Origin of the sequence: Actinomadura rifamycini DSM 43936, from assembly GCF_000425065.1 — a bacterium.
In the GTDB taxonomy this organism is placed as follows: domain Bacteria; phylum Actinomycetota; class Actinomycetes; order Streptosporangiales; family Streptosporangiaceae; genus Spirillospora; species Spirillospora rifamycini.
Genome location: NZ_AULB01000040.1, coordinates 1 through 57,671, shown reverse-complemented (window position 1 = coordinate 57,671; position 57,671 = coordinate 1). Strand labels below are relative to the sequence as shown.

Here is a 57,671-nt window from a genome sequence, read left to right as displayed (position 1 = left end):
GGCGCCACCGACACCTCCACCCACCGCGACGCCGATGTACGTGCCGGACGTGTTGAGCGCCAGAGCCTGCGTGGCGACGGGACCGGCCAGCAGGTGAAGCCTCGCCTGGACGGCCGGGGAGTTCCAGAACGCTGCGCCGCCCCACACCGTCACGATGCCGAGGAGCAGGACGACCGGTACGGGGCGCAGCGGCCACAGAGCGCCCAGCGCCGCCATGGTCGCGACGAACGCCCCTACACCGGCGGCGAGGGTGCGGTCGGGACCCCAGGCGTCGGTCGCGCGTCCACCCGCCCAGATGCCGACCATGCCCGCCAGGCCGGAGACGGCGAACAGGACGCCGCGGTCGGTGACGTCGGCGTCCGCGAGGGCGGCGGTGAACGGTGCCAGGTACGTCAGCAGCATCATCGAGCCGAACATCAGCACGACGTTCGCCGCCAGCCCCATGGAGATGGCGGGACGGGCGAGGACGGCGATCTGGTCGCGCACCGGCAGGGCGTTCTGCTCGCCGGCGGCGCGGGGCAGCGCGGTCGCGAACGCGAGAGCGACGAGCGCGCCCGCGGTGGCCATCAGCGCGAAGGTCGCGCGCCAGCCGAACGCTCCTCCGATCCAGGCACCGGCGGGTACACCGAACGCGATCGCTCCGGTGACGCCGAACGCGACGGCGGCGACGGCGCGTCCCGTGCGTCCGGGGGCGGCGAGGCGCGCGGCGGTCGCGAAGAGCGCGGGCGTCGCGGCCGCGGCGGACAGCGCCGCCGCGACCCGCAGCGCCATCAGCGCCGGGAAGGACGGGCTGAACGCGGCGCCGAGATTCGCGGCGGTGAAGACGAGCGCCGCCGCGACCAGGACGGTCCGGCGGGGAAGCCGGGCGGTGGCGACGGCGGCGAGCGGCGCGGCGACCGCAACGGTCATGGAGAAGACGGTGACGAGCTGCCCGGCCGTTCCCTCGCTGACATCGAGGGAACGGGCGATCTCGGGCAGGACTCCCGCGATGACGTAGTCATCGGTGTAGAAGACGAGCGCTCCTGTCGCGAGCGCGAGCAACCAGCGGGGCACGGCGGTCCTAGGTGGGAGAAGAAAGGATTTCGACCCCTCAACCTAGGAAACGGTCCAGCCTCGCCGCCAAACCTTTTCGGACGCCCGAGACCGGCGCTCCCATCCAGCCGTGACTCAGTCCGTGATTTGCAGCGTTCGCACGTACTGCCGCCGCTTCGCGTCCCGGACCACGACGCCGAGGCGGGCCAGCTCCCTGCGGAGCTCCTGGACGTCGTCGGCGTCCGGTCCCTTCTCCTTCAGCGGCTCCGCGCGGGCCATGAGGACGGCGTTCGCGCCCTCCGGCAGGCCGGGGAGACCGGGGACCCAGCGGCGGAACTCGTCCCGGTGCGGGTCGCTGCCGGCCCAGACGTAACCGTGCGCGGTGAAGGCCCCGGCGACGCCATCGAAGTCGAGGTCGCACTCCTCGCGGAAGAGTTCCGCGCCGCTGTGACCGAGGATGACGAGGTGCTTGCCGTCCCGGAAGGCCGACGCGACGTCCGCGCGGGCGAACTCGTGGTCGCGGCCCTTGCGGTTGAGCATGACGCGGTCGTCCACGAGGCGGAGCGTCAGCTGCTCGAAGTGGGCGATGAAGCCGATGGCCAGGCCCGCGACGGCACCGGCGGTGATGAGCCACGGGGACGGAATGGAGGCGACCAGTTCGGCCGGCCCCTGCATCGGCGCCCAGGGGAGGTCCACCAGCCAGTCGGCCAGGGGACCGACGAGGAAGCCGAGCCCCGCTCCGACGAGCGCGCAGACGACGTAGACGCACGCGGTGCGCCACGCCGGCTCGCTCAGGACGGTCTCCCGGCCCTTGCCCGGGCCCTGCTCGGTACTCTTCCGCACGCCTGTTCCTCCTCTGCTTGTTTCCGACCCTGGAAGGTTCGCGTTCCGAGGCATCGGCCCGCGACGGACTTAGGGCGAGTTCGGTACCGACCAAGGTCGACCGCAGGTTGACCTCAAGTTCGGTCGAGGTCCTAGCGTGGGGCTCGTTCGAGAGACAGGGAGGATCACCATGAAGGTCGTTGCCGCCGCCGAGCCGGGCGGGCCGGAGGTGCTGCGGATCACGGAGGCGCCGACGCCGCACGCCGGGCCGGGGGACGTGCGGGTGCGGGTGCGGGCGGCGGGCGTCCAGCCGATCGACCTGGCGGTCCGCGCGGGGTACACGCCGCCGGGCGCCGCGCCCGATCCGGTGCCGGGGAACGAGTTCGCGGGCGTGGTGGACGAGGTCGGCGAAGGGGCCGCCGGTGTCGCGGTGGGCGACGAGGTGCTGGGCTTCTCGATGCTCGGCTGCTACGCGGAGTTCGTCGTCGTCCCCGCGGCGCAGGTCACCCGCAAGCCGGCCGCGATGCCGTGGGAGGTCGCGGGCGGGTTCTCCGCGGCGGTGATGACGCCGCACATCGCGCTCGAGGACATGGGCGTCGGTGCGGGGGACACGCTGCTGGTGCACGCCGCCGCCGGGGGCGTCGGCGCCGTCGCCGTCCAGCTCGCCCGGATCGCGGGGGCCGCGGTCGTCGGGACGGCGAGCGAGGGCAACCACGACTACCTGCGGGCGCTCGGCGCGACCCCCGTCCGGTACGGGGACGGGCTCGCGGACCGGGTGCGCGCGGCGGCGCCCGGCGGGGTGGACGCGGCGCTCGACGGTGCGGGCGGCGACGCGCTCGCGGTGTCGCTCGAGCTGGTGAAGGATCCCGGGCGCATCGTCACCCTCGTGGAGCACGGCCGCGCCGCGGAACTCGGGGTGCGGCTCGTGTCGAGGGAGAAGCGGACGATCGCGCGCGTCGCCGAGGCCGTCCGGTACTACGAGGAGGGCCGGCTCGACCTGCACGTGCGGGGAGCCCACTCGTGGACGCGGGCCGCCGACGCGCACCGGCAGGTCGCGACCGGGCACGGGCGCGGCAAGACGGTCCTGGTCATGGACTGAGCGGACGGACGTCCGCCGCGTCGAGCGCGGCGAGGAACCACCGACCGGCCGGGAGGGGATCGGACTTCGCGGGCTCGCCGTTGATCTCGGTGATGAGCGTCCAGTACCGGGGGAAGCGGTCGTCGGCGCCGACGCGGAGGCGTTCGGCGGGCCGGCGGCGGAACCAGGCCCGTCGCGGCGGCCATGGGCGGCGGCGAACGCGGCGGAGATGTGTGCGGCGGTGGCCCGTGCGGCGTCCGGGGCGCGCCGTGCCCCCGCAGGACGGCGGTGACGACGCGCGGGTCGGCGGAGGCGAGGGGCGGCACGACGAGCCGCCGGTCGTCCATCGTGCGGCCGCCGCCGGGCAGAAGGACGATCGCGGGGCCGGAGCCGCCGTGGTCGCAGACGGCGAGCCCGGCCCCGCCGGACGGCGCGACGCCGACGGCCCTCGAGTCTCGAGCCGCTTGAGGGGCAAGCCCGGCGGACCCGCCGGTCCGGGGCGCGTGCCGGGGGGCCGGGAACGGTGCGCCGGTCCGGGGGTCAGCGGCGGTAGGAGTCCAGGAACGTGCCGATGCGGTTGATCGACTCCTCCAGGTCGTCGGCGTACTGGAGCGTGACGACGCGGAAGTGGTCGGTGGTCGGCCAGTTGAAGCCCGTCCCCTGGACGACGAGGAGCTTCTGCTGCTCGAGCAGGTCGAGCGCGAAGCGCATGTCGTCCTCGATCGGGTACATCTCGGGGTCGAGGCGCGGAAAGACGTATAGGGCGCCCTTCGGCTGGACGCACGACACGCCGGGCAGGTCGTTGAGCAGCTTCCAGGCGCGGTCGCGCTGCTCGCCGAGGCGGCCGGTGGGCAGCACCAGGTCGTCGATGCTCTGGTAGCCGCCGAGCGCGGCCTGGATGGCGTGCTGGCCGGGGACGTTCGGGCACAGCCGCATGTTCGCGAGGATGTCGAGGCCCTCGATGTAGGACTCGGCGTGCTCCTTCGGGCCGGACAGCACCACCCAGCCGGAGCGGAAACCGGCGACCCGGTAGTTCTTGGACAGGCCGCCGAAGGTGAGGCACAGCAGGTCGGGGGCCAGCGACGCGATCGGGACGTGCTCGGTGTCGTCGTACAGGATCCGGTCGTAGATCTCGTCGGCGAAGACGATCAGGTTGTGCCGCCGGGCGATCTCGGCGATGCGGGTCAGCACCTCGCGCGGGTAGACGGCGCCGGTCGGGTTGTTCGGGTTGATCAGAACGATCGCCCGGGTCCGCTCGGTGACCTTCGCCTCGATGTCGTCGGTGTCGGGCGCCCAGTCGGCGTCCTCGTCGCACAGGTAGTGGACGGGCGTGCCCCCGCACAGCGACGCGGACGCCGTCCACAGCGGGTAGTCGGGGGCGGGGATGAGGACCTCGTCGCCGTTGTTGAGCAGCGCCTGCAGGGTCATCACGATCAGTTCGGACACGCCGTTGCCGAGGTAGACGTCCTCGACGTCGACGCCGCCGACACCGTTCTCCTCGAACCGCTGCACGACGGCGCGGCGGGCGGGGAGGATGCCCTTGGAGTCGCTGTAGCCGTGCGCCTCCGGCAGGTTGCGGATCATGTCCTGGAGCAGTTCCGGCGGCGCCTCGAAACCGAACGGGGCGGGGTTGCCGATGTTCAGCTTGAGGATGCGGTGCCCCTGGGCCTCGAGCTGCTTGGCGCGCTTGAGGACCGGCCCCCGGATGTCGTAACAGACGTTGCTCAGTTTGCCCGACTGGTTGACCTGCATGGACACACCATATCCGCGCGGGGGCCGGGTATTCGCACGGCGGGGTGACGCACCCGGCGCGCGCCGTCACGCCGCGCGACCGTCCGGTGGCGGGTCAGGGCGCGGCGACGGCGGTCAGGACGGCGGCGCGTGCGGCGCGGCGCGCCGGGCGGACCGCGGCGAGCGTCCCGGCGGCGACGCCGCCGAGCGCGATCACCGCCAGCGGCACCGGCTGCGGCGCGAACGGGTTGCCGAGGGCGCCGCCGACGCCCCAGCCGAGGAACACCCCGACCAGGAGCCCGCCGGCCGTGCCGAACAGCGCGACGATCACCGATTCCCAGCGGACGATCGACCTGACCTGGGCGCGGGTCGCGCCGACCGCGCGCAGCAGGCCGAGCTCCCGGGTCCGCTCGTGCACCGCCAGCGACAGCGTGTTCGCGATGCCGAGCAGCGCCACCACGATCGCGAGGCCCAGCATCCCGTAGATCACCGGGAGGAAGGCGCGCTGCCGCTCGGTCCGGGACGCGACGAACTCGTCGCGCGTCCGCACGTCCGGCGCCCCGTACCGGGCCGCGAGCGCGGTGAGGGCGCGGCGGGCGTCCGCCGGGGGGACGCCGGGCGCGACGGCGACGAACGCCGTGCGGGCGAGCGGCCGCCCGCCGTGCGCCTCCCACACGGCGCGGGGGACGAGGTGGTCGCCCGCGAGGTCGGTGGCGGCGTAGACGGCCCCGACGGTGAGGGTCCGCGAGGCGCCGTCGGCGAACGTCACCGGGACCCGGGAGCCGGTCCGCCAGCCCCGCTCCCGCGCGGCGGCCTCCGACACGGCGAACGTCCGCGGGTCCGCGAGGGCGCCCTGGACGACGTCCAGGTCCAGGACGCGGCGGAGCGCGGAGGGGTCGGCGACGCTCACGGTCGCGACCTCCCCGGCCATCCGGACGGTGCCGGTGCCGAGCCCCGCGACGGCGCCGGTCTGGGGGAGCGCGTCCGCCTCCTCGACGAACCGGGTGTCGAACCCGCCGGTCTCGTTGCCGCCCGCGTCGACGACGAACCGGCCCGTGAACGACCCGGCGACGCCGCGTTCGAGGGACGCGCCCAGCGAGCCGACGAACACGGTGCAGAAGCTCACGACCCCGACGCCGATCATCAGCGCGGTCGCGGCGCCGGCCGTCCGCCGGAGGCTGCGGCACGCGTTGGCGCGGGCGAGCGCGCCCGTGACGCCGCGCAGCCGCGCCGCCGGGCCGCCGACGGCCGCCGCGGCCGGGCGGACCCCCACCGGCCCCAGCACCACCAGCGCGAGGACGAACAGCAGCGCGCCGGCGCCCGCGAGGGGCGTCCGCCCGGCGACCGCGCCGGTCACGACCGCGCCCGCGGCGACCGTCGCGAACACGCCGCCGATGATCACGCGCGCCTCCGCGGGGCCGCCGGGCTCGGCCGCCGCGTCCCGCAGCGCGGTCAGGGGCGCCGTCCGGGACGCGCGCAGCGCGGGCCCGAGCGCGGCGGCGAGCGTCACCAGGACCCCCACCGGCACCGCGATGAGCGGTGTGGTCGCCGAGACGGCCAGGCTCTCCATCGCGATCCCGATGCGGAACTCGGCGAACACCCGCCGCAGCAGCGCCGCGAACCCGACGCCGCCCGCCAGCCCGGCGGCCGTGGCGACGGTCCCGACCGCGAGGGCCTCGGCGCCGACGAGGGCGAGCACCTGCCGCCGGTCCGCGCCGAGCACGCGCAGCAGCGCCGACTCGCGGGTCCGCTGCGCCACGGTGATCGCGAACGTGTTGTGGATGGTGAACGCCGCGACGAGCAGCGCGACGCCGCCGAACGCGGCGATCACGACGCGGAACGTGCCGAGCATGCCGCTCTCGACGTCGCCGAGGCTCTCCGCGGCGGCCGCGTCGGCGGTGACCGCCTCCGCCCCGGCGGGCAGGACCGCGCCCACGCGCGCGGCCAGCTCCGCGGGGCCGGTGCCGTCGGCCGCGCGGATCCGGACGGCGGCGATCCGGCCGGGGGACGCGGCGACGTGCCGGCGCGCGCCCTCCAGCGTGAACGCGGTGAACGCCGACTCCCCGAACGCCTTCTCGTCGCCGAACGTGCTGATCCCGACGATCGTCACCGGGACCCGGCGCGGCGTGAGGACGGCCGTCCGGTCCCCGACGCGCAGCCCGCCCAGCTCGGCGGTCAGCCGGTTCACGACGACCTCGTCCGGCGCGCGGGGCGCGCGGCCCTCGGCCACCCGGTACGGGTTGAGCGCGGGGTCGGTGATCCAGTTCCCGGCGTCGCGCGGGCCGCGGGTCTCGACCACCCGGCCGTCCGCGCCGAGGACCTGCCCGGACCCCTGGACGAGCGGCGCCGCGTGCGCGACGCCGTCCACGGCCCGCACCCGGTCGAGGGTCGCCGCGCCGATCTCGCCGCGCGAGCCCCACGGGGAGTCGCTCACGTCCGTCGCGTTCCGCACCACGACGTCCGTCCGGCCGTAGGAGCCGGAGTAGGAGGAGTCGAGGGTGCTCGCGAGGGTGTCGCCGAGGACGAGCGTCCCGGTGAGGAACGCGACGCCGAGGAACACCGCGGTCAGCGCGCCCGCCAGGCGGCGCCGGCGGGCCCGGATCTCCTTGAGCGCGAGCCCGATCACGGCCGTCCTCCCAGTTCCCGCATCCGGTCGAGGACGCGGCCCTCGGTCGGGGCGTCCATGACGTCGGCGATCCTGCCGTCGGCCAGGAACACGACCGCGTCGGCGTGCGCCGCGGCGGCCGGGTCGTGGGTGACCATCGCGACGGTCTGCCCGAGGTCGTCGACGGCGCCGCGCAGCAGCGCCGGCACCTCGGCGCCGCTGCGGGAGTCGAGGTTGCCGGTCGGCTCGTCCGCGAACACGATGTCCGGGCGGGTGACGAGCGCGCGGGCCAGCGCGACCCGCTGCCGCTGCCCGCCCGACAGCTCCGCCGGCCGGTGCGCGAGCCGGTCGCCGAGCCGCAGGACGCGGACGACCGTGTCGAACCACGCGGTGTCGGGCGCCCGTCCGGCCAGCGTCACCGGCAGGACGATGTTGTCGTGCGCGGTGAGCGCCGGGAGCAGGTTGAACGCCTGGAACACGAACCCGATGCGTTCGCGCCGGAGCCGGGTGAGGCGCCGGTCGGACAGCGTCCCGAGCTCCTCGTCGCCCACGAACACCCGGCCGGACGTCGCGTCCTCCAGCCCGGCGGCGCAGTGCAGCAGCGTGGACTTCCCCGCACCGGACGGCCCCATGATCGCGGTGAACCGCCCGGCCGGGAACACCGCGCTGACGTCGTCGAGGGCCCGGACCGCCAGCGGCCCGGACCCGTGCACCTTGGTGAGGCGCTCGGTGTGCGCGCCGCCGGAGCGGCCGCGCGGGGACGCCCCGGACGCCGTCCGCGCCGCTGCTGATCCGCTCATGCCGTGATGCTCCCGGCCGGAGGGCCGGTACGTCGTCGGGCCCGGAGATGCATCGCCGCTGCGCCCCGCGGAGCACGCGCCGCCGTCCGGCTACGCCTTCCGGTGTACGGGCGGTCGGCGCCGCGGCGGGCGGGGCCCGGCGACCTGCGCGAAGATCAATAAGACGCGACGTCCAATTGTGATGCGGGCAACATACATGCAGGCTTGATTGCTTGTTAGTGCGCTCGTACGGTCGAGGCGTGTCAGTAAGCGCGCGGCGACGGATCCCCCCGGAACGCCGCCACGGCCGCGGCCGCCGCACCCAGGAGGAGCGCCGGTCGCGGACCCGGGCGCGGCTCCTGGAGGCGACCATGGAGTGCCTCGTCGATCTGGGCTGGTCCCGGACGTCCACTACCGAGGTCGCGCGCCGCGCGGGCGTCTCGCGCGGCGCCCAGCAGCACCACTACCCGACGAAGATGGTCCTCGTCGCGGCGGCGCTGGAGCACCTGCTGGAGGCGCAGCGGCTGGCGTATGAGACGGCCTTCGCGGTGCTGCCCGCCGAGCGCCGCAACGTCGAGGGCGCCCTCGACCTGCTCTGGCAGGTGTTCCGCGGCCGTCCGGCCAAGGCCCTCACCGAGCTGGCCGTCGCGGCCCGCACCGACGACGAGCTGCGCCCCCTCTGCCAGGACCTCAACGAGCGGGTCCTGCAGGTCATCCTCGAGACCTTCGAGCGCCTCTTCCCCGCGAACACGCTGCCCGCCGACTTCGTCCCGACGATGCTGCGCGGCCTGTTCGCGATGTTCATCGGCCTGTCCATCCAGAACGCGCTGGACGACGACGCGGACGGCCACCAGGCCGCCGTGCTGCGCCAGATCAAGGACGTCGCCCGGCTCATCGTGCCGGAACCCGGAGCCCCCGAGGCCGGCGCGTCCCCCACAACCGCATAGCCCCACCCCCCGAAGTGCCGCCGGCCCGGCCGGCGCGTCACCCCCCAGGGAGCGCACCATGCCTGAAGCCCCCACCCACCTCGCCGACGAAGTGCGCGAGCAGGTCAAGGACAGGAAGTCCTACCTCGGCGTCATCGACCGCCTGAACAAGGCGTCCGTGGACAAGCACTGGGAGGCGTACGCCGACATCCCGTGGGACGACCCCGACTTCGCGATCGACAAGAACGACCCGCGCTGGACCCTGCCGGAGTTCGACCGGCTCGGCGCGACCGAGTGGTACCGCTCGCAGCCGCCCGAGATCCGGGCGCAGATCGGGCTGTGGCGGGTCGCGACCGCGATGAAGATCGGCCTGCAGTTCGAGAACCTGCTCAAGCGCGGGCTGCTCAACTACGCGTACTGGCTGCCGAACGGGCGGCCCGAATTCCGGTACGTCTACCACGAGACGACCGAGGAATGCCACCACGGCATGATGTTCCAGGAGTTCGTGAACCGGACGAAGTTGCCGATCCGCGGCATGCCGAAGTCGCTGACGTTCGTCGCGCAGGCCGCGCCGTGGATCCCGCTGATCAGCACGGAGATGTTCTTCGTGTTCGTGCTCGGCGGCGAGGACCCCATCGACTACGTGCAGCGCCGGTCGCTCAAGAACGGGCACATCAAGCACCCGCTCGAAGAGACGATCATGAAGATCCACATCGCGGAGGAGGCCCGGCACATCTCCTTCGCCCGGCACTACCTCAAGCACCGGGTCCCGCGCATGCACCCGGTGCGCCGCCGGGTCCTCGGGCTGTTCACCCCGGTCGTCCTCGGCGTGATGGCGCGGATCATGCTGTCCCCGCCCGGCCCGATGGTCCGCCACTTCAACATCCCGCCGGACGTCGTGCGCGCGGCCTACCGCGGCGAGGCGGCCCAGGCGGAGATCGCCAACTCGGTCGGCAAGATCCGCGACCTGATGGCCGAGCTGGGCGTCATCGACCCGGTCGGCAAGCGGATCTGGAAGGCGTTCGGGATCTGGGACGAGCCGAAGGAGCGCCGCCCCGTCCCGTCCGCCGAGGCCGCCTGAGTCCGGGCGCCGACATGGCGGACGAGACGCGCCCCGCCGCGGTCACGCCCGCGGCGGGGCCCGGCGGACCGTACCGGGTCGCGATCATCGGGACCGGCTTCTCCGGCCTCGGGATGGCGATCGGACTGAAGAAGGCCGGCGTCCACGACTTCGTCGTCCTGGAGAAGGCCGGCGAGGTGGGCGGGACGTGGCGGGAGAACACCTACCCCGGCTGCGCCTGCGACATCATGTCGCTGCTGTACTCGTTCTCCTTCGAGCCCAAGAGCGACTGGTCCCGGATGTTCCCGAAGCAGGGCGAACTGCTGCAGTACATCAAGGACGTCGTCGACAAGTACGACCTCGCGCAGCACATCCGGTTCCGCGCCGAGGTGACGGGCGCCGAGTACGACGACGCCACCGGCACCTGGCGGGTCACCGTCGCGCCCGGCGGCCCGGACGGCGGGGACGGCGAGGGCCGCGGGGACGAGATCGTCCGGGCGCGGGCCGTCGTGGCGGGCATGGGGCCGCTGCACCGGCCGAACATCCCGGACCTGCCGGGGCTGGAGTCGTTCCAGGGGGCCGCCTTCCACTCCGCCGAGTGGGACCACTCCTACGACCTCGCCGGCAAGCGCGTCGCCGTCATCGGGACGGGCGCGTCGGCGGTCCAGTTCGTCCCGCAGATCGCGAAGAAGGCCGCGTCCCTCACGGTGTTCCAGCGGACGCCGCCGTGGATCCTGCCCAAACCCGACCGCCGCGTCACCGGCCTGGAGAAGGCGCTCTTCCGGCACGTCCCGGGCGTGCAGCGCGGGTACCGCAACGGCATTTACCTGGTGCAGGAGAGCTTCGTCGTCGGGTTCAAGAACCCACGGCTGCTCAAGCTGGCCAGCGGCCTGGCCCGGTGGCACCTGGCGCGCCAGGTGCCGGACCGGGAGCTGCGCCGCAAGCTCGTCCCCGACTACACGATGGGCTGCAAGCGGACGCTCGTGTCCAGCGACTACTACCCGGCGCTCATGCGGCCCGGCGTCGAGCTGACCACCGAGGGCATCGCCGAGGTGCGCCCGCGGTCGATCGTGACGCGGGACGGCCGCGAGCACGAGGTCGACGCGATCATCTTCGGCACCGGCTTCCACGTCACCGACGCGTTCGACGACGCCCGCATCACCGGCCGGGACGGACTGCGGATCCAGGACGCGTGGAAGGACGGCATCGAGGCGCACCTCGGCGTCACCGTGGCCGGCTTCCCGAACCTGTTCCTGCTGCTCGGGCCGAACTCCGGCCTCGGCCACAATTCGATGATCTTCATCATCGAGGCCCAGGTCCGGTACGTCCTGCAGTGCCTCGCGATGCTCGACGCGTCCGGCGGGGGCCGCATCTCCGTCCGTCCGTCCGCCCAGGACCGGTTCAACGCGTGGGTGCGGCGGAAGTCCGAGGGCGCCGTCTGGGTGTCCGGGGGCTGCACGAGCTGGTACCTCGACCGCGACGGCGCCAACCGCGCCGCGTGGCCCGCGTCCACCGTCGCCTACTGGCTGCGGACCCGCCGCATCGACCCCGCCGACTTCGAGATCGAGCCGGACGCGCCGGCGCGCGGAGCGGCGGTTCCGTGACGGGGCCCATATCGGCGGGCTCCCCGCGCCGATACAATCACCTGCAATTCGACACATCATCCAATTACCGAGCGGAGCGCGCAATGAGCATCGCGATCGTGACCGGAGGCGCATCCGGCATCGGCCGTGCGATCGCCACGTCCCTGGTGGCGCGCGGCGACACCGTCGTGGTCACCGACGTCAACGAGGCCGGCGCCGAGGCCGTCGCCGAGCGGCTGAACACCCTCGGCCGCGGCAAGGCCGCCTCCGCCCGCCTCGACGTCACCGACGCCGACGCCGTCACCGAGCTGTACCGGGGCGTCAAGGACGAGCACGGGCGCCTCGACCGCGTCTTCAACAACGCCGGCATCGCCGTCGGCGGCCTGGCCGAGGAACTCACCCTCGACCACTGGAACCGCGCGATCGACATCAACCTCAGGGGCGTCGTCCACGGCGTCAACGCCGCCTACCCGATCATGCTGGAGCAGGGGAGCGGCCACATCGTCAACACCGCGTCCCTCGCCGGGCTCGTCCCCATGCCCGTCGGCATCCCCTACACCGCCACCAAGCACGCCGTCGTCGGCCTCTCCCTCGGCCTGCGCGCCGAGGCCGCCGGGCGCGGCGTCAAGGTCAGCGTCGTCTGCCCCAGCTTCGTCAACACCCCGCTGCTCACCAACGTCAACCCCGACCTGCCCGAGACCGCCCTCAGCGGCGACGCCACCGGCGACATCAAGAAGGCGTCGCCGTTCCTCTACACCGCCGAGAAGCTCGCCCGCGACATCATGCGCGGCGTCGACCGCAACCAGGCGCTGATCGTCGCCCCCCGGCACGGCCGCGCCGCCTGGCGGGGCGCCCGCTTCAGCCCGTCCGGGGCCGTGCGCGTCGCGCAGTTCGCCGTCGGCCGCATCCGCGGGGGCAAGTAGCGCGCCCCGCGTAGGCTGGGGCGCGTGGAACGGATCCTGGTCAGCTCCTGCCTCGCGGGGCGGCCCGTCCGCTACGACGGCGCGGCCAAACCGGTCGACGACGGCCTCTTCGCGCGCTGGCGCGCCGAAGGCCGGCTCGTCCCCTGCTGCCCGGAGGTGTCGGGCGGGCTCGCCGTGCCGCGCCCGCCCGCCGAGATCGTCGGCGGCGACGGCCGGGCCGTCCTCGACGGCACCGCCGCCGTCCGCACCGCCGCCGGCGAGGACGTGACGGACGCCTTCCTGCGCGGCGCCCGCCACGCCCTCGACACCGCCCGCCGCGCCGGCGCCCGCGTCGCCGTCCTCAAGGAGGGCAGCCCCTCCTGCGGCAGCGACCGGATCTACGACGGCACCTTCACCGGCGCCGCGACGCCCGGCGAGGGCGTCACCACCGCCCTCCTCGAACGCGCGGGCGTCCGCGTCTTCGGCGAGGACGACCTCGCGGCCGTCCAAGCGCTCCTGACCGACCTCGAATCCCGCTAGTACACCTCGGCGTTGCCGTACACGCCCGTCCCGGGCTCGTCGCACTGCGCGATGAACTCGGCCGGGAACCCCGGCTCGAAGCCCGTCGCCGCCTCCAGCCGCGCCACCGCCTCCGCCGGCAGGACGACGTCCGCGGCGCCGAGGTTCTCGGCGAGCTGCGCCGCGTCCCTCGCCCCCACGATCGGATGCACCCGGGGCCACCGCGCCCGCGTCCACGCCAGCGCGACCTGCGACGCCGGCACGCCCAGCTCCCCGGCGACCTCCACCACCGCACGCGCCACCGCGTGGTCGCGCTCGCCCAGCGCGGACGCGTCCACGCGCGTGGCGCCGTCCGGCGGCCGCGGCCCGGAGAACTTCCCGGACAGGACGCCCCGGGCCAGCGGCGCCCACGCGGCGACGCTCAACCCCAGCTCGTCCGCCATCGGCAGCAGCTCCCGCTCCGCGTCCCGGTTCAGCAGGTTGTACGGCACCTGGACGCCCGCGAACGGCGTCCAGCCCCGCCACTCCGCGAGCGTGTTCGCGCGCGACACCACCCACGCGGGCGCGTCCGAGATCCCGACGTACAGGACCTTCCCCGAGCGGACGACGTCGTCCAGCGCCCGCATCGTCTCCTCGATCGGCGTGCGGCGGTCCCACACGTGCACCCACAGCAGATCGACGTAGTCGGTCCGCAGCCTCCGCAGGCTCCGCTCCAGCGACAGCACCAGGTTCTTGCGGTGGTTGCCGCCGCCGTTCGGGTCGTCCGGGTCGCGGGAGACCGTGTACTTGGTCGCCAGCACGAACCGGTCGCGGCGCCCCGCGAGCAGCCCGCCCAGCACGGCCTCGCTCTCCCCGTACGCCGACGCCGTGTCGATGACGTTGCCGCCCGCGTCGGCGTAGACGTCCAGCATGGCCTCGTGGCCGGGACCGTCCTCGAAGAAGCTCATCGCGCCGAAGAAGATCTCCGATACGCGCAGACCGGTCCGTCCCAGCACTCGGTAACGCACAAAACCCCTCTCGGTAGGCGGTGAGGCCCCGCCTCGAACCGCCTCCCCAGCCTCCCACGTACCGGGATGAAGCGGACTACTTCCCGGCGGCGGCGTCCAGCCGGCGGAGCGCGCCCCGCACGACCTCCGGGTCGGTCGTCGCCCAGAACGGCGGCAGCGAGTTCTTCAGGAACGCGCCGTACCGCGCGGTCGCCAGCCGCGGATCCAGGACCGCGACGACGCCGCGGTCGTCCATCGACCGCAGCAGCCGGCCCGCGCCCTGCGCGAGCAGCAGCGCCGCGTGCGTCGCCGCCACCGACATGAACCCGTTGCCGCCCGCGGCCGCCACCGCCCGCGACCGCGCCGACGACACCGGGTCGTCCGGGCGCGGGAACGGGATCCGATCCATGATCACGAGCTGCAGGGACGGGCCCGGCACGTCCACCCCCTGCCACAGCGACAGCGTGCCGAACAGGCAGGTCCGCTCGTCCTCGGCGAACCGCGCGACCAGCTGGCTCGTCGAATCCTCGCCCTGGCACAGCAGCGGATGCGACAGGTGGTCCTTCAGCTCGTCCGCCGCCTGCCGCGCGGCCCGCATCGACGAGAACAGGCCCAGCGTCCGGCCGCCCGCCGCCTCGATCAGCTCGGTGATCTCGGTGAGGTAGGCGTCGGCGAGGCCGTCCCGCCCCGGCTGCGGCAGATGCCGCGCGACGTACAGGATGCCCGACTTCGGATGGTCGAACGGGGACCCCACGTCCAGGCCCGACCAGGCGACCTTGCTCTCCTTCGCGTCCTTGTCCGCGGTGACCGCGAGCCCCTCCGCGGCCGTCCGCGCGTCCCGCGGGGCGCCGTCGCCCAGCGGCGGCAGGCCCCACTGGCGGGCCAGCGGCTCGAACGACCCGCCCAGCGTCAGCGTCGCCGACGTCAGCACCGTCGTGCGCTGCTCGAACAGCGTCGTCCGGAGCAGCCCGCCCACCCCGATCGGCGCGACGTGCAGCGCCGGCGGCCGCTTCGGGCGCCCCTCCTGCACGAACGGCTTCTCCAGCCACACCACGTCGAACCGCTGCGCGATCTCCGGCTGGAACGCCTCCAGCAGCCGCACGGCCGTGTCGTGCACGTCCTCCAGCGACGACCGCGCCGCCTTCCGCGCGGCCATGTCGCCGGGGTCGTTGTCCTTCCGCTCCGGGCCCAGCGCGGTGATCGCGGCGTGCGCCGCGTCCCGCACGACGGCCAGGGTGTTGCCGAGCGCCGGCGACAGGACGTCCATCCGCCCGCCCGGCATGTCCTCCAGCAGGACGCCGAGCCCCTCGCCCGCCTCCTTCAGCCGGTCGGCGAGGCCCTCCTCGATCAGCCGCCCGCAGCGCCGCGCCGCCGTCTCGACGGCCGGCGCGCTCAGCTCGCCCGTCGCCACCGACGTCACCCGGTCGACCAGCTCGTGCGCCTCGTCCACGATCACCACGTCGTGCTCCGGCAGGACCTGGAACTCCTCCAGCGCGTCGATCGCCAGCAGCGCGTGGTTCGTCACCACGATGTGCGCGTCCCCGGCCTGCGCGCGCGCCAGCTCGGCGAAGCAGTCCGTCCCGTGCGGGCAGCGCTGCGCCCCCAGGCACTCCTTCGCGCTGACCGCGACCTGCCGCCACGCCTGCTCGCTCACCCCGGGCACCAGCTCGTCCCGGTCGCCCGTCGTGGTCTCCTCGACCCACTCGTTCAGCCGCTTGACCTGCCGGCCCAGCGACGACAGCTGCTGCGGGTCGAACAGCCCGGGGCCGCCGTCCTCCTCGTCCGGCACGCCCGTCTGCACCCGGTGCAGGCACAGGTAGTTGCGCCGGCCCTTGAGGATCGCGAACCGCAGCTCCGTCCCCAGCAGCGGCCCGAGCGCCTCCGCGAGCCGCGGCAGGTCGCGGTCGACGAGCTGGCGCTGCAGCGCGATCGTCGCCGTCGACACCACCACCGTGGTCTGCTTCTCCACCGCGTGCCGGATCGCCGGGACCAGGTACGCGAGCGACTTGCCGGTGCCGGTGCCGGCCTGGGCCGCGACGTGCTCGCCCGACTCGATCGCCTTGCGGACGGCCTCCGCCATCGCCGTCTGGCCGGGGCGCTCGGCGCCCCCGATGGCCTCGACGGCGGCGGCGAGCAGGGTCGCCATGTCCGGAATCTGGGTGTCGCTGCCGGTGAGCAGTTCTGGGGCGGGCACGACGCCCGACCCTACCGTCCGCCGCCGACAGCCGCGTCCCGTCCCGGAACCGGGACGCCCCCTTTGCGGGGGCTCGCGTTCGATGCACGGCCGGGGTCGGCCAAGATGGTGGCGTGTCTGCTGAAAGAGAAGTCCTGACCTGGGAGTTGTTCGGCGCCGCGAGCCGCGAGCTGGCGCAGGCGGTCGCCGACAGCGGCTACCGCCCCGACCTGATCCTGTCCATCGCCCGCGGCGGCCTGTTCGTCGCCGGATCCCTCGGCTACGCGCTGGACGTGAAGAACCTGCACGTGATGAACGTCGAGTTCTACACCGGCGTCGACGAGCGCCTCGACCTGCCGGTCATGCTGCCCCCCGTCCCCAACGCCGTGGACCTGTCCGGCGCGAAGGTCCTCGTCGCCGACGACGTCGCCGACACCGGCGCGACCCTCAAGCTCGTCCGCGACTTCTGCGCCGACCACGTCGCGGACGTCCGCTGCGCGGTCGTGTACGAGAAGCCCGCGTCCTCGGTCAAGTGCGAGTACGTCTGGCGGCACACCGACCGCTGGATCAACTTCCCCTGGTCCACCGAGCCCCCGGTCGTCAGCAAGCCCCACCAGGTCCTCGACGCCTGAGTTATCCACAGGGCCCGGTTCGTCGACGGCCCCGCACGTCCGCCTGCGAACGTCGATGGCATGAGTCCACTGGTCATCCGCTCCGCCCAGGACGCCATCGCCGCAGTCCCGTACATGCTCGGCTTCCACCCGTCCCGCAGCCTCGTCGTGATCGGCTTCGACGGGCCGCCGAACACCTGCGCCGTCCGCCTGGATTTACCGGTGGACGGCGCCGCCGGGCAGGCGGCCGGGATGCTCGCCGGCAACGGCTTCCGCCGGGCCCTCCTGCTCGGGTACGGCGGACCCGAAGAGGTCGCCGCCGCCGCCGTCGCCATGCGCGCGGCCCTCGCCGCCGCGGGCGTCGACACCGTCGAGGCCATCCGCGTCGACGCCCACCGATGGTGGTCGCTGACCTGCGACGACGACTGCTGCCCGGCCGAGGGCACGCCCTACGACAGCACCGGCAGCGTCGTCGCCGCCCAGGCGACCTTCGCCGGGCACGTCGTCCTCGCCGACCGGGACGAACTGGTCCGCTCGGTCCAGCCCGTCCCGGACACCCCCGCCCTCCGCGCCGCCACCGAACGCGCCGAGAAACGGTTCCTCGCCCGAGCCCGCGAGCCCTCCGCCCGCTACCGCTCCAAGGCCGCCGAAGAGGGGGTCGCGTTCATCGCCTCCCTCTCCGGCGACCTCACCGACGACGAGGTCGCCTGGCTCGGCGTGCTGCTCACCGACCGCCGCGTCCGCGACGAGGCGTGGATCCGCATCGACGAGGACGCGCCCGCGGAGGACATCCGGTTCTGGCGCGACGTCACCCGCCGCGTCCGCGCCCCCTACGCCGCCGGCCCCGCCGCCCTCCTCGCCTACGCCGCCTACGCCGCGGGCGACGGCGGCCTCGCCAACATCGCCCTCGACCGGGCCCTCGACGCCGACCCCCGCTACTCGATGGCCGTCCTCCTGCGCCAGGTCATCACCTCGGGCATCCCGCCCTCCAAGGCCAAGATGCGCATGACCCCCAGCCAACTGGCCGCCGCCTACGAGGAGAAGGAAGCCGGATGACCACCCCACACCCACCCCGCCCCCCGCCAAGCCCCAATCCACCCCGCAATAACCCCACCCAGCCGCAACAGAGCACCGAAGCCACTACCGACACAGGCACCCCGACTGCACCTGCACCGGCGTCTCCGGCTGCTTCGGACGGCAGCGGCGGCGTCGTGGGCATCGGCGGCTCCGGGCGGTTTCGGCCGCTCCGTCGGCTCCGGGCGGCTCCGGCGGCTCCCGGCGGGCGGTCGGACGGTGGCATGGAGTAGCGCGGGGGTGTCGGCGGGTCGTTCCGTCAGGTGATCGAGAGCGGGCCGCCGGGCGGGCGGTCGCCGCGATCGTTCCCACACCGTCGTGGGGACGCCGGACACCACCGGCACGATCGCAGCGGCCCGCGCCCTCCCCGTCACAGACGGCCGGACATATGTGAGGGCTCCGCCTATAAGCCCGCCTTGGGGCCGCCCCGTGGCAAACCCGCAGTCCCCGACGCCCAGGGCGGGCCGTTGGGGCGGCCCCATGCCATCGACGCGGCCGCCGACCCTTGGCCCCCGCTGATCCCGAAGGTGGTGAGCAGCCATCCGTACCCGGCTCCCGACAATCCCGGCCGCTCCCACGCGTCCAGCACGAACACCGAGAGGTGCCGGGCAGCCTCCCGTGATGTGCGTGACGGGTGCGAGGTGCGATGAAACGTTCCCCACCTGCCTGCTCTACGCCTCGCGGCGTGGGGCGGCGGCCCGCCCGCTGAGCCTCCGCGCGGCCGACGCGGGTCGGCCCGTCCCGGCGGCTTCTGCGGACCGCCGTCGGGGCATCAGGCCCTCGTGTGGGGGCGTGGAGGTCTCGGGCGACTGGGGAGCACTTCGCATGGGCGTGTTTGTTCGTGTTGAGGGGCGGCTGGTCGGCCGCGTGCGCCTGTCGGCTCCGTGGGCTTGTGCCGGTTGGCGTGCCTGTGACGGGGGCGCCTGGGTCAGGAGACGGCTTCGCCGGGTTTGCCGGGGTCGATGCGGCGGTCGGGGTTGCGGGCGTTCCAGGCCCGCATCCGCGGGGGGTAGCCGACGATCTGGACGTCGTAGACGGGGGCGCCGAGGTCGCGGGCGACCTTGCCGATGACTTCGGGGGCGCCGACGCGGCGGCGGGTCCACTCGCCGTCGTGGGCGACGGCGACCGCGGTGGTGTCGGTGGCGAAGGTCTCCGGCTCGACGAAGAACTCCACGCCGCGGCGGGAGCGCGCGAAGGCGATCAGCGCCTCGATGTCGGCGTCGGTGGCCTCGCGGTCGAGCCTTGTCACCGAGGACCCGCGGTGCTTGCGGATCCCGAACCGGTCCCGGAACCTCATGATCTGCCCTGTCGGCTGGGTGGCGCCCCCCGTTCCCGGGGGCTGGTCTGACGATAAACGATCGCTTGCTCGCGGCGGTTCCCGACACGGCGGTCGCGTCCCGGACGGGCGGGGTTCCGCGATCTAGACTGGCGGGGCTCGAAGATCGGGGGGAGCGGATGGACGGGCCTGGCCTGGTCCGGCGGGGGGCCGCGGCCGTGCTCGCGGCCGCGCTGTGCGGGTGGCTCAGCACGCTGGCGCCGTCGGCCGGTTCGGTGGCGGTCGTGGCCGTGCAGGCGGTGCGGGAGGAGCCGCCGCCGGCGGCGCCTCCGGCTCCGCCGGCGCCGCCGCCGGAGCCGGAGGTCGACTGCGCGCGGGCGAAGTGCGTGGCGCTGACGTTCGACGACGGGCCGGTGCCCGGGACGGCGGAGCTGCTGGACGTGCTCGAGGCGCGGGACGTCCGGGCGACGTTCTTCGTCGTGGGGGAGAAGGCCGCGGAGTACCCGGAGCTGGTGCGGCGCGAGCACCTGGCGGGCCACGAACTGGGGAACCACAGCTACACGCACGCGGACCTGGGGGCCGCTTCGGGGGAGCGGGTGCGGTCGGAGCTGCGAAGGACGCAGGACGTCATCCGGCGCGCCAGCGGGTTCACGCCCGTGCTGCTGCGCCCGCCGTACGGTTCGATGTCGAAGACGCTGACGCGGGAGGCCCGGGAGTCGGGGCTGTCGCAGGTGCTGTGGTCGGTGGACCCGCAGGACTGGAGCGAGCGCGACACCGGGTCGGTCGAGGAGCGGGTCGTCGAGGGGACGCGGCCGGGGGCGGTCGTGCTGATGCACGACATCCACGGTTCGACGGTCGACGCGGTGCCGGAGATCATCGACCGGTTGCGGCGCGACGGGTACGTGTTCGTCACCGTGTCGGAGTTGTTCGACGGGCGGCTCACCCCCGGGGAGGAGTACGTCGAGCGGGAATCAGGGCAGCCTCAGGGACTTCCCTGATGGCCCGGCGGGCGGGGCGCGCGGACTATGGGGACATGAGTACTCAAGGCCACCTGCGGGTGTCGGACGCCGAGCGTGAACCCGCCCTCGGACGGCTGAAGGACGCGTTCGCCGAGGGGCGGATCGACCACGACGAGTTCGACATGCGCACGCATCTGGTGCTGACGGCGAAGACACGGGACGATCTGGCCTCGGCGACGGGCGACCTGGCGCCCGCGCCGGCGGCGGGGGGCGCCGTCGCGGTGCAGGGCGACGACCGGGTGGTGGCGGCGGTGGCGCACGGGCTGGGGGCCTTGACGCTGTTCGTCGGGCCGCTGGTGGTGATGCTGACGCGGGGCCGCCGGTCGGAGTACGTGCGCAGGCAGGCCGCGGAGGCCGTGAACCTGCAGCTGACGCTCCTGGTGATCACGATCGTGACGTTCGGGGTCGGCGGCGTGCTCTACTCCGTGGCGTGGATCGCGTCGGTCGTCGCGGCGATCTACGCGCTGGCCGGGGAGCCGTTCCGGTACCCGTGGATCTTCCGCCCGGTCAAGTAGCACTCGGGTTTGTGGGCGCGCCCCCACGGGGAAAGGTTGACCGACCGCCTCGTAGGGAGATGGATCAGCGTGCCCATGCCTTTATTCCCCTCCCTGCCTGTGATGACAACAACGTCCGGGTTATGTGGACCGTACATGGGATGATCGATTAACTATGTTCGGGAGGGGTACATGACGGAGCTTGCGATCAAGGGCGATCACCAGCGGGCGGTGGAGGCGCTCAGGCGGTCCTACGCGGCGATCCCGGCGGGCACGCCGGTGCGGCTGGCGAAGAAGACCTCGAACCTCTTCCGGTGGCGCGACCCCTCGGCGGCCCCCGGCCTGGACGTGTCCGGGTTCGACAGGGTGCTGAGCGTCGACCCGGACGAGCGGACCGCGCAGGTCCAGGGCATGACGACCTACGAGGACCTGGTCGACGCGACGCTGCCGCACGGGCTGATGCCGACGGTCGTCCCGCAGCTGAAGACGATCACGCTGGGCGGCGCGGTCACCGGGCTGGGCATCGAGTCGACGTCGTTCCGCGACGGTCTCCCGCACGAGTCGGTGCTGGAGATGGAGGTCCTGACCGGCGACGGGCAGATCGTCACGGCGACGCGCGACAACGAGCACGCGGACCTGTTCTACGGGTTCCCGAACTCCTACGGGACGCTCGGCTACTCGCTGCGGTTGAAGATCGAGCTGCGGCCGGTGCGGCCGTACGTCCGGTTGCGGCACCTGCGGTTCGGCGACGCGGCGTCGCTCGCGAAGGCGATGGCGGACATCACCGAGTCGCGGACGTACGAGGGCGAGGCCGTCGACTTCATGGACGGCACGGTGTTCAGCGGGTCGGAGCAGTACATCACGCTGGGGTTCTTCACGGACGAGGCGCCGTACACGTCCGACTACACCGGTCAGGAGATCTACTACCGGTCGATCCAGCGGCGGTCGGTCGACTTCCTGACGATCCGTGACTACATCTGGCGCTGGGACACCGACTGGTTCTGGTGCTCGGGCGCGTTCGGGGTGCAGAACCCGCTCGTGCGGCGGGTGTGGCCCGACAAGGCCAAGCGGTCGGACGTGTACCGGAAGCTGGTCGCGTACGACCGGCGGTACCACGTCGTCGCCCGGGTGGAGCGGTGGCGCGGGCTGCGGCCGCGCGAGGACGTCATCCAGGACATCGAGGTCCCGGTGGAGCGGCTGCCGGAGTTCCTGGAGTTCTTCCACGAGAAGATCGGGATGAGCCCGATCTGGCTGTGCCCGCTGCGGGTGAAGGAGCAGTGGCCGCTGTACCCGCTCGAGCAGGGCCGGACGTACGTGAACGCGGGGTTCTGGGGGACGGTGCGGATCCCGCCGGGGCAGATCCCCGAGTACCACAACCGGCTGATCGAGCGCAGGGTCGCGGCCCTGGACGGGCACAAGTCGCTCTACTCGACGGCGTTCTACGGCCGTGACGAGTTCTGGCGCTACTACGACGGGGAGACCTACCGGCGGCTCAAGGGCGCCTACGACCCGGACGGGCGGCTGCTGGACCTCTACGACAAGTGCGTGCGCGGGCGCTGACCTGGCGCCCGCCGTTTTCGGGGGGCCCGGCGGCGAGCGGCGGCCGACCGCGTCGGCGGCCGGCGGACGCGCCCGTCCGGGTGGAGAGACAGGAGGGAACAAGATGACGCTGGCCAAGGTCTTCGAGCAGCTCGCCGGGCCGCAGGCGCCAGTGGAGTTCACGGCGTACGACGGTTCGCGGGCGGGGGCGCCCGGCGCCGACATCCGGGTCCACGTGCGTTCGCCGTACGCGGTGTCCTACCTGGTGCATTCGCCGGGGGCGCTCGGTCTCGCGCGCGCCTACGTGACCGGGATGGTCGACGTCCACGGCGACATGATCACGGCGCTGTCCACGATGCAGGCGCTGTTCGGTGAGGTGACGGGGCGGCAGAAGGCGGGGATCCTCACCGAGGTGATGCGCGACCCGCTGCTGCGCGGCGCGGTGTCGCGGCGGCTGGACCCGCCGCCGCAGGAGGCGCCGTTCAGCCGGATCCCGTCGTGGCTGCGGCACTCCAAGCGGCGCGACGCGCGGGCGATCTCGCACCACTACGACGTGTCGAACACGTTCTACGCGTGGGTGCTGGGCCCGTCGATGGCGTACACGTGCGCGTGCTACCCGGCGGAGGGCGCGACGCTGGAGGAGGCGCAGTTCCACAAGCACGACCTGGTGGCCAAGAAGATCGGGCTGCGGCCCGGGATGCGGCTGCTGGACGTGGGCTGCGGCTGGGGCGGCATGGTGATGCACGCCGCGCAGGAGTACGGCGTGAAGGCGCTGGGCGTGACGCTGTCGAAGCAGCAGGCGGAGTGGGCGCAGAAGGCGATCGCCGACCGCGGCCTGTCCGACCTGGCGGAGGTCCGGCACCTGGACTACCGGGACGTGGCCGAGTCGGGGTTCGACGCGGTCAGCTCCATCGGGCTCACCGAGCACATCGGCAAGGCGAACCTGCCGTCGTACTTTTCGTTCCTGTACGGGAAGCTGAAGCCCGGCGGGCGGATGCTGAACCACACCATCACGCGGCCCGACAACCTGGCTCCGCCGCGCAAGGAGAACGGGTTCATCAACCGGTACGTGTTCCCGGACGGCGAGCTCGAGGGCCCGGGGTACGTCCAGATGCAGATGAACGACGCCGGGTTCGAGATCCGGCACCAGGAGAACCTGCGGGAGCACTACGCCCGCACGCTCACCGGCTGGTGCCGCAACCTGGACGAGCACTGGGACGAGGCCGTCGCCGAGGTCGGCGAGGGCACGGCCCGCGTGTGGCGCGTCTACATGGCGGGGTGCGTGCTCGGCTTCGACCAGAACTGGATCCAGCTGCACCAGACGCTCGGGGTGAAGCTGGACGAGAAGGGCAACTCCCACATGCCGCTGCGTCCCGACTGGGGCGTGTGACGGCGGCGGCGCTCCCGCGGAAACGACGAGCCGACCGGCTGACCGGTCGGCTCGTCGCGTTTCCGGGTCCGCTCAAGGCGTCCGGCGCGCGTGTACACGGCACCTGGCGGGGGACGGGCGAGGCGTGGAGCGTCGCAGAGGGGTCGCGGAGGTCGCCGAGGAGCTGCTGGGCGTCCGGGAGCTGCGTCCCGGGCAGCGTGAGGCGATGGAGGCGCTCGCCGGGGGACGGGACGCGCTGGCGGTGCTGCCGACGGGGTCGGGGAAGTCGGCGGTGTACGAGGTGGCGGGGGTGCTGCTGGGCGGCCCGGTCGTGGTGGTGTCGCCGCTCGTGTCGCTGCAGCGCGACCAGGCGCTGGGGCTGCGGGAGGCGGGCCTGGAGACGCACGTCCTGAACGCGGCGGCCGGACGGGCGCGGCGCGAACGGGCGGACGCGGCCCTCGCCGCGGACCGTCCGGCGTTCGTGTTCATGGCGCCCGAGCAGCTGCTCCGCGAGGACGTGCGGGCGCGGCTGGGGGAGTCGCCGCCGCGGCTGCTGGTCGTGGACGAGGCGCACTGCGTCTCGGCGTGGGGCCACGATTTCCGCCCGGACTACCTGCGGCTCGGCGCGGTGGTCGCGGCGCTGCGGGACCGTCCGGTGGTGGCGGCGCTGACGGCGACGGCCGCGCCGCCGGTCCGCGCGGAGATCGTCGAGCGGCTCGGCATGCGGGACCCGGCGGTGGTGGTCCGTGGGTTCGACCGGCCGGGGATCCGGCTGTCGGTGCGCCGGTTCGGGGACCCGGACGAGCAGGCCGACGCCGTCGTGCGGACCGCGGAGGGACTGGACGGCTCGGGCATCGTCTACGCGGCGACGCGCAAGGACACGACCAGGTACGCGGAGCGCCTGCACAGCGCGCGCGCCTACCACGCGGGCCTGCGCAAGAAGGAGCGGGACGCGGTCCAGGCGGAGTTCATGGACGGACGTACGCGCATCGTCGTCGCGACGAGCGCGTTCGGGATGGGGATCGACAAGCCGGACATCAGGTTCGTGCTGCACGCGCACGTCACCGGTTCGCCGGACGAGTACTACCAGGAGGTCGGCCGCGCGGGGCGGGACGGCGAACCGGCCGAGGCGGTCTGCTTCTACCGTGCGGAGGACCTCGGCCTGCCGCGCTTCTTCACCGGCGGCCTGCCGGACGAGGAGACGCTCGGCGCCGTCTACGCGGCGGTGCGCGCGGGGACCGGGACGCGCCGCGAGCTGGCGGCGCGCACCGGCCTGTCGGCCCGCAGGCTGGCGGTGCTGCTGGACCTGCTCGCCGAGGCGGGGGCGGTGCGCCTGCGGCGGCGCGTGCGTCCGGTCCCCGATCCGCCGTCCCCGGACGCGGCGGTCGCGGAGGCGGTGCGCCTCGCGGAGAACCGGCGGGACGTGGAGCGGACCCGCATCGAGATGATGCGGCGGTACTGCGAGCTGGCCGACTGCCGGCGCCGCTTCCTGCTGCGCTACTTCGGCGAGACCTACGACCGGCCGTGCGGGCACTGCGACAACTGCGAGGCGGGCCGCGCCGAGACGCGCGCGGACAACCGCACGTTCCCGACGGGCACGCGGGTGGAGCACCGCGAGTGGGGGCGGGGACGGGTCGTCGAGGGCGCGGGCGACCGCGTCACCGTCCTGTTCGACGACGTCGGCTACCGCGAGCTGCTCGTCGAATCGGTCCTGGACAACGATCTGCTCAAGCGCGTCTAAACCCGGTCAAGATTCCTCTCGCGCCGAGGTCCCCGCAGGTCGAACGGGGTAGGCGGGGGGCAGGACGTCGAGCTGGGGGGACGCGTGGCCATGCACATCCGGTCCCCGGTGAAGCCGATGCTGGCGGCGGCCGTGGACCGCGTGCCGGAGCCGCAGGCGTGCCCCGGCGGGTGCCGCTACGAGCCGAAGTTCGACGGGTTCCGCGCCATCGCGATCGTGGACGAGGCGGGTGCGGTGCTGCTGGCGTCCCGCCGCCGCACGCGGTTCAACGAGGCGTTCCCCGAGGTGGCGGCGGCGGTGGCGGAGCTGGTGCCGCCCGCGACGGTGCTGGACGGCGAGATCGTCCGGTGGGGTCCGGACGGGCGGCTGGACTTCGGCGCGCTGCAGCGCCGGCACGTCGCCGGGCGCCGCCGCCCGGACCTGGCGCGGGCCGAACCGTGCCACTACGTGGTGTTCGACGTCCTGGAGGCCGGCGGCGCGGATCTGCGGCGGCGCCCGCTGCGGGAGCGCCGCGCGGTCCTGGAACGGCTGCTCGGGGACGTCTCGGCCGCCGCGCGGGTGGTGGCGTCGCCGCAGACGGCGGACGTCGCGGAGGCGCGCCTGTGGTTCGAGGCGCTCGCCGAGCAGGGCATCGAGGGGCTGGTCGTCAAGGACGCCGACGGCGCGTACCTGGAGGGGCGGCGCCGCTGGCAGAAGGTGAAGCGCCGGACGACGGCGGAGGGGATCGTCGGCGGCGTCACCGGCACGCGGCAGGCGCCGGAGTCGCTGATCCTGGGCCGGTTCGACGCGGACGGCCGGCTGCGGGTGGTCGCGCGGACGACGCCGCTGCCGCCCGCCGCGCGCACCGGGCTGGCGGCGGTGCTGCATCCGGGGTCGCCCGACCATCCGTGGCCGGCGGAGCTGCCGTCGGGGTTCGCGGGCGGCCCGTACGGCTCGCACCCGCCGATCCGGTACGTCCGCACCGAGCCGGAGACGGTGGTGGAGTTCAGCGCGGACGCGGCCGTGGAGAACGGCCGCTGGCGGCACGCCGTCCGGTACGTCCGGATGCGGGCGGAACTGGACCCGTCGGACGTGCCGCCGTTCGGCGACCCGTACTGACCGCCCGCGTCAGCCGGCGAGCCAGTCGAGGACCAGCCGGCCGACCTCGGCGGGCCGGTCGCGCTGCAGGAAGTGCCCGGCGCCGGGGACGAGCCGGGCCCGGGAGCCCGGCGGCAGCGCGGCGACGATCGGGGCGAGGTCGCCGCCCGGCGCGACGACGTCCGCGCCCATGCAGCCGTCCTCGTCGCCGTGCAGGTAGAGGACGGGACGGGTGCCGCGCGCGTCCGCCGCTTCCTGCGCGGCGGCGTAGCGCTCGATGTGGCGTTCCGGATCGAGCATCGCGCGGTAGTAGCCGAGCGCGGCGGTGATGTTGCCGGGCGCGGCGAGGCATTCCATGACGCGGTCGACCTCCGCCGTCGGGGCGGGCGCGCCGGGCGGCGACCAGTCGCGCCACAGCCCCTCCACGAACTCGCGGTTCAGGATCGTCTCGGCGAGCGCGGTCTGGAACACGAACACGTAGAACGAGCGCTTGAGCTGCCCGTACGCGAAGAACGAGCTGACCAGCACCTCGATCGGCGGGACCGCCATCGCGACGGCCCGGCGCCACCGGTCCGGTGCCATGCTCGCGGCCCCGTAGGCGGCGGCCGCGCCCCAGTCGTGGCCGATGAGGACGGCGTCCGGGCCGCCGCCGAGGGCCTCGTGGAGCGCGACGGCGTCGGCGGCCAGCGCGCCCGTCTGGTAGGCGCCGTCCGCCGGGACGGACGTGGGCGCGTAGCCGCGCATGAACGGGGCCACGGCGCGGTACCCGGCGGCGGCCAGGTCGGTGAGGAGGGGACGCCACGTGTGCGGGGAGTCGGGGAAGCCGTGCAGGCACAGCGCCAGCGGCCCGTCCGGCGGCCCGGCCTCCAGGTAGCCGAACGTCAGCCCGTTCGCGTCGATCGTCCCGTCGGAGATGTCGGTGAAGTCGCCCATGCGCTCGCCTCCTCGTGGCGCCGCCACCCTCTCATCACGACGGCGGCGGCGATGTGACCCGGGTCACCTATTGCCGTGCGGACTCGCCGCGCCGCACTTTACTCTGAGAGGGTGCATGTAAACCGAATCGGATTCGGAATGATGAGGTGACACCGTGCTCAAGGCCGAGGACATCAACCTGACGGACTGGGATTTCTGGCGCCGTCCCCACGACTACCGCCATGAGGCGTTCAAGGCGCTGCGGGGGCACGGGGAGCTGATCCGCTACGACGAGCCCGAGGTCGTCATCGTCGAGCAGGGCCCCGGCTACTACGCGCTGACCCGGCACGCCGACGTCGTCGAGGCGTCCCGCCGCCCCCAGGACTTCTGCTCGGGGCGCGGCACGATCAGCATTCCGGACATGCCCGGCGACCTGCACGAGTACTTCGGCTCCATGATCAACATGGACGACCCGCGGCACGCCAAGATCCGCCGGATCGTCTCCCGCGCGTTCTCCCCGCGCATGATCCAGCGGTTCGAGGACAAGGTCGAGGCGGTCGCCGCCGAGCTGGTGGACGGCATCGCCGCCGGCCACGGGACGGGCGACTTCGTGCAGGACGTCGCCGCCCGCCTCCCCCTGAAGATCATCTGCGACATGATGGGGATCGGCGAGGAGCACTACGGCACCGTCCTGGACGCCACCAACGTCATCCTCGCCGGCAACGACGCGGAGTTCCTCCCCACCGGCAGCGCCGAGGAGATGGCGATGGCGCTGCTCGGCGCCGGCGAGACCCTCAAGGGCCTGGTGGAGGACCTCGGGCGCCGCCGCCGCGCCGAGCCCACCGACGACCTGACGTCCGCGCTGGTCAACGCGAACATCGACGGGGAGTCGCTGACCGACCAGGAGCTCGGCTCCTTCTTCATCCTGCTCGTCGTCGCGGGCAACGAGACGACCCGCAACGCGATCGCGCACGGCCTCGACCTGTTCACCCGGCACCCCGAGCAGCGGGCCCTGCTGGTCGAGGACTTCGACGGCCGCATCGCGGGCGCCGTCGAGGAGATCGTCCGCTACGTGTCCCCGGTCATCTGGATGCGCCGCACCGCGACCCGCGACACGACGCTGAACGAGCACGAGATCAAGGAGGGCGACAAGCTCGTCCTGTACTACTGGTCCGCGAACCGGGACGAGTCGGTCTTCACCGACCCGGAGAAGTTCGACATCCTCCGCGACCCCAACCCGCACGTCGGGTTCGGCGGCCCCGGCCCGCACTTCTGCCTGGGCGCCCACCTCGCCCGCCGCGAGATCACCGTGATGTTCCGCGAGCTGCTGCGCCGCGTCCCCGACATCCGGGCCGGGGAGGCCGAGCGGCTGGAGTCGAACTTCATCAACGGCATCAAGCGCCTGCCGTACACGTTCTGAACGCGCGGAGCGGGCCCCGGCCGGCGGCCGGGGCCCGCTCGCGGACGGGTCAGCGCAGCTCGCGCTTGAGGATCTTGCCCGTCGCGGTCATCGGCAGCTCGTCGCGGAACTCGACGATCCGCGGGTACTTGTAGTTCGCGAACTGCTCCTTGCCCCACGCGACCAGCTCGTCCTCGGTGACCGTGGCGTCCGGCGTGCGGATCACGTACGCCTTGATCTCCTCGCCGTGGCTGTCGTGCGGGACGCCCACCACGGCGGCCAGCGACACCTGCGGGTGGGTCATCAGGACCTCTTCGAGCTCCCGCGGGTACACGTTGTAGCCGCCCCGGATGATCATGTCCTTGGAGCGGTCGATGATGAAGTAGTAGCCCTCCTCGTCGCGGCGGGCCACGTCCCCGGTGCGGAACCAGCCGTCGCGGATCGCGGCCTCGGTCGCCTCGGGCCGCTTGTAGTAGCCCTTCATGATGTTGTGGCCGCGGATCGCGATCTCGCCGGGGCCCTCGCCCTCGACGTCCTTCCAGTCGTCGTCGATCAGCTTCATCTCGACGCCCCACACCGGCAGCCCGATCGAGCCGGGCTTGGTCGGGCGGTCCGGGCGGTTGAACGACGCGACCGGCGACGTCTCCGACAGCCCGTAGCCCTCCAGCACGTCCGCGCCGAACTTCTCCTTGATCCCCTTGAGGACCTCCATCGGCAGCGCCGCGCCGCCCGACACCGCGACCCGCAGGTTCTCCCGGATCGTCGCGACGTCCTCCGCGGACGTGTCGTGGGTCAGCAGCCCCCAGTACATCGTGGGGACGCCCGCGAAGATGTTCACCTTCTCGCGGACCATCAGCGCGACGGCCTCCCCGGCGTCGAACCGCGGCTGCATCACCAGCGTCGCGCGCCGGTAGAACCCGACGTTCATCACGCACGTCTGGCCGAAGATGTGGAACAGCGGCAGCGTCACCAGCGACACGTCGTGGAGCGTCTTGGTGAACAGCGTGTCGTCCACCATCGCGTTCATCAGCAGGTTGCCGTGCGACAGCTCGGCGCCCTTCGGCTGCCCGGTCGTCCCGCTCGTGTAGATGATCACCGCGGTGTCGGTGGCCTCGCTCAGGTGCGGCTCGAACGTGCGGGGCTGCCCGCCCAGCGCCGCCCAGAACAGCTCCGCCCCCTCGATCGGCGACTCGGTCGCCGCCGGGTTCGCCGGCAGCAGGAAGAAGTGCTCGCACTCCGCGGCCTGGTCGAACCCGGCCTTGCCCATCTCGCCGAGCGGCAGCTCCGGCGTCCCCTCGAAGCAGAAGAACGCCTTCGCGTCGGAGTCGGCCAGGTGGTAGGCGATCTCGCGCGGCTTCAGCAGGACGTTCAGCGGGACGACGACCGCGCCGGCCTTGAGCGCCCCGAAGTAGACCATCGGGAAGTACGGCAGGTTGGGGCTGGACAGCGCCACCTTGTCGCCCGGTCCGATGCCGCGCGACCGCAGGAGGTTCGCGACCTGGTTCGCGACCGAGTCGATGAAGGAGTACGGCAGCCGCAGGTCGCCGAACACGACGGCGTCGCGGTCCGGCGTCTCGCGGGCGGCGTCCTCCAGCAGCACGGACAGGTTGAGCATGGCACTCCTCGCGCGGAACGGATGACCGGCCGGTTGTTACCGACGAGTCTACGAATCGTTCCGCTCATCCTGCTGTATCCGGACGTGTCCGCGCCATGGTGCGACGCCCTTTTTGACGTGCCGTTTTGTCCCGACCGCCCGGTCCCTGGGACGGGCGTGACGGGAGGGGCACGGAGCGTCCCGGGCCTGCCGGTCGTGTCCGGATCCGGGCCGGATCGTTCCCGGGCGGTGCGCCGCCGCGCGCGCCCGTCCCCCGTCCCCGTTACGATGACCGTTCCGGGAAAAGGGGGCATTGTCGTGATCATTTTCGGCTGGCGCGTGGTGTTCTTCACCTTGGGCAAGGGCGTCTTCCACTGCCCGCAGTGCGGCGGCGACCGCGAGTACCGCCGGCGCCAGGGCCGCAACTTCTTCACCCTGTTCTTCATCCCGGTGCTGCCCCTGAACAAGACCGGCGGCGAGATCGTCGAGTGCGGCACCTGCCGCGGCCGCTGGACGCCCGGCGTCCTGGAGGTCCCGACGACCGCGCAGCTCGCCCACATGCCCGCGATGCTCCTGCGGATGGCGATCGCCCAGGTCCTGCGCTCCGGCGACTACACCCACGCGCCCGCCCGCTCCCGCGCCGTCGCCGTCGTCCGCCAGGCCGGCGAGAGCGGCTACGACGAGAGCGCGCTGAACGCCGACCTCGGCCGCCCGTTCGACGACGTGCGCCGCGAGATGGGGCGCGCCTCGTCCGCGCTGGCCCCCGAGGCGCGGGAGAGCATCCTGCGCGCCGCCGCCGAGATCGCCCTCATGGACGGGCCGCTCAGCGTCTCCGAGGAGGAGACCCTCGGCGCCGTCGGCGCCGACCTCGAACTGACCCGCGTCCAGATCACCGGCGTCGTGTCCCTCGCCCGCCAGGCGTCCGGCCACTGACCCCCGCCGGACCGGGCGGCGCCCGCGATATCCCCGGGCGACCGGGGTTGCGGTTGCGCTACGCTTGTTGTATGCATGCCAGGCTGCTCCTCGAACGGCCACGCTGACGCGAGAAGTCAGCGTGGCGGCCCCTCCTGAGCGAGGGGCCGTTTCATTTCGGCGGACGGCCCGGCCCCTTTGCCAGGGACTCGCTAGGGACGGAAGAGAGAGTAAGCGTGAGCAGCGACGAGCAGTACGACCCGCGGGCGGTTCAGGACAGGTGGCAGGCCCGGTGGGCGGAGCTCGACCCGTTCAAGGCCGCCGAAGGCGACGACGGCCGCGAGCGGCGCTACGCGCTGGACATGTTCCCCTACCCGAGCGGCGACCTGCACATGGGTCACGCGGAGGCGTTCGCGATCGGCGACGTCCCCGCCCGCTACTGGATCCAGCGCGGCCACAACGTGCTGCACCCCATCGGCTGGGACTCCTTCGGCCTGCCCGCCGAGAACGCCGCGATCAAGCGCGACTCGCACCCGGCCGAGTGGACGTACGCCAACATCGACACCCAGGCCGCGTCGTTCCAGCGGTACGCGCCGTCCTTCGACTGGTCGCGGCGGCTGCACACGTCCGACCCCGAGTACTACAAGTGGACGCAGTGGCTGTTCCTGCGCTTCTACGAGCGGGGCCTGGCCTACCGCAAGGGCGGCCACGTCAACTGGTGCCCCAAGGACCAGACCGTCCTGGCGAACGAGCAGGTCGTCGGCGGGCACTGCGAGCGCTGCGGCACCCTGGTCGAGAAGCGCGTGCTGACCCAGTGGTACTTCAAGATCACCGAGTACGCGGACCGGCTGCTGGACGACATGGAGCAGCTGGAGGGCAAGTGGCCCGAGCGGGTCCTGCTGATGCAGCGCAACTGGATCGGCCGCTCCACCGGCGCCGACGTCGACTTCGTCATCGAGGGCCGCGACGAGCCCGTCACCGTCTACACCACGCGCCCCGACACCCTGTACGGCGCCACGTTCATGGTCGTCGCCGCGGACGCCGCGCTGGCCGAGGAGATCTGCGCGCCCGACCACCGGGCCGCGTTCGAGGCGTACCGGGAGGAGGTCTCCCGGGAGAGCGAGATCGAGCGGCTGTCCACCGAGCGGGAGAAGACCGGCGTCTTCCTGGGCCGCTACGCGATCAACCCGGTGAACGGCGAGCGGCTGCCGATCTGGGCGTCCGACTACGTGCTGGCCGAGTACGGGCACGGCGCGATCATGGCGGTCCCCGCGCACGACCAGCGCGACCTGGACTTCGCGCTGAAGTTCGGGCTGCCGGTCCGCGTCGTCGTCGAGACCGGCCAGGCCGACCCGGCGGCCACCGGCGTCGCCACCCCCGGCGAGGGGCGGCTGGTCAACTCCGGCCCGATCGACGGGCTGGCCAAGGCGGACGGCATCGCCCGCATCATCGAGATCATGCAGGAGCGCGGCACCGGCCGGGCGTCGGTGAACTTCCGGCTGCGCGACTGGCTGGTGTCCCGGCAGCGGTTCTGGGGCTGCCCCATCCCGATCGTGCACTGCGACGCGTGCGGCGAGGTCCCGGTGCCGGACGAGCAGCTGCCGGTGCGGCTGCCCGACGGGCTGCGCGGCGCCGACCTGGCGCCCAAGGGCACGTCGCCGCTGGCCGCCGCGGCCGACTGGGTGAACACCGAGTGCCCCAAGTGCGGCGGCGCCGCGAAGCGCGACACCGACACGATGGACACGTTCGTCGACTCGTCCTGGTACTACTTCCGGTACTGCTCGCCGGGGTACGAGGGCGGCCCGTTCGACGTCGAGCAGGTCCGCAAGTGGATGCCGGTCGACCAGTACACGGGCGGTGTCGAGCACGCCATCCTGCACCTGCTGTACAGCCGGTTCTTCACCAAGGTCCTGCACGACATGGGCATGGTCGACTTCACCGAGCCGTTCACGCGGCTGCTGAACCAGGGCCAGGTGATCAACCAGGGCAAGGCGATGTCGAAGTCGCTGGGCAACGGCGTCGACCTGGGCGAGCAGATCCGCGAGTTCGGGGTGGACGTCGTCCGGCTGGCGATCCTGTTCTCCGGGCCGCCCGAGGACGACATCGACTGGGCCGACGTGTCCCCGCACGGCATGTCGAAGTTCCTGTCCCGCGTGCACCGCATCGCGAGCGAGGTCGGGGCCGCCCCCGGCGGCGACCCGGCGTCCGGCGACATCGCGCTGCGCCGCGTCACCGCCCGCACCGTCGACGAGGTCACGACCCTGGTCGAGTCGCAGCGGTTCAACGTCGCGATCGCGCGGATCATGGAGCTGGTCACCGCGGCCCGCAAGGCGATCGACTCCGGTCCCGGCGCCGCCGACCCGGCCGTCCGGGAGGCCGCCGAGGCGATCGCGGTGCTGCTGTCGCTGTTCGCGCCCTACACCGCCGAGGAGGCGTGGTCGCTGCTGGGCCGCACCGCCCCGGTGATCCGCGCGGGCTGGCCGGCCGCCGACCCGGCCCTGCTGGTCGAGGAGTCGGTCACCTGCGTCGTCCAGGTCGCCGGCAAGGTCCGCGACCGGCTGGACGTCGCCCCGGGCATCGCGGACGGCGAGCTGGAGAAGCTGGCGCTGGCGTCGCCGAAGGTGCGGGACGCGCTGGGCGGCGCGGACATCGCGAAGGTGATCGTCCGCGCGCCGAAGATCGTGAACATCGTGCCGAAGCGCTGAGACGGGAAACGGCCGCCGGGGGCGCCCCGGCGGCCGTTCCGTCGCTCGTTCACATCTTGCGGAGGACCGCCACCACCCGGCCGAGGACGGACGCCTCGTCGCCGGGGATCGGCTCGTAGGCGGAGTTCTGCGGCAGCAGCCAGATGTGCCCGTCGCGCCGCTTGAACGTCTTCACCGTGGCCTCGCCGTCGATCATCGCGGCGACGATGTCGCCCTGCTCGGCGACCGGCTGCTGGCGGACGACGACCCAGTCGCCGTCGGCGATCGCGGCGTCGATCATCGAGTCGCCGGTGACCTTCAGCAGGAAGTGCGTACCCTCGCCGACGAGCTGCTTGGGCAGCGTGAAGACGTCCTCGACGGCCTCCTCGGCGAGGATCGGGCCGCCGGCCGCGATCCGGCCGACGAGCGGCACGTACGCGGGCGTCTGGGCGGACGCCGTCCCGTCCGGGGTCTCGGGCTCGGTGCGCACCGGCGTCGCCCCCGGCACCCGCACCTCGACCGCGCGCGGCCGGTTCGGGTCGCGCCGCAGGAACCCCTTGCGCTGCAGGGTCCGGAGCTGGTGCGACACGCTCGACGTGCTGGTCAGGCCGACCGCCTCGCCGATCTCCCGCATGGACGGCGGATAGCCGCGGCGCTGCACCGAGTCGCGGATCACCTCGAGCACCATGCGCTGCCGCTGCGTCAGCCCCGACTCGTCCATCGGCCCGTCGGGCAGCTCCCGGACCTTGCTCATCGCTCGCCTCCCGGGCGCCTCGATCTCATCACTCCTGGCCCTGCACGTTATCGCGCCCGGGCGCCTCGATCAAACAATTGTTCGAAGTGCTCAGGTGTTTTCTGAGGACGTCCACAGAACATCGTACAGGCGTTCGATCGGATTTTCTCGCGCCGGGGCCCGAGATGGCCGCTTCACCCGATACGCACCGCACGGTTTGCCCGTCCGAACCGATTGCGCAAGACGCCTCTCCCGGGGTGCCGCTTCGGTGCCTTCTCGAATCGCCCCCGCCCGCCCCGGTTACGGCGGACCGAGAGTGAGGAAGGCGCGTCCGCGACCGCCATGCGACCCGGAAATGGGAGTCCGGGAGCTGAGTGACATATCCGCTATGCCGGACGAACGGGCGGTGTCCCGAGTCGGCGGACGAGCGGTGGGCGCCGGTGCGGAGAATCGTGTCGCGCCCGGCCCGAAACCGCAGCGTACGGCCGTCGCCGGGTGCTGAGGGCGGTCATTGGCGAGGGGGCTCGGGATCCGCGTTCCTCGACCGGCCGAAGCGGTTTCCGATCGCCGCGGCGACATCCGTATAAGCGGCGCCCGCAGCCTCGCGGCCGGATTCCGGCGGACGCGCGAGTGACGGGGGTCGACGGCGATTCCCATTGCGGCGGACGTCCCGGCCGGGGACCGGCCGAAGCGAGCGGACCGGGCCGGACATCGGGACGGCACGGGATCGGGCGGACGCCCCTGGTGCGGCCCGCCCCCTCCGCGATCCGGATCCGATCGAAAACGCGGATCGCGGACGCGGGCGGCGAGAAGTCCGGCCCGCTTCGGCGTCGTCCAGGTCCCGCACGCCGAGGCAGCCGTTCGCGTACGCCCGCGCGGGGAAGTTCGCCCCCATCCGCGCCCGCCTGCGGACGGGTCGGGCGGCGCGCGGCAGGACGCCGCGAGGGTGCCGGAGCGGCGGACGATCCCGGGTCGCCGGCCGCCGTTCCGGCGTCCGGGCGCGACACGCCGGAGCGCGGATCCGATGTGGCGGGACGCGGCCGCGCGCCACCAGCGCGTCCGTGGCGGATGTGACTCGGGAGGCAGTCGATCAGGTTGCGTTGGCGTCTGCAGACCCGTACGGTTGACCACAACATCTAGTAGTTACATCGATGGGATTAACCACAACTTGTGATTGTGGCACTGTTCTCGCGATGGCGCTCCAATCGGTTCGGGGAGGGGAGAGACGTGCACTGCCCGTTCTGCCGCAACCCCGACACCAAAGTGATCGACAGCCGTTCCACCGACGACGGCGGCGCCATTAGACGGCGTCGCTCGTGCGCCGAATGCGGTCGGCGATTCACCACGCAGGAGAATGTCCTCGTGATGGTCGCCAAGCGAAGCGGCGTCACCGAGCCGTTCTCCCGCGACAAGATCATCGCTGGGGTGCGCAGGGCCTGCCAGGGCCGCCCGGTCGACGAGGACGCGCTCGCGAAGCTCGGCCAGCGGGTCGAGGAGGACATCCGGTCGGCGGGATCGGCGGAGATCCCCTCGCACGAGATCGGACTCGCGATCCTGGGGCCGCTCGGTGAACTCGACGAGGTCGCGTATCTGCGGTTCGCCTCCGTGTACCGGAGCTTCGAATCGCTCGACGACTTCGCCCGGGAGATCGAGACACTGCGGAATGCCGGTTCCTCGGGGGAGCCCGGCCCGTCCCGTTAGGGACGGCGGAAACACAAAGCATCGAACGTGAAGCGCCACCGCGCCGGGCATGCCCCGCGCGGCGGCGGAGTTGTTCCTGGACAGGGCCCGGCGGGAGGGCCCGAGAGGGGGAAGGTCATGACGGAGACGGTGAGCGGCTCGACGGCGCGGCGCGGCAAGGGGGCGCGCAAGGGCCTGAAGGTCGAGCGGATCTTCACCAAGCCCGGCGTGCATCCGTACGACGAGCTGACCTGGGAGCGCCGTGACGTCGTCATGACCAACTGGCGGGACGGCTCGGTCAACTTCGAGCAGCGGGGCGTCGAGTTCCCGGACTTCTGGTCGCTCAACGCGGTCAACATCGTCACGTCCAAGTACTTCCGCGGCGCCGTGGGCACCCCGGCCCGCGAGTGGAGCCTCAAGCAGCTCGTCGACCGCGTCGTGAGCATGTACACGAAGACGGGCCTGGAGAACGGCTACTTCGCGTCGGACGAGGACGCCGAGATCTTCGACCACGAGCTGAAGTACGCGCTCGTGCACCAGATGTTCAGCTTCAACTCGCCGGTCTGGTTCAACGTCGGCACCAAGTCCCCGCAGCAGGTCTCGGCGTGCTTCATCCTGTCGGTCGACGACACGATGGAGTCGATCCTCGACTGGTACAAGGAAGAGGGCGTCATCTTCAAGGGCGGCTCCGGCGCCGGCCTGAACCTCTCCCGCATCCGGTCCAGCCGCGAGCTGCTGTCGTCCGGCGGCACCGCCAGCGGCCCGGTCTCGTTCATGCGCGGCGCGGACGCGTCCGCCGGGACGATCAAGTCCGGCGGGGCCACCCGGCGCGCGGCGAAGATGGTCGTGCTGGACGTCGACCACCCCGACATCGAGGAGTTCATCGAGACCAAGGCGCGCGAGGAGGACAAGATCCGCGCGCTGCGGGACGCCGGGTTCGACATGGACCTCGGCGGCAAGGACATCGGCAGCGTCCAGTACCAGAACGCCAACAACTCGGTCCGCGTGTCGGACGAGTTCATGCACGCCGTGGAGTCGGACGGCGAGTTCGGGCTGCGCGCCCGGATGACCGGCGAGATCGTCGAGAAGATCAAGGCCAAGGACCTGTTCCGGCAGATGGCGAAGGCCGCGTGGGAGTGCGCCGACCCGGGCGTCCAGTACGACGACACGATCAACGACTGGCACACCAACCCCGAGACGGGCCGCATCACCGCGTCGAACCCCTGCTCGGAGTACATGTCGCTGGACAACTCGTCCTGCAACCTGGCCAGCATCAACCTGCTGAAGTTCCTCGGCGAGGACGGCACGTTCGACGTCGCGCGGTTCGTGAAGCTCACCGAGCTGGTCATCACGGCGATGGACGTCTCCATCACGTTCGCCGACTTCCCGACCGAGAAGATCGCCGAGACGACCCGGGACTACCGCCAGCTCGGCATCGGGTACGCCAACCTCGGCGCGCTGCTGATGGCGACCGGCCACGCCTACGACTCCGAGGGCGGCCGCTCCCTCGCCGCCGCGATCACGTCGCTGATGACGGGCGTCGCCTACCGCCGCTCGGCCGAGATCGCGGGCGTCGTCGGCCCGTACGCCGGGTACGCGCGCAACGCCGAGGGCCACAAGCGGGTGATGCGCAAGCACGCCGCCGCCAACGACGAGGTCCGCACGCTCCACGACATGGACCGGACGATCCTCGCGGCCGCCGCCAAGCAGTGGCAGGAGTGCCTGAAGGTCGGCGAGAAGCACGGCTACCGCAACGCGCAGGCGTCGCTGCTGGCCCCGACCGGCACCATCGGCCTGATGATGGACTGCGACACCACCGGCATCGAGCCGGACCTCGCGCTGATGAAGTTCAAGAAGCTCGTCGGCGGCGGGTCCATGCAGATCGTCAACCACACGGTGCCGCGCGCCCTGGAGCAGCTCGGCTACCAGCAGGAGCGGATCGAGGCGATCGTCGAGTACATCGCCGAGCACGGCCACGTCGTGGACGCCCCGGGCCTGCGGCCCGAGCACTACGAGGTGTTCGACTGCGCGATGGGCGAGCGCGCGATCAGCCCGATGGGGCACGTGCGGATGATGGCGGCCGTCCAGCCGTTCCTGTCCGGCGCGATCTCCAAGACCGTCAACATGCCGGAGCAGGCGACCGTCGAGGACATCGAGAAGGTGTACTTCGAGGGCTGGCGGCTCGGCCTGAAGGCCCTGGCGATCTACCGCGACAACTGCAAGGTCGGGCAGCCGCTGTCGGCCGCCGGGAAGAAGGAGAAGGCGGAGACCGCCGCGGCGCCCGCGCCGGCGGCCGAGGTCCGGCCGGTCCGCAAGCGGCTGCCGAAGCAGCGCCCCGCGACCGTCACCCGCTTCTCCGTCGCCGGCGCCGAGGGCTACATGACCGCCTCGTCCTACCCGGACGACGGCCTCGGCGAGGTGTTCCTCAAGCTCGGCAAGCAGGGCTCGACCCTCGCCGGCGTGATGGACGCCTTCTCCATGGCGATCTCCATCAGCCTCCAGTACGGGGTGCCGCTGGAGACGTGGGTCGAGAAGTTCACGAACATGCGGTTCGAGCCGGCGGGCATGACCGACGACCCGGACATCCGCATGGCGACGTCGGTGATGGACTACATCTTCCGCCGCCTGGCGCTCGACCACCTGCCCTACGACGAGCGCGCGGGCCTCGGCATCTTCACCGCCGAGGAGCGCGCCATGCAGGCCAACGGCGAGGACCCGGCGTCCCTGCACGAGGACGACGTCCAGCACGACGCCCTCGCCCAGACCGCGGAGATCGCGCGTCCCGCCGCGCCGCAGGCGGCCCCCGCGGCGTCGAACGGCGCGCACTCGTCCGTCGAGGCCATCGAGAGCCGCCAGGGCCGCACGCAGGACGCGCCGCTGTGCCTGACCTGCGGCACGAAGATGCGCCCCGCCGGCAGCTGCTACGTCTGCGAGGGCTGCGGCTCCACCAGCGGCTGCAGCTGAAGCAGCGCCCCCTGAGGGGCGGCACGTGAAGGGAAGCGGGCGCCGGGTCCACCGGCGCCCGCTTCCCCGTTCCGGGCGCCCCGGGGCGGAACGGGGTTGAGTTTCCAGCGGCTGGAAGGTGCACAGTCGGGCCATGAGCACGAGCGCGGAGGGCCGCGCCGTGGTCGAGCGGATCACCGGCCCGGACGTCCCGGCCGCGGACCGCGCGGCGGCCGCCGACGAGATCGCGGCGTTCACCGACGCCCGCGTGGGGCGCTACTGGACCCTGCTGGCGGTCATCGCCGGGCAGGAGCCGACCCCGCCGGCGGTCCCGGCGTTCGAGTGGTTCATCGCGGCGCTGCGCGCCCACTCCGGCTGACCCGCGTCAGGACGGCGCGTCCCCCGCGGCGTCCGTCGGCGGCTTGACGGGCTGCGTGTCGCCGGAGCGGCGGCGGTGCGCCGCCTTCCGGCGGCCCGCCACGGGCTTGTCGTCCTCGGTGCCGGCGGGCGGGGCCGGGGGCGCGGCGGGCTCGGGCGGCGCGGGGGCGGCCTTCGGGGCGGCCTTGGGCGCGGACCGGCGGGCCGGGGCCTTCTTCGCCGGGGGCTCGACGGGCTTGGTCTCGGCCTGCCGGAGCGACTCCACGAAGCTCTCCGCGTCGTCCTCGTCGTCCTCGTCCCCCGGGTCGTCCGGGCCCGCGGCGCGCCGCCGGACGATCCACGCGTCGAGCGTCAGCCGCCCCCCGGCGCCCGCGGCCAGCAGCAGGGCGGCCATGCCGAGCGCGACGACCAGCTCGTAGCCGTTCTGCGCGCGGTCGCCGTCCACCATGAACAGCCCCTGGTCGGCGTGCACGAACAGGAACGCGCCGAGCATGTCGATGAACAGGAGGGCGCCGGTGACCGGCAGCGCCAGCCCGGCGATCAGCGCGGCGCCGCCGAGCAGCTCGACGAACGCGGCGTAGACGGCCGCGGCGGTCGGGAGCGGGACCCCGAGGGCGTCGAAGGACTCGCCCGTCGCGGTGACGCCGGCCTCGATCTTCTGCCAGCCGTGCGCCATGAAGACGACGCCCACGCCGATCCGCGCGAGGACGGCCGCGACGTCGTACACCAGTGACCGAGAGCGCATGCCGTCGACTCCTTCAGCACGGGGGGTGGGCCCGGGTCGTCGGAGAGTATGACGGCATCCGGACGAATCGCGCGAATGCCCCAGGTAGGAGCGGTCACCGGTGCTCGTGCGGACGGTCGAGCGCGGCCGCGACCGTCCGGACGGCGTGCTCGACGGTCTCGATCCCGGCCTCCATCGTCGCGTTCCGCTCGGACAGCGCGGCGATCAGCAGGAGGCGGCCCGAGGCGCGGACGAGGCCGATGCTGTTGACCGTCCAGCGGCCGCCGTGGGCGTCGCGGGGCAGCCAGCCGTTCTTCAGGGCCGCGTCCCCGCCGGCCGCGCTCACGCCCCACGACTGCGCCGGGACCACGCCGGCCATGAGGTCCCGGACGCGGCGGCGGTTCGCCGCCGACAGCGGGCTCGCGGGGGAGACCAGCGCGGTGAGGAGCGCGACCTGGTCGGCGGCCGTGGTCGTCGTGGAGCCCCAGAAGCCGCCGGGCCCGGGGACCGTGTCGCGCAGGCCGAAGTCCTCGTTCGCGGCGGCGAGGCCGTCGGCGCCGCCGACGGCGTGCCAGAGGGCCGTGGCGGCGTCGTTGTCGCTGACGGTGACGGCGCGCTCGGCGAGGGCCTCCTCGGCGGACGTCGGCGCGCGGCCCTCGCGCTGGGCCCGCAGGAGCAGGGCCATGACGATGTTCACCTTGACGATGCTGGCCGTCGCGGGCCGCAGCGCGTCCCCGTAGGAGTAGGCGACCCCGCCCTCGGTGTCGCGCACCGCGAGCGCCACCGAGCCGGGACGTTCGCGCAGGTAGGCGTCCAGGGCGCGGGTGAGTTCGGTGCGCTCGGCCGCGCCGGGGAGCGGGGCCGGGCGGGGCGCGGGCGGCGGCGCGACGGCGAGCACGGCGGCCGGGTGCCGCGGGCGCGGCGGGACGGGCGCGCCCGCGGCGAGGACGGCGAGGACGGCGGCGCACGCGATCACGAGCGCGACGATCGGCCACCGGCGCCTCATGCGCGGTCCGGCGGGGCGGTGTCGTTGGGCATGGCGGGGAGTGTCGCGGGACGGGCGTTTCCCGGCCGTTACGCGCTTTGCATGCAATGTATGCTTTGCATGCAAAGGAGGGCCATGCAGGCGGAAGCGGTGTACCGGCGGTTGCGGGAGCTGATCGTGGCGGGGGAGTACCCGCCGGGCGAGCGGCTGACCGAGGCGTCGGTGAGCGCGGCGCTGGCGGCCGGGCGCACCCCGATCCGCGAGGCGCTGCGCAGGCTGGAGAGCGACGGCCTGGTGCGCGGCGCCGGCCGCGGCGTGGTGGTGCGCGGGTTCGGGACGGACGAGCTCGCCCACGCCTACGCGGTCCGCGCGGCGCTCGAGGCGCTCACCGCGGAGCTCGCGGCGGACCGGCAGCGGACCGGGCACCTCGCCCCCGCCGCCCTCGCGGCCCTCGACCGGGACGCGGACGCCCTGGAGCGGGTCACCGCCGACCGCGACCTGGACGGGGCGATCGAGCTGAACCGCCGGTTCCACCGGGGCGTCGCCGAACTGGCCGGCAACCCGGTCGCGCTGGAGGCCCTCGACCGGCTGTGGGACCGGATCGTCGTGTCGACGCGCGCGTCGCTCGTCCCGCCGGAACGCCCGGGCGAGGTCGCGGCCGAGCACCGGCGGCTGCTGCGGGCGATCAGGGACGGCGACCGGGCGGCGGCGGGCCGGATCGCGGGCGACCACGCCCGCGCGACCGGCGCGGCCGTGCGGTGACACGGCCGCGCACGGAAGGAAGGAGGAGGCGAATGCCGAAGACGCACCGCTACGAGGTGTCCGTGACCTGGACGGGCAACACGGGGGCGGGCACCGGCTCGTACCGGGCTTTCGAGCGGGCCCACGAGATCCGGGCGGCGGGCAAGCCGCCCATCGCGGGCAGCTCCGACCCGGCGTTCCGCGGCGACCCGGCCCGCTGGAACCCGGAGGAGCTGCTGGTGGCGTCCCTGTCGGAGTGCCACATGCTGTGGTTCCTGCATCTGTGCGCGACCGCGGGCATCGTCGTCACCGCCTACACCGACGACCCGCTGGGCACCATGGTGGAGACGGCGGGCGGCGGCGGCCGGTTCGAGGAGGTCGTGCTGCGCCCCCGCGTGACGCTGGACGACCCCGCGCGGGCGGACGAGGCGGCGGGGCTGCACGCGCGGGCCCACGAGCTGTGCTTCATCGCGAACTCGGTGAACTTCCCCGTGCGCCACGAACCCGTGGCCGGCTGAACGCCCGCCGCCCCGCCCGTCCGGGGGAGGCGCCTCGCCCGCGCGGGGGAGGCGGCGCGCACCGGCGCGGCGAAGAATCCCGATCATGGAAGCGGAAGTGACGCCGGGCCCGGTGGGCCGCCGGTGGACGGCGGCGCGGCGCGTCGCGGGGTACGGCGCGGCGGCCAGCCTGTCCTTGTACCTGCTCGTGAAGGTCGTCTGGGTGGCGGCGGGGCTCCTCGGTTCCGTGCCGTCGGACGTCGGCGGCGCGGACTGGATCGTGCTGAACGCGGTGACGGTCGTGATGGCCGCCGTCGGGATCGCGCTCGGTGTCGCGCTGGCCCGCGACCGGGGGCGCGGGGCGCCGGCCGTGCCGCTGGTCTTCGTCGCGTGGATCGCCGCCGGATTCCTCGTCCCGATGATCCCCTACATGCTGCTGAGCACCCTCCTCGACGCGGGGCGGACCACCGAACCGGACGAGGGGACGACCGTGCCCGCCTGGGAGGGCGCGTTCCTCGCCGTCGGGTTCCTGGGCATGGCCGTCGGGCTGGCGATCGCCCTCCCCGTCCTCCTGCGGGAACGGTGGCCGGCGGCGTTCGTCGGGCGGCTCGGCGGCGGGCCGCGGGCCGCGGCGGGACGCGCGCGGACGCGGGCCGTCCTCGGCATGTGCCTCCTCCTCGCCGCCGCGTGGGCGTACTGGGCGGCCGGCGGGACGCTCGGCCTCGATCCCGACCGGACCGATCCGATGACCGCGGACGCCCGGCTCCTGCTCGGCAACTCGGCGCTGTGGGCGCTCGCCGGCGCGTGGGCCGCCGCGGCGCGCCGTCCGGACACGCCGACCTGGCTGCCGATGGCCCTCGGCTTCACCGCGTCGGGCTCGCTGTTCGCGTGGAGCGCGTGGAAGCTGCCTCTCGTCTTCCTGCGCCCCGGCGACTACGCGCCCGCCGAGCGCCCGGTCGTCGCGGTCGTCCAGCACGGGCTCGGCATCGCCGCCGGGGCGCTGCTGCTCGCCGCGATCGTGCAGGCGGTCGCCGCGGCGGAATCGCGGCAGCGGCGGCGGGGTTCTCCCTGATGTGATGCACGGTGAGTACAAGGTTCCCGGCGGCAAGCTGGTGGTCGCCGACGTCGACGTCGTGGACGGGCTGCTGCGCGGCCCGCGGATCAGCGGCGACTTCTTCCTCGAACCGGACGAGGCGCTCGCCGCGATCGACGCGGCGCTGGACGGGCTCCCGGCGGGACTGGACGCGCACGAGATCGGCGCCCGGGTGCAGGCGGGGCTGCCGCCCGGCACGGTGCTGCTCGGGCTGACCGCGGAGGCCGTCGGCATCGCGGTGCGCCGGGCGGTGGCGCGCGCGTCCGACTGGCGCGACCACGAGTGGCGGCTGATCCACGAGGGGCCGCAGGAGCCGGCCGTCCACATGGCGCTGGACCAGGTGCTGGCCGAGGAGGTCGCCGCGGGGCGGCGGCCGCCGACGCTGCGGGTGTGGGAGTGGGCGTCCCCCGCGGTGATCATCGGCAGCTTCCAGTCGCTGCGCAACGAGGTGGACGCCGCGGAGGCGGCGCGCGCCGGGGTGGACGTCGTCCGGCGGATCAGCGGCGGCGGCGCGATGTTCGTCGAGCCGGGCAACACGATCACCTACTCGCTGTACGCGCCGGAGTCGCTGGTCGCGGGCATGTCGTTCGCGGAGAGCTACGCGTTCCTGGACGACTGGGTGCTGGGCGCCCTCGGTGATCTGGGCGTGCGGGCGTGGTACCGGCCGCTGAACGACATCGCGTCCGAGCAGGGGAAGATCGCGGGCGCGGCGCAGAAGCGGCTGGCCGCCGGGGCGGTCCTGCACCACGTCACGATGGCCTACGACATCGACGCGGCGAAGATGACGCGGGTGCTGCGGATCGGGCGGGAGAAGATCTCCGACAAGGGGATCGCGAGCGCGAACAAGCGGGTGGACCCGCTGCGGCGGCAGACCGGCCTGCCCCGCGAGGAGATCATCGAGCGGATGATCGGGCACTTCCGCACCCGGTACGGCCTCGCCCCCGACCGCCCCACCGAGGACGAGCTGCGGCTGGCCGACAAGTACGTCGCGGACAAGTTCACCACGCCCGCGTGGACGGCCCGGGTGCCCTGACCGGCGGAACTCTCGCGCGCCGCCGAGCGTCAAGGAGTCGGGGCAGGTCGCGGGGCCCGCGCGTCCGGCCGTAGGGTTCGGGGCAGCGCGGAGGAGGACGTGTCATGTCGATGCAGAAGGGCGCCAACACCCCGGTCGGGGCGTCGGCGGTGCGGGTCGAGCTCGGATGGCGGAGCGGGGTGGGGACGCCCGACGCGGACGCGTCGGCCCTCCTGCTGGCCGGCACGGGCCGGGTCCGGTCCGACGACGACTTCGTCTTCTACAACCAGCCGGTGCACGGGTCCGGCGCGGTGAAGCACGAGGGCAAGCAGCGCGGCGCGACCGTCCTGGACGTCCTGTCGGTCGACCTCGACCGGGTCGAGCCGGCCGTCGAGCGGATCGTCGTCGCGGCGTCCGCGGACGGCGGGACCTTCGGCGAGATCGACGGGCTCTACGTGCGGCTCGTGGACGCCTCGGGCGGCGCGGAGGTCGCGCGGTTCGACAGCAGCGGCGCCACCACGGAGACGGCGTTCGTGCTCGGCGAGCTGTACCGGCGGCAGGGCGCGTGGAAGTTCCGCGCGGTCGGCCAGGGCTACGACTCGGGCCTGGCGGGGCTGGCGACCGACTTCGGCATCTCGGTCGACGACCCCGGCCCGGCGCCCGCCCCCGAACCGCCCGCGGCCGCGGCCGCGCCCGCCGCCCCGGCGGCGCCGCCCGCGCCCGCCGCTCCCGCGCCGGCGCCGCAGGTGCAGGGCGGGAAGATCTCGCTCACCAAGAGCGCCCCGTCGGTGTCGCTGACCAAGCACGGCGCGACGTCCGGGCACATGCGCGTGAACCTCAACTGGACGGCGCGCGAGGGCGTCGCCACGGGCCTGTTCGGCAAGCGCCGCCGCGGCGTCGACCTCGACCTGGACCTGTGCTGCCTGTGGGAGCTGCGGGACGGCCGCAAGGGCATCATCCACGCGCTCGGCGACATGGGCGCCCTCGACCGCCCGCCGTACATCCGGCTCGACAAGGACGACCGGACGGGCGCGGTCGAGTCCGGCGAGAACCTCCACATCAACCTGGACCGGACGGCCGACTTCAAGCGCATCCTCGTGTTCGCCGAGATCTACGACGGCGCCGACGACTTCCGCGGCCTGGACGCCATCGCCACCCTCTACCCGGTCGGCTCGCCGCCGATCGAGATGCGGATGGACGACTGCGTGGACCGCTCCCGGGACGCGGTCCTCGCGCTCATCGAGAACGTGGACGGGGAGCTGGTCGTGCACCGCGAGGGCCGGTTCGTCCTGCCGCCGGCCGGCCGTCCCCGCTGGGGCAAGATGTCGGTCGATCAGGCGTACGGCTGGAACCTGGAGTGGGTCGCCTCCCGCGGCAAGGGGTGACGGCCCGCCGACCCGCGGTTACCGTACTGTGTAAAGGCGGCGGGCGGGTTCAGCGGCCGGCCGCGGCCGCCTCCTTGAACGAGTCGGCGAGCTTCCTGTCGCGGCCGACGCGGACGAGCGCCGCGGTGAGCCGGGCGAGGTCCTTGCCGGCGACCCGGCCCGCGAGGTCGTCGGGGTCGGTGGGCAGGCCGAGCCGCTCGGCGCCCTTCTTCACCTGGTCGTCGACGTAGGGGCGCAGCCACGGCCACACGGCCTGGGCCTCGCGGCAGAAGATGTCCGCGCCGGTCGGCCCGATCCCGGGGAACTCCCGGAGCAGCTCGCCGGCCCGCCGCCGGTCGCGCCCCGCCTCGATGGCGAGCCGCCGCAGGTCGCCCCGGTACCTGTCCCGGACGATCCCGGCCGTGTCGCCCAGCCGGGACGCGGTGCTCTCGTCGTAGCGGACGTAGTGGCCGCGGCCCAGCGCGTCCACCCGTTCCTGCCAGGTCAGCCGGGCCATGCCCCGCGCGGTCCCGCCGCCGGCCGCGAACAGCTCGCGGGCCGCCGACAGCGCGATGCCGGACGAGATGCGGGCGCTGAGCAGGTTGGCGAGGACGAGCAGCTTGAACAGCGCGGCGGGCGCGTCCTTGAGCTCGAACCCGGCCTCTTCGCTGAACGTCTCCCCGGACTCGCGCAGCAGCTTCTTCACGACAGCGTCCATGGGACCACCTCCCGTCCGACCGGCCCTACCCGGACCGGGGGAGATGACTCATTCCGGACGTGAAGGGGCGGTGCGGGCGGTCAGAGGAGGCTGAGCTGGCCCTCTCCGGCGAGCGGGTCGCGGTGCTTCTTGAGGTGCCGCCAGCGCGGCAGGTCGTCCAGGTACGACCACGAGAGCCGGTGGTGCGGCGTGGGCCCCGACTCCGCCAGCGTCCGCTGGTGGGCGGGCGACGGGTACCCGGCGCCGTCGGCGAACCCGTAGCCGGGGAACGCGGCGTCGAGGCCGGCCATGAGCCGGTCCCGGTGGACCTTCGCCAGGACGGACGCCGCCGCGACCGTCACCGACCGCTGGTCCGCCTTGATCTCGCAGCGGACCCGCCACGGCGGCCGCAGGAAGTCCTGCTTGCCGTCCAGGATCACCACGTCGGGCGGGTCGGGCAGCGCCTCCAGCGCGCGGACGGCCGCGCGCCGCAGCGCCTCGGTCATCCCGACCTCGTCGATCTCCTCGGGGGCGGCCGCGCCGACGGCGTGCCCGGCGAGCCAGCCCGGCAGGACCTCGGCGAACGCCTCGCGGTGCGCGCGGGTGAGCAGCTTGGAGTCGGTCAGCGCGACGGTGCGGCCGCCGCGGCCGGGCAGAGCGGGCGGGGCGCTCAGGTCGGTGACCGCCGCGCACACGACGACCGGTCCCGCCCACGCGCCGCGGCCGACCTCGTCCACCCCGGCGATCCGGACGGGACGGCCGCCGGAGCCGAGCGCCGCGCACAGTTCGCGCTCGATCTCGTACCCGGCGGCGCGCGGGACGGGCGCGGGGCCGGTGCCGCTGTCGGTGGCGCTGTCGGTGTCGTCCAGGCCCGGCAGGGCACCGGTCGGGTCGGTCACTGGGGTCCCCCTGGTTCGGCGCGCGGTCGGCGGTCCGCGTCGGCGCGGCCCGGCGTCCAGATCCTAGGGCGCGGTGCGGCCGGCGCGCGTCCGGGCACGTCGGGGCGACGAATGTCCTGGTCCGGTCGGCCGGGCACGCTCCATTCGGTTGCCGGAAGGTGATGCAAGTGTCTTTGTAAGAGACGACGAACCGCGCCATGGGAGTCCCGTTCGGCGCGCCACTGCGCTTTACTCGCTTTTGATGGATTCGTTCGACAGGTCCCGCTCCCGCCCGGCGACCGGCGTCGCGGCACGGGATCTTTTCGAGCGCCTGCGCTGGCGCTACTTCCAGGTCCCGCCCGGGCTCCGCTTCCTGGGCGGGCTGCTCCTCGTGGGCCTGGTGCTGTCGGCGATGGTGGTGCTGGGCGGGCCGGTGCTGGGCACGGCCGCGTTCGCCGTGATCCTGCTCGTCGTCGTGCACCTGACGCTGCGGTCGCCGACGGGTATGGCGGTCGTCGCGGTGGTGGCGTGCTGGCTCGCGCTGTCGATCCCGCTGGGGCGCCTGTACCCGGACGACGGCCGCCCGCCCTACCTGGCGTCGGAGTTCCTGCTGGCGCTGCTGGCCGTCCCGGTCGCGGGGGTGGCGTTCCGGTTGCGCGGCTACGCGCCGTGGCGGACGGCGGTGCTCGCGCTGGGCGCCGCGGGGGTGGTCACGGCCGCGGCGGCGCAGCCGCTGCCGCAGGCGAGCGCGGCCCCGGGCTGGCTCGCGGCGCTGGCCGTCCTCGCCTACCGCTGGGATCAGGCGCGCCGCAGCGTGCCCGCGGACGAGTACGAGACCGGGTGGGTGCAGGAGCAGGCGGGGTCCAAGCCGCCGAAGGAGGACGTGCCGCCCGCCGCGGGCCCCGGCGGCCCGCGGGCCGACCGCCCGGACCGCCCGGACCGCTCGGACCGTCCGGACCGGCGTGATCGGCGGGACGACGACGGGGCGTCCGGCGGGGACGGTCCGGCGCAGCCCGCCGGGGTGCCCGCGGCGACCCGGGCCGCCTACGAGCAGCGCGCGGCGGCGCGGGCCGCCGACCCGGCGCGGCCGGGCGAGCCCGAGGCGCCGGGCGGGCGCCGCGCGGAGGAGCGTCCGGACATCTCGGTGGAGGAGGCGCTCGCCGAACTCGAGGCCATGGTGGGGCTGGAGCCGGTCAAGCGGCAGGTCCGCTCGATCGCCGCGTCGATCGAGGCGGCGCACCTGCGCGCCGCCGCCGGGGTGCCCACCGAGAAGCCGATGCGGCACTTCGTGTTCGTGGGCCCGCCCGGTACGGGCAAGACGACCGTCGCGCGCGTCCTCGCGAAGATCTTCTACGCGTTCGGGCTGCTGCCGGAGGCGACGGTCGTGGAGGCGCACCGCGCCGATCTCGTGGGCGAGTACCTCGGCGCCACCGCGATCAAGACGAACCGGCTGATCGACTCCGCGCTCGGCGGGCTGCTGTTCATCGACGAGGCGTACGCGCTGGTCAACTCGGGGGAGGGGCAGCCCGACCGGTTCGGCGACGAGGCCGTGCAGACGCTGCTGAAGCGCGCCGAGGACGACCGCGACAACCTGGTGATCATCCTCGCCGGGTACGACGCGCAGATGGCCGAGTTCCTCGACACGAACCCGGGGCTGGCGTCGCGGTTCGGGACGCGGGTCCGGTTCCCGTCCTACCGGCCGGACGAGCTGCTGCGGATCGCCGAGCACCACACGTCCCGGCGGGAGGACCGGCTGGACGCGGACGCCCGCCGCCGGCTCGCCGCGCGGTTCGAGGAGGTGGAGCGGCGCGGCATCGTCGACGACCTCGGCAACGGGCGGTTCGTGCGGTCGCTGATGGAGGCGGCGGCGCGAGCCCGGGACGTCCGCGTGGTGGACGCGGCGGCGTCGTCCGGGGAGGGGCCGGGGCCCACGGCGGACGATCTGACGACGCTCCGCGCGGAGGACGTGGAGGCCGCGTTCGCCGAGGTCACCGAGCGGTTCCGCGGGTACGCCGAGACGCCGACGCTGGAGGAGGCGCTGGGGTCGCTGGACGCGATGATCGGGCTGGGGCCGGTGAAGCGGCAGGTCCGGGAGATCGCCGCGCAGCTGCAGGTGGCGCGGATGCGGCAGGAGCAGGGGCTGGTGACCCGTCCGCCGACCCGGCATTTCGTGTTCACCGGGCCGCCGGGGACGGGCAAGACGACGGTGGCGCGCGTCCTCGGGCGGATCTTCGCGGCGTTCGGGCTGCTGGCCCGGCCGGAGGTGGTGGAGGCGCAGCGCGCCGACCTGGTGGGCGAGCATCTGGGCGCGACCGCCCTCAAGACGAACAAGGTCGTCGACTCGGCGCTCGGCGGTGTGCTGTTCGTGGACGAGGCGTACGCGCTCAGCAACCCGGGCTACTCGGGCGGCGACGCGTTCGGGCAGGAGGCCGTGCAGGTGCTGCTCAAGCGGGCGGAGGACGACCGCGACCGGCTCGTCGTCGTCCTCGCCGGGTACGAGGCGGACATGGACCGGTTCCTGGCGTCGAATCCGGGGCTGGCGTCCCGGTTCGACGTCCGCGTGGACTTCCCGTCGTACGGGCCGGACGAGCTGCTGCGGATCGCGCAGCGGCTCGCGGAGCAGGGCGGCGACCAGTGGGAGGACCGCGCGCTGGACGATCTGGCGCTGGTGTTCCAGCGGGCGTGCGGCACCGGCCGCATCGACGAGCTCGGCAACGGCCGGTTCGCGCGGTCGCTGTACGAGAAGGCGTGCGCGTGCCGGGCGCTGCGGGCGGCCGAGCTGGGGTCGGCCGCGACCGCCGCCGATCTGACCGTGCTCACCGCCGAGGACGTCCGGGACGCGTTCGCGGAGCTGGCGCACCGGCTCGCCTGAGGCGCCGCCCGGAGCGGTGTCCGGAGTGTCGGTGGCGTCCGGAGTGTCGGTGGTGTGCGGTTGAATCGGGGGATGGCCTCGATGACATGGGAGCGGGTCCTCGCCTGGCGGATGCGGCGGCAGTTCGTCGAGCGTCCGGAGGCGGCGTCCGCGGTGGACGTCGCGCGCCGTCTCGGCGGCGTGCAGGCGCAGGTGGCGTCGTCCGCGAAGTTCGCCGTGGCGGTCCGGCGCGCGGAGCCGGAGCCGGACGAGGTCGCGCGGGGTCTGCTGGACGAGCGCACGCTCGTCAAGACGTGGGCGATGCGGGGCACGCTGCACCTGCTGCCCGCCGACGAGGCCGCGGCGTACCTGGTGCTGTGCGGGGCGGCGCGGCACTGGGAGAAGCCGGGCTGGCAGCGGGCGTTCGGCGCCACGCCCGCCGACCTGGAGGCGATCGCCGGGGCGGCGTCGCGCGCGCTCGCGGGCGGGGCCGTCCTCACCCGCGAGGAGCTGACGCGGGCCGTCGTCGAGGACACCGGTTCCGAGCATCTGCGGGAGGTCCTGGGGTCCGGTTGGGGCATCCTCCTCAAGCCGCTCGCGTGGTGGGGCGTGCTGTGCCACGGGCCCGCGCAGGGCTCCCGCGTCACGTTCGCGTCCCCGGAGGGGCGGCTGCCGGGGTGGAAGGGCCTCCCGCCGATCGACGAGGCCGCGCGCACGGTCGTCCGCGCCTTCCTGGGCGCCCACGGGCCCGCCACGCCCGACATGTTCGACGCCTGGCTCACCCGGAAGGCGAACCGGAAGAAGGACGTCAGGGGCTGGTTCGCCGCTCTGGGCGACGAGCTGTGCACGGTCGAGGTGGACGGTGTCCCGATGCACCTGCTCGCCGAGCACCGCGACGAGCTGCTCGACGCCGCACCGGCGGCGCCCGTCCGGCTGCTGGGCGGTTTCGACCAGTACGTCCTGGGTGCGGGGACAAACGCGACGTACCTGGTCCCGGCGGAGCGGCGGCGCGAGGTGAGCCGCTCGGCCGGGTGGATCTCGCCGGTCGTGCTGCACGAGGGGCGCGTGGCGGGCGTCTGGCAGCCCGAGGACGGCGACGTGTCCGTCACCGCCTGGGAGGACGTCCCGGCCGACCTGCTCGACGCCGAACGGGAGAGGGTGCGCGCGCTGCTGCCCTGAGGCGTCGGCGGGGTCAGGCGTCCGGCGGGGGGTCGGCGGGCGCGCCGCCGGACGCGCCGCCGGGCAGGGCGTTGAGGGCGGTGTCGGCCACGCGCCGCAGGTCGTCGGGTGAGGCGCCGCCGGCCGCCTGCACCGACAGGCCGTACGAGACGGACCAGACGTACTGGGCGAGGGCGGCGGTGTCGGTGCCGGGCGGGAGGTCGCCTTCGTCGCGCGCGCGGTCGAACCGTCCGGTCAGCATGTGCTCCGAGAAGCGCCGCCGGTCCTCGATCTCCCGGCGCGCGCCGTCGTTCTGCCGGCCGGTGACGAGCGCGCCCTGGACGAACAGGCAGCCGCCGGGGCCGCCGGTGACGACCTCGATCGTGCCGCGCAGGATCGCCGCGGTGACGGCGCGCGCGGTGGGTTCGGCCACGGCGTCGCGGACGTAGCCGGCGGGCCCCTCGGCGTACCGGTCGAGGACCTTGCGGAAGAGGGCCTCCTTGTTGCCGTACGCGGCGTAGAGGCTCGGCCGGTTGATGCCCATCGCCGCGGTCAGGTCGGACAGGGCGGTGCCCTCGTAGCCCTGCCGCCAGAAGACGTCGAGGGCGCGGTCGAGCCGCTCGTCGACGTCGAACTCGCGGGGACGTCCGGTCGCCATCGGCGTCTCCTCCCTCGTGCCGCGCACCGGTCGATTGTGTATCGATCAGTATAGTATCGTCTCGTTCAATACCGATCGGTACACAATAGGAGGTCGCAATGGAACTCGACGGCAAGGTGGCACTGGTGACGGGCGGCTCGCGGGGCATCGGCGCGGCGATCGCCCGCACCCTCGCCGCGCGCGGCGCGGACGTCGCGGTCGGCTACGTGGCGTCCGCCGACGGCGCGAAGGAGGTCGTCCGCGACGTCGAGGCGGCCGGCCGCCGGGGCGGCGCCTACCGCGCCGACATGGCCGACCCCGCGCAGGTCGCCGAACTGGTCCGGACGGTCGCCGCCGACTTCGGGCGGCTGGACGTGCTGGTCAACAACGCGGGCGTGATCTCCTACGGGCCGGTCGGCGCGGAGGGCGACGACGTCGCCGGGTTCGACCGCATGTACGACGTGAACCTGCGCGGGGTGGTCGCCGCGGTCCGCGCCGCCGCGCCGCTGCTGGCCGACGACGGCCGGATCATCACGATCGGCTCCAACCTGTCGCACCGCACCGGTTCGTCCGGCGTGGCCGACTACGCCGCCACCAAGGCCGCCGTCCTCGGCTACAGCCGCGGCGCGGCGCGCGACCTGGCCCCGCGCGGGATCACCGTGAACGTCGTCCGGACCGGGTCGACCGACACCGACATGAACCCCGCGGACGGTCCCACCGCCGACTTCCAGCGCGGCCTCAACGCGTTCGGCCGGTACGCCCGCCCCGAGGAGATCGCGGCGGGCGTCGCGTTCCTCGCGAGCCCGGGCGCGTCGTTCATCACCGGGACGGCCCTGGACATCGACGGGGGCGCCCTGGCGTAGCGGACGCCCCGGCGCGGGCGGGGCTCCCGGGGGTCGTCTAGGGTGCGTTCCGTGGACGAGCGGGATGCGCCGGTCGAATACCGGCAGACGCGGTATAAAGCCCCGGACGGCGCGACCGAGGTGCTGCTCATCCGGCACGGCGCGTCCGCTCCCGCCCGCGCCGACGCCCCGTTCCCGCTGGTGGACGGGCAGGGCGACCCCGAGCTCGCGCCAGAGGGGCGGGAGCAGGCGGAGCAGGTCGGCGAGCGGCTCGGCGGCGAGGCGTTCGACGCCCTCTACGTGACGACGCTGCGCCGGACGCACGAGACGGCCGCGCCGCTCGCCCGCCGGCTCGGCATGGAGCCCGTCGTGGAACCGGGGCTGCGCGAGGTCCACCTCGGCGCGTGGGAGGGCGGCGCGCTGCGTCGCAAGGTCGCCGAGAACGACCCGGTCGCGCAGCGGATGTTCGCCGAGGAGCGCTGGGACGTCATCCCCGGCGCCGAGGCGTCCGACGCGTTCGCCGCGCGGGTCGAGGAGGCCCTCACCCGGCTCGCCGCGAAGCACGCGGGCGGCCGCATCGCGGTGTTCACCCACGGCGGCGTGATCGCGCAGGCCCTCGCCGCCGCGACCGGCGCCCGCCCCTTCGCGTTCCTCGCCCCCGACAACGGGTCGATCTCCCGGCTGTACAGGCTCGGCGGACTCGCCCAGATCCGCGGGTTCAACGAGGTCGCGCACCTGGACCGGTCCGCGCCCGCCCCGCTCACCTAGACCGCGAACCGCACCCGCTGCCCCGGCCGCAGCTGCGCCGCGTCCGGAACGGACGCGGCGGCCAGCACCGCGATGACGGGGTAGCCCCCGGTCGTCGGGTGGTCGGCCAGGAACACGATGGGCAGCCCGCTCGGCGGCACCTGCACCGACCCGGTGACCATCCCCTCGCTGCCCAGTTCCCCCTGCCGCGACCGCCGCAGCGCCGGACCGTCCAGCCGGACCCCGACGCGGTTGCTGTCCGGCGACACCCGGTACACGGCGGACGTGAGCGTGCGCAGTGCGTCCGGCGCGAACCAGTCGTCCCTGGGGCCGGGCAAGATCCGCAGTACCGGCGTCTCCGGCGCGGTCGGAACGGGAGCCATGTCGACGGTGATGGGGTCAAGGCCCGTGGCAGGCCCCATGGGAATCCGGTCGCCGGCCTTCAGCGGCTCCGGACCAAGACCCGACAGCAGATCCGTCGACCGGCTCCCCAGAACCGCCCCCACCGCGACTCCACCCCGCACGGCGAGGTAACTGCGCAACCCCGAAACGGGCGTGCCGAACTCCACGGTCGCACCCGAGGGCACACGGCACGGCGCGTTCGTCCCGCACCGGCGCCCCCGGACGCTCACGGGAAGCGCCGCGCCCGTGACCGCGACCCACGCCGCACGGTGGAAACGCAGAACCGCCCCGCCCAGCGTGAACTCCACGCCTGCCGCGCCCTCCGGATTGCCCACCAGCCGGTTGGCGAGCCGGAACGCCCGCTCGTCCGCCGCGCCCGACCGCGGCACCCCCAGATGCGCCAGGCCGGGCCTGCCGAGATCCTGCACGGTCGCCAGCGGCCCCGGCCGGACCACCTCGATCAACGGACGAACCGGACGCGCGTCCCCGGCCGCAGCAGCGACGGCGGATCGCGCTCGACGTCCCACAGCACCGCCGCCGTCCGCCCCAGCAGCCGCCAGCCGCCCGGCGACCGCGACGGGTACACCGCCGCGTACCGTCCCGCGACCGCCACCGAACCCGCCGGGACGGCCGTCCGCGGCGACTCCCGGCGCGGCACGTGCAGCGCCGGATCCAGCCCCGTCAGATACCCGAAACCGGGCGAGAACCCCAGATACGCGACCGTGTACCAGGCGTCCGAGTGCCGCCGCACGACCTCCTCCTCCGACAGCCCGGTGAGCTCCGCGACCTCCGCCAGATCCGCCCCGTCGTACACGACCGGGATCTCCACCGGCTCCGCGCCCGCCGCCGCGCCGCCCGGCCGCGGCAGGTCCGGCAGCACACCGGGGAGCCGGTCCATGTCCGTGCCCGGCTCGGCGACCACCAGCACGGTCCGCTCGCCCGGCACCACGTCGACCACCCCCGCCGGACGGGCGTCCCGCAGCGCCGCGTCCAGCCGGTGCGCGCTCGCCAGATCGTCCGCCTCCACCAGCAGCGCCGCGTCCCCCGCCCGCAGCACCCTCACGCGAACGGCTCCAGCGCGACGCCCGCGTCCGCCAGCGCCGCCCGCACCGCCCGCGCCAGCTCCACCGCGCCCGGCGTGTCACCGTGCACGCACATCGACCGCGCCCGCAGCTCCACATCGCTCCCGTCCGCCGCCGCCACCCGGCCGTCCACCGCCATCCGGACGGCCCGCCGCACGACCTCCCCGGCGTCGTGCACCACCGCGCCCGGCTCCCGCCGCGACACCAGCCGCCCCTCCGGGGTGTACGCGCGGTCCGCGAAGCACTCCGCCACCACCGTCATCCCCCCGGCCGCCCCGTGCACCGCCGACCCCGGCAGCGTCAGCAGCGGCAGCGACGCGTCGTACGCCCGCACCGCCTCCACCACCGCGCGCGCCTGCACCTCGTCGCGCGCCACCCGGTTGTACAGCGCCCCGTGCGGCTTCACGTACGCGACCCGCCCGCCCTCCGCGCGCGCGATCCCGTCCAGCGCCGCGAGCTGGTACAGCACCTCCGCCGTCAGCTCCGGCGCCGCCACGTCCATCTCCCGGCGCCCGAACCCGGCCAGATCCCGGTACGACACCTGCGCGCCGATCGCCACCCCGCGCTCCACCGCCGCCGCGCACACCCGCCGCATGATCAGCGGATCGCCCGCATGGAACCCGCACGCCACGTTCGCGCTGGTGATCACGTCGAGCAGCGCCAGGTCGTCGCCCAGCTCCCAGATCCCGAACCCCTCGCCGAGGTCGGCGTTGATGTCGATGACCGCCATGCCACGACCTTCTCAGACGATCTCCTCGCGGACGTCCTCGACCTCGTGCCGCGACGCCCACGCCTGGTACACGCCCCGGTCGAACGTCTCCAGCTCGAGCCGCTCCGCCACCGGCGCCTTCCCGCCCGTGTACTCCACCCGCAGCCACCCGTCCTGCTCGCCCAGCACCACGAACGGCTCCCCGCGCCAGACACACCGCGTCGTGACGTAGTGCAGGCGGTCCACCTCCGCCGCCGGAACCACCCGCAGGTACCGGTCGGGGGTGATCTGCCGGAACCCCTCGGCCGCCCGGTCCGCGTACAGCCGCACCAGGTCCCCGTCCGGGCTCGCCTCGAACTCGGCGCCCCGCCAGCCCGCGTAGTACCCGTGCCTGATCACGCCCGTCCTCCCGGCAGCTTCACGTGCCACCTGCGCAGATCGGCGTCGAACACGGCCACCAGCCGCTCCGCCCCCTGCGCGTCCAGCCGGTACAGCTCCGCCCCGTGCGGCAGCCGCTGACTGTCGATCTTGAACTCCGGGATCGACGGCCCCTCGCCCGGCGCGTACCCCGACCCCGGGAACGGCGCCTTCTCGATCACCCAGCCGCCCGGGACGATCCCCATGCTCCACTCGTCGATCCCGCCCAGCGGCCGCCGGAACAACCCGGGCTTCGCCGCCGCCCACCGGATCACGAACACCTGCTCGTCCGCCGGACTGAACGGCGACCCCTCGTACACGAGCCCCAGCGCCCGCACGACCGCCGCCGGCGTGCCCAGCCCCCGCACGTCCTCGAACCGGTGCACGTACCCGGCGACCAGGTCGTACCCGCCCTCCAGGTAGTGCCGCACATGGTCGCCGCGCACGACCTTCTGCATCACCACGACCGACTGCCCCGCCGCGACCTCGTCCACCCCGCCCGGGTCGCCGCCAGAGGCCGCCGCCCCGGTCACGCCGCCTGCGACACCCCCGCGCGCGCTCGGAGACGGCCGAGCCGCACCGGGCTCGCCCGCGGACCCGACGGAGAGCGGGTCGCCGCCGGGTGCCGCCGGTCCGCCGAGCGCGTCGCCCGGGGCCCTCCCGCGCGCGCTTGCGGACGGCCGGGGCGTGCCCGGGGCGTGCGTGGGGCCGGTCGCGAGCGGGTCGGCGCCGCTGCCAGGGGCCGTCGGCCCGCCGGGCGCATTGCCGAGCGCGCCGCCTGGGACACTCCCGCGCGTGCTTGCGGACGGCCGAGCCGTACCGGGCTCGTGGGCGGGCCCGGGGGAGAGCGGGTCGGCGGCGCCGCGCGGTGCCGCCGGTCCGCCGCGCGTGCTTGCGGACGGCCGGGGCGCGCCCGGCTCGCGCGCTCCGCTGCCGGGTGCCGTCGGCCCGCCGGGCGCGTTGCCGAGTGCGTCGCCTGGGACACTTCCGCGCGTCCCCGCGGACGGGCGAGCCGCACCCGGGTCGTGCGTGGGGCCGGTCGCGAGCGGATCGGCGGCGCTGCCAGGGGCCGTCGGCCCGCCGGGTGCTCCCGGCTCGCGTGGGGGCGCCTGGGGTGCGCCGGGTGCCGTCGGTCCGCCGGGCGCGTTGCTTGAAGCGCTTCCGCGCGCGCTTACGGACGGCCGGGGCCCGCCCGGGGAGTGCG

At 73.9% G+C, this 57,671-nt stretch carries 50 protein-coding genes (1 of these 50 running past the window's edge); 29 read left to right on the top strand and 21 right to left on the bottom strand.

The genetic code is table 11. The features are described 5' to 3' along the window. Positions 1–1,053: the 5' portion of an MFS transporter gene (locus H505_RS45355; RefSeq protein ID WP_051301341.1), read on the bottom strand. 141 nt of this gene lie to the left of the window's left edge; 1,053 of the gene's 1,194 nt are visible here — the first part of the coding sequence; the start codon lies at positions 1,051–1,053; its stop codon lies off the left edge, out of view. Positions 1,054–1,167: 114 nt separating this feature from the next. Next, positions 1,168–1,875: a YqeB family protein gene (locus H505_RS0130695; protein WP_026405033.1), complete on the bottom strand. Its 708-nt coding sequence runs from the start codon at positions 1,873–1,875 to the stop codon at positions 1,168–1,170. Positions 1,876–2,044: 169 nt separating this feature from the next. Between H505_RS0130695 and H505_RS0130690 the strand changes: the two genes are divergently transcribed. Continuing rightward, positions 2,045–2,953, top strand: a complete 909-nt coding sequence (locus H505_RS0130690) for an NADP-dependent oxidoreductase (protein ID WP_026405032.1) — start codon at positions 2,045–2,047, stop codon at positions 2,951–2,953. Between the two features lie 519 nt (positions 2,954–3,472). Here H505_RS0130690 and H505_RS0130685 read toward each other — a convergent pair. The 3 genes from H505_RS0130685 to H505_RS0130675 all read right to left on the bottom strand — a co-directional run bounded on the left by H505_RS0130685 (position 3,473) and on the right by H505_RS0130675 (position 8,068). After that, positions 3,473–4,684, bottom strand: a complete 1,212-nt coding sequence (locus tag H505_RS0130685) for a pyridoxal phosphate-dependent aminotransferase (protein ID WP_026405031.1) — start codon at positions 4,682–4,684, stop codon at positions 3,473–3,475. A 94-nt stretch (positions 4,685–4,778) separates the two neighbouring features. Further along, positions 4,779–7,289, bottom strand: a complete 2,511-nt coding sequence (locus H505_RS0130680) for an ABC transporter permease (RefSeq protein WP_026405030.1) — start codon at positions 7,287–7,289, stop codon at positions 4,779–4,781. Further along, on the bottom strand, positions 7,286–8,068 hold the full coding sequence (locus H505_RS0130675; RefSeq protein ID WP_026405029.1) for an ABC transporter ATP-binding protein: 783 nt from the start codon (positions 8,066–8,068) through the stop codon (positions 7,286–7,288). The genes H505_RS0130680 and H505_RS0130675 overlap by 4 nt, the downstream gene beginning before the upstream one ends. 239 nt (positions 8,069–8,307) lie before the next feature. On the opposite strand from H505_RS0130675, the gene H505_RS45350 reads away from it, so the two are divergent. The 5 genes from H505_RS45350 to H505_RS0130650 all read left to right on the top strand — a co-directional run bounded on the left by H505_RS45350 (position 8,308) and on the right by H505_RS0130650 (position 13,058). Further along, entirely contained in the window at positions 8,308–8,994 is a 687-nt protein-coding gene (locus H505_RS45350; protein ID WP_245592667.1) for a TetR/AcrR family transcriptional regulator, read from the top strand. Between the two features lie 58 nt (positions 8,995–9,052). Continuing rightward, positions 9,053–10,054 carry an AurF N-oxygenase family protein gene (locus H505_RS0130665; RefSeq protein ID WP_026405028.1) on the top strand — a complete coding sequence of 334 codons (1,002 nt, stop codon included), beginning with the start codon at positions 9,053–9,055 and terminating at the stop codon, positions 10,052–10,054. A gap of 14 nt (positions 10,055–10,068) precedes the next feature. Next, positions 10,069–11,637 (top strand): flavin-containing monooxygenase, encoded by a 1,569-nt coding sequence (locus tag H505_RS0130660; protein ID WP_026405027.1) that lies wholly within the window; start codon positions 10,069–10,071, stop codon positions 11,635–11,637. 83 nt (positions 11,638–11,720) lie between these two features. After that, positions 11,721–12,539, top strand: coding sequence for an SDR family NAD(P)-dependent oxidoreductase (locus H505_RS0130655; protein ID WP_026405026.1), 819 nt, complete (start codon positions 11,721–11,723; stop codon positions 12,537–12,539). 24 nt (positions 12,540–12,563) lie between these two features. Further along, on the top strand, positions 12,564–13,058 hold the full coding sequence (locus tag H505_RS0130650) for a 2-thiouracil desulfurase family protein (RefSeq protein WP_026405025.1): 495 nt from the start codon (positions 12,564–12,566) through the stop codon (positions 13,056–13,058). On the opposite strand, the gene H505_RS0130645 is transcribed toward H505_RS0130650, so the two are convergent. Continuing rightward, positions 13,055–14,044, bottom strand: coding sequence for an aldo/keto reductase (locus H505_RS0130645; RefSeq protein ID WP_026405024.1), 990 nt, complete (start codon positions 14,042–14,044; stop codon positions 13,055–13,057). The genes H505_RS0130650 and H505_RS0130645 overlap by 4 nt on opposite strands. Before the next feature lie 76 nt (positions 14,045–14,120). After that, positions 14,121–16,169 (bottom strand): ATP-dependent DNA helicase, encoded by a 2,049-nt coding sequence (locus H505_RS0130640; protein ID WP_034520657.1) that lies wholly within the window; start codon positions 16,167–16,169, stop codon positions 14,121–14,123. Between the two features lie 161 nt (positions 16,170–16,330). On the opposite strand from H505_RS0130640, the gene H505_RS0130635 reads away from it, so the two are divergent. Together H505_RS0130635 and H505_RS45345 are read left to right on the top strand one after the other, a co-directional pair. After that, on the top strand, positions 16,331–16,828 hold the full coding sequence (locus H505_RS0130635; RefSeq protein ID WP_026405022.1) for a phosphoribosyltransferase: 498 nt from the start codon (positions 16,331–16,333) through the stop codon (positions 16,826–16,828). A gap of 60 nt (positions 16,829–16,888) precedes the next feature. Continuing rightward, positions 16,889–17,863, top strand: coding sequence for a DUF4192 domain-containing protein (locus H505_RS45345; protein WP_034520641.1), 975 nt, complete (start codon positions 16,889–16,891; stop codon positions 17,861–17,863). Between the two features lie 946 nt (positions 17,864–18,809). Here H505_RS45345 and H505_RS0130625 read toward each other — a convergent pair. Continuing rightward, positions 18,810–19,178 carry a hypothetical protein gene (locus tag H505_RS0130625; protein WP_026405021.1) on the bottom strand — a complete coding sequence of 123 codons (369 nt, stop codon included), beginning with the start codon at positions 19,176–19,178 and terminating at the stop codon, positions 18,810–18,812. Positions 19,179–19,336: 158 nt separating this feature from the next. Between H505_RS0130625 and H505_RS45340 the strand changes: the two genes are divergently transcribed. The 6 genes from H505_RS45340 (at position 19,337) to H505_RS0130595 (ending at position 26,417) form a co-directional block, all read left to right on the top strand. Beyond that, complete coding sequence (locus tag H505_RS45340) at positions 19,337–20,155, top strand: polysaccharide deacetylase family protein (RefSeq protein WP_051301339.1); 819 nt, start codon at positions 19,337–19,339, stop codon at positions 20,153–20,155. A gap of 35 nt (positions 20,156–20,190) precedes the next feature. Then, positions 20,191–20,691, top strand: a complete 501-nt coding sequence (locus H505_RS0130615; protein WP_026405020.1) for a DUF1707 and DUF4870 domain-containing protein — start codon at positions 20,191–20,193, stop codon at positions 20,689–20,691. A gap of 171 nt (positions 20,692–20,862) precedes the next feature. Further along, positions 20,863–22,230, top strand: coding sequence for an FAD-binding oxidoreductase (locus tag H505_RS0130610; RefSeq protein WP_026405019.1), 1,368 nt, complete (start codon positions 20,863–20,865; stop codon positions 22,228–22,230). 103 nt (positions 22,231–22,333) lie between these two features. Beyond that, positions 22,334–23,599: a class I SAM-dependent methyltransferase gene (locus H505_RS0130605; protein WP_026405018.1), complete on the top strand. Its 1,266-nt coding sequence runs from the start codon at positions 22,334–22,336 to the stop codon at positions 23,597–23,599. A gap of 124 nt (positions 23,600–23,723) precedes the next feature. Then, on the top strand, positions 23,724–25,319 hold the full coding sequence (locus H505_RS0130600) for a RecQ family ATP-dependent DNA helicase (RefSeq protein ID WP_026405017.1): 1,596 nt from the start codon (positions 23,724–23,726) through the stop codon (positions 25,317–25,319). Positions 25,320–25,409: 90 nt separating this feature from the next. Next, positions 25,410–26,417, top strand: a complete 1,008-nt coding sequence (locus H505_RS0130595; protein ID WP_245592668.1) for an ATP-dependent DNA ligase — start codon at positions 25,410–25,412, stop codon at positions 26,415–26,417. A gap of 9 nt (positions 26,418–26,426) precedes the next feature. Here H505_RS0130595 and H505_RS0130590 read toward each other — a convergent pair whose 3' ends face one another. Next, positions 26,427–27,329, bottom strand: a complete 903-nt coding sequence (locus tag H505_RS0130590) for an alpha/beta fold hydrolase (protein WP_034520636.1) — start codon at positions 27,327–27,329, stop codon at positions 26,427–26,429. 154 nt (positions 27,330–27,483) lie between these two features. Between H505_RS0130590 and H505_RS0130585 the strand changes: the two genes are divergently transcribed. Then, the gene (locus tag H505_RS0130585) at positions 27,484–28,728 is read left to right on the top strand and encodes a cytochrome P450 (protein WP_026405014.1); all 1,245 of its coding nucleotides are present in this window, start codon (positions 27,484–27,486) and stop codon (positions 28,726–28,728) included. A 49-nt stretch (positions 28,729–28,777) separates the two neighbouring features. On the opposite strand, the gene H505_RS0130580 is transcribed toward H505_RS0130585, so the two are convergent. Beyond that, the gene (locus H505_RS0130580) at positions 28,778–30,322 is read right to left on the bottom strand and encodes a long-chain-fatty-acid--CoA ligase (protein ID WP_026405013.1); all 1,545 of its coding nucleotides are present in this window, start codon (positions 30,320–30,322) and stop codon (positions 28,778–28,780) included. 297 nt (positions 30,323–30,619) lie between these two features. Here H505_RS0130580 and H505_RS45335 point away from each other — a divergent pair, with 297 nt between their 5' ends. Next, positions 30,620–31,234, top strand: a complete 615-nt coding sequence (locus H505_RS45335; protein ID WP_051301338.1) for a hypothetical protein — start codon at positions 30,620–30,622, stop codon at positions 31,232–31,234. A gap of 215 nt (positions 31,235–31,449) precedes the next feature. After that, on the top strand, positions 31,450–33,918 hold the full coding sequence (leuS, locus tag H505_RS0130570; protein ID WP_026405012.1) for a leucine--tRNA ligase: 2,469 nt from the start codon (positions 31,450–31,452) through the stop codon (positions 33,916–33,918). Between the two features lie 49 nt (positions 33,919–33,967). On the opposite strand, the gene lexA is transcribed toward leuS, so the two are convergent. Further along, positions 33,968–34,651, bottom strand: a complete 684-nt coding sequence (lexA, locus tag H505_RS0130565) for a transcriptional repressor LexA (protein WP_026405011.1) — start codon at positions 34,649–34,651, stop codon at positions 33,968–33,970. 1,206 nt (positions 34,652–35,857) lie between these two features. Here lexA and nrdR point away from each other — a divergent pair. The 3 genes from nrdR (at position 35,858) to H505_RS0130550 (ending at position 39,632) form a co-directional block, all read left to right on the top strand. Continuing rightward, a complete protein-coding gene (gene nrdR, locus H505_RS0130560; protein WP_026405010.1) occupies positions 35,858–36,331 on the top strand; it encodes a transcriptional regulator NrdR in 474 nt (157 codons plus the stop codon). A 117-nt stretch (positions 36,332–36,448) separates the two neighbouring features. Then, complete coding sequence (locus H505_RS0130555; RefSeq protein ID WP_026405009.1) at positions 36,449–39,274, top strand: vitamin B12-dependent ribonucleotide reductase; 2,826 nt, start codon at positions 36,449–36,451, stop codon at positions 39,272–39,274. A 133-nt stretch (positions 39,275–39,407) separates the two neighbouring features. Continuing rightward, positions 39,408–39,632 carry a hypothetical protein gene (locus H505_RS0130550; RefSeq protein ID WP_026405008.1) on the top strand — a complete coding sequence of 75 codons (225 nt, stop codon included), beginning with the start codon at positions 39,408–39,410 and terminating at the stop codon, positions 39,630–39,632. A gap of 6 nt (positions 39,633–39,638) precedes the next feature. Here H505_RS0130550 and H505_RS50775 read toward each other — a convergent pair whose 3' ends face one another. Next, positions 39,639–40,376 carry a DoxX family protein gene (locus H505_RS50775; protein WP_169528877.1) on the bottom strand — a complete coding sequence of 246 codons (738 nt, stop codon included), beginning with the start codon at positions 40,374–40,376 and terminating at the stop codon, positions 39,639–39,641. 94 nt (positions 40,377–40,470) lie between these two features. After that, positions 40,471–41,361 (bottom strand): serine hydrolase, encoded by an 891-nt coding sequence (locus H505_RS0130540; RefSeq protein ID WP_026405007.1) that lies wholly within the window; start codon positions 41,359–41,361, stop codon positions 40,471–40,473. Between the two features lie 114 nt (positions 41,362–41,475). On the opposite strand from H505_RS0130540, the gene H505_RS0130535 reads away from it, so the two are divergent. From H505_RS0130535 to H505_RS0130515, 5 genes are all read left to right on the top strand, one after another. After that, a complete protein-coding gene (locus H505_RS0130535; RefSeq protein WP_026405006.1) occupies positions 41,476–42,102 on the top strand; it encodes a GntR family transcriptional regulator in 627 nt (208 codons plus the stop codon). 32 nt (positions 42,103–42,134) lie between these two features. Then, the gene (locus H505_RS0130530; protein ID WP_026405005.1) at positions 42,135–42,599 is read left to right on the top strand and encodes an OsmC family protein; all 465 of its coding nucleotides are present in this window, start codon (positions 42,135–42,137) and stop codon (positions 42,597–42,599) included. A gap of 85 nt (positions 42,600–42,684) precedes the next feature. Continuing rightward, positions 42,685–43,650, top strand: coding sequence for a hypothetical protein (locus H505_RS45325; protein ID WP_051301337.1), 966 nt, complete (start codon positions 42,685–42,687; stop codon positions 43,648–43,650). Positions 43,651–43,654: 4 nt separating this feature from the next. Next, positions 43,655–44,704, top strand: coding sequence for a lipoate-protein ligase LplAB (gene lplAB / locus H505_RS0130520; protein ID WP_026405004.1), 1,050 nt, complete (start codon positions 43,655–43,657; stop codon positions 44,702–44,704). Between the two features lie 104 nt (positions 44,705–44,808). Next, positions 44,809–46,068 carry a TerD family protein gene (locus H505_RS0130515; protein WP_026405003.1) on the top strand — a complete coding sequence of 420 codons (1,260 nt, stop codon included), beginning with the start codon at positions 44,809–44,811 and terminating at the stop codon, positions 46,066–46,068. A gap of 49 nt (positions 46,069–46,117) precedes the next feature. Here the strand turns inward: H505_RS0130515 and H505_RS0130510 are convergent, their stop codons facing one another. Continuing rightward, a complete protein-coding gene (locus H505_RS0130510; protein WP_026405002.1) occupies positions 46,118–46,765 on the bottom strand; it encodes an HhH-GDP family DNA glycosylase in 648 nt (215 codons plus the stop codon). Positions 46,766–46,845: 80 nt separating this feature from the next. Continuing rightward, on the bottom strand, positions 46,846–47,541 hold the full coding sequence (locus H505_RS0130505; RefSeq protein ID WP_051301343.1) for a ribonuclease HII: 696 nt from the start codon (positions 47,539–47,541) through the stop codon (positions 46,846–46,848). Between the two features lie 343 nt (positions 47,542–47,884). On the opposite strand from H505_RS0130505, the gene H505_RS0130500 reads away from it, so the two are divergent. Both H505_RS0130500 and H505_RS0130495 read left to right on the top strand, forming a co-directional pair. Further along, a complete protein-coding gene (locus tag H505_RS0130500) occupies positions 47,885–50,494 on the top strand; it encodes an AAA family ATPase (protein WP_026405000.1) in 2,610 nt (869 codons plus the stop codon). Positions 50,495–50,566: 72 nt separating this feature from the next. Then, positions 50,567–51,652: a winged helix DNA-binding domain-containing protein gene (locus tag H505_RS0130495; protein ID WP_051301336.1), complete on the top strand. Its 1,086-nt coding sequence runs from the start codon at positions 50,567–50,569 to the stop codon at positions 51,650–51,652. A gap of 13 nt (positions 51,653–51,665) precedes the next feature. On the opposite strand, the gene H505_RS45320 is transcribed toward H505_RS0130495, so the two are convergent. Next, the gene (locus H505_RS45320; protein WP_245592666.1) at positions 51,666–52,316 is read right to left on the bottom strand and encodes a TetR/AcrR family transcriptional regulator; all 651 of its coding nucleotides are present in this window, start codon (positions 52,314–52,316) and stop codon (positions 51,666–51,668) included. Positions 52,317–52,387: 71 nt separating this feature from the next. Between H505_RS45320 and H505_RS0130485 the strand changes: the two genes are divergently transcribed. Next, on the top strand, positions 52,388–53,131 hold the full coding sequence (locus tag H505_RS0130485) for an SDR family NAD(P)-dependent oxidoreductase (RefSeq protein ID WP_026404998.1): 744 nt from the start codon (positions 52,388–52,390) through the stop codon (positions 53,129–53,131). A 51-nt stretch (positions 53,132–53,182) separates the two neighbouring features. Beyond that, a complete protein-coding gene (locus H505_RS0130480) occupies positions 53,183–53,878 on the top strand; it encodes a histidine phosphatase family protein (protein WP_026404997.1) in 696 nt (231 codons plus the stop codon). On the opposite strand, the gene H505_RS0130475 is transcribed toward H505_RS0130480, so the two are convergent. The 5 genes from H505_RS0130475 to H505_RS0130455 are packed head-to-tail and all read right to left on the bottom strand — an operon-like array spanning position 53,875 to position 57,000. Further along, positions 53,875–54,714, bottom strand: coding sequence for a 5-oxoprolinase subunit C family protein (locus tag H505_RS0130475; protein WP_341849573.1), 840 nt, complete (start codon positions 54,712–54,714; stop codon positions 53,875–53,877). The two genes, H505_RS0130480 and H505_RS0130475, sit on opposite strands and share 4 nt — an antisense overlap. A 5-nt stretch (positions 54,715–54,719) precedes the next feature. Beyond that, entirely contained in the window at positions 54,720–55,322 is a 603-nt protein-coding gene (gene pxpB / locus H505_RS0130470; RefSeq protein WP_026404995.1) for a 5-oxoprolinase subunit PxpB, read from the bottom strand. Continuing rightward, positions 55,319–56,071 carry a LamB/YcsF family protein gene (locus tag H505_RS0130465; RefSeq protein ID WP_026404994.1) on the bottom strand — a complete coding sequence of 251 codons (753 nt, stop codon included), beginning with the start codon at positions 56,069–56,071 and terminating at the stop codon, positions 55,319–55,321. Before H505_RS0130465 ends, pxpB begins: the two co-directional genes overlap by 4 nt. Positions 56,072–56,083: 12 nt before the next feature. Further along, positions 56,084–56,449, bottom strand: a complete 366-nt coding sequence (locus H505_RS0130460) for a hypothetical protein (RefSeq protein ID WP_026404993.1) — start codon at positions 56,447–56,449, stop codon at positions 56,084–56,086. Then, positions 56,446–57,000: a hypothetical protein gene (locus H505_RS0130455; RefSeq protein ID WP_157433190.1), complete on the bottom strand. Its 555-nt coding sequence runs from the start codon at positions 56,998–57,000 to the stop codon at positions 56,446–56,448. The genes H505_RS0130460 and H505_RS0130455 overlap by 4 nt, the downstream gene beginning before the upstream one ends. Positions 57,001–57,671 lie beyond the last annotated feature (671 nt).

Bases quoted from the DNA above. Each gene is read 5' to 3' on its own strand.
- H505_RS0130685 (WP_026405031.1), bottom strand. From the start codon at position 4,684: ATGCAGGTCAACCAGTCGGGCAAACTGAGCAACGTCTGTTACGACATC.
- H505_RS0130610 (WP_026405019.1), top strand. From the start codon at position 20,863: ATGACGGAGCTTGCGATCAAGGGCGATCACCAGCGGGCGGTGGAGGCG.
- H505_RS0130595 (WP_245592668.1), top strand. From the start codon at position 25,410: ATGCACATCCGGTCCCCGGTGAAGCCGATGCTGGCGGCGGCCGTGGAC.
- H505_RS45345 (WP_034520641.1), top strand. From the start codon at position 16,889: ATGAGTCCACTGGTCATCCGCTCCGCCCAGGACGCCATCGCCGCAGTC.
- H505_RS0130590 (WP_034520636.1), bottom strand. From the start codon at position 27,329: ATGGGCGACTTCACCGACATCTCCGACGGGACGATCGACGCGAACGGG.
- lexA (WP_026405011.1), bottom strand. From the start codon at position 34,651: ATGAGCAAGGTCCGGGAGCTGCCCGACGGGCCGATGGACGAGTCGGGG.
- H505_RS45340 (WP_051301339.1), top strand. From the start codon at position 19,337: ATGGACGGGCCTGGCCTGGTCCGGCGGGGGGCCGCGGCCGTGCTCGCG.
- H505_RS0130605 (WP_026405018.1), top strand. From the start codon at position 22,334: ATGACGCTGGCCAAGGTCTTCGAGCAGCTCGCCGGGCCGCAGGCGCCA.
- H505_RS0130655 (WP_026405026.1), top strand. From the start codon at position 11,721: ATGAGCATCGCGATCGTGACCGGAGGCGCATCCGGCATCGGCCGTGCG.
- H505_RS0130495 (WP_051301336.1), top strand. From the start codon at position 50,567: ATGGCCTCGATGACATGGGAGCGGGTCCTCGCCTGGCGGATGCGGCGG.
- H505_RS0130660 (WP_026405027.1), top strand. From the start codon at position 10,069: ATGGCGGACGAGACGCGCCCCGCCGCGGTCACGCCCGCGGCGGGGCCC.
- H505_RS0130515 (WP_026405003.1), top strand. From the start codon at position 44,809: ATGTCGATGCAGAAGGGCGCCAACACCCCGGTCGGGGCGTCGGCGGTG.
- H505_RS0130465 (WP_026404994.1), bottom strand. From the start codon at position 56,071: ATGGCGGTCATCGACATCAACGCCGACCTCGGCGAGGGGTTCGGGATC.
- H505_RS0130640 (WP_034520657.1), bottom strand. From the start codon at position 16,169: ATGGCGACCCTGCTCGCCGCCGCCGTCGAGGCCATCGGGGGCGCCGAG.
- H505_RS0130540 (WP_026405007.1), bottom strand. From the start codon at position 41,361: ATGAGGCGCCGGTGGCCGATCGTCGCGCTCGTGATCGCGTGCGCCGCC.
- H505_RS0130665 (WP_026405028.1), top strand. From the start codon at position 9,053: ATGCCTGAAGCCCCCACCCACCTCGCCGACGAAGTGCGCGAGCAGGTC.
- H505_RS0130510 (WP_026405002.1), bottom strand. From the start codon at position 46,765: ATGGACGCTGTCGTGAAGAAGCTGCTGCGCGAGTCCGGGGAGACGTTC.
- H505_RS0130530 (WP_026405005.1), top strand. From the start codon at position 42,135: ATGCCGAAGACGCACCGCTACGAGGTGTCCGTGACCTGGACGGGCAAC.
- H505_RS0130625 (WP_026405021.1), bottom strand. From the start codon at position 19,178: ATGAGGTTCCGGGACCGGTTCGGGATCCGCAAGCACCGCGGGTCCTCG.
- H505_RS0130690 (WP_026405032.1), top strand. From the start codon at position 2,045: ATGAAGGTCGTTGCCGCCGCCGAGCCGGGCGGGCCGGAGGTGCTGCGG.
- H505_RS0130615 (WP_026405020.1), top strand. From the start codon at position 20,191: ATGAGTACTCAAGGCCACCTGCGGGTGTCGGACGCCGAGCGTGAACCC.
- H505_RS50775 (WP_169528877.1), bottom strand. From the start codon at position 40,376: ATGCGCTCTCGGTCACTGGTGTACGACGTCGCGGCCGTCCTCGCGCGG.
- H505_RS0130675 (WP_026405029.1), bottom strand. From the start codon at position 8,068: ATGAGCGGATCAGCAGCGGCGCGGACGGCGTCCGGGGCGTCCCCGCGC.
- H505_RS45325 (WP_051301337.1), top strand. From the start codon at position 42,685: ATGGAAGCGGAAGTGACGCCGGGCCCGGTGGGCCGCCGGTGGACGGCG.
- H505_RS0130535 (WP_026405006.1), top strand. From the start codon at position 41,476: ATGCAGGCGGAAGCGGTGTACCGGCGGTTGCGGGAGCTGATCGTGGCG.
- H505_RS0130485 (WP_026404998.1), top strand. From the start codon at position 52,388: ATGGAACTCGACGGCAAGGTGGCACTGGTGACGGGCGGCTCGCGGGGC.
- H505_RS0130500 (WP_026405000.1), top strand. From the start codon at position 47,885: ATGGATTCGTTCGACAGGTCCCGCTCCCGCCCGGCGACCGGCGTCGCG.
- lplAB (WP_026405004.1), top strand. From the start codon at position 43,655: ATGCACGGTGAGTACAAGGTTCCCGGCGGCAAGCTGGTGGTCGCCGAC.
- H505_RS0130550 (WP_026405008.1), top strand. From the start codon at position 39,408: ATGAGCACGAGCGCGGAGGGCCGCGCCGTGGTCGAGCGGATCACCGGC.
- H505_RS0130555 (WP_026405009.1), top strand. From the start codon at position 36,449: ATGACGGAGACGGTGAGCGGCTCGACGGCGCGGCGCGGCAAGGGGGCG.
- H505_RS0130580 (WP_026405013.1), bottom strand. From the start codon at position 30,322: ATGCTCAACCTGTCCGTGCTGCTGGAGGACGCCGCCCGCGAGACGCCG.